General features: G+C 59.6%; 58 protein-coding genes (2 of these 58 running past the window's edge). 36 read left to right on the top strand and 22 right to left on the bottom strand.

The window, feature by feature from the left end; translation table 11 throughout:
• From AKL25_RS09765 to AKL25_RS09735, 7 genes are all read left to right on the top strand, one after another.
• Positions 1–826, top strand: the 3' portion of a protein-coding gene (locus AKL25_RS09765) for an HlyC/CorC family transporter (RefSeq protein ID WP_050477455.1). 62 nt of this gene lie to the left of the window's left edge; the window shows 826 of its 888 coding nt (coding positions 63–888); its start codon lies off the left edge, out of view; its stop codon occupies positions 824–826.
• A gap of 10 nt (positions 827–836) precedes the next feature.
• Positions 837–2,432 carry an apolipoprotein N-acyltransferase gene (gene lnt / locus AKL25_RS09760; protein WP_083444628.1) on the top strand — a complete coding sequence of 532 codons (1,596 nt, stop codon included), beginning with the start codon at positions 837–839 and terminating at the stop codon, positions 2,430–2,432.
• A gap of 129 nt (positions 2,433–2,561) precedes the next feature.
• Positions 2,562–3,482 (top strand): glycine--tRNA ligase subunit alpha, encoded by a 921-nt coding sequence (gene glyQ / locus AKL25_RS09755; protein ID WP_050477454.1) that lies wholly within the window; start codon positions 2,562–2,564, stop codon positions 3,480–3,482.
• Between the two features lie 78 nt (positions 3,483–3,560).
• Positions 3,561–5,672, top strand: a complete 2,112-nt coding sequence (glyS, locus tag AKL25_RS09750; protein WP_050477453.1) for a glycine--tRNA ligase subunit beta — start codon at positions 3,561–3,563, stop codon at positions 5,670–5,672.
• A 38-nt stretch (positions 5,673–5,710) separates the two neighbouring features.
• Positions 5,711–6,268 (top strand): D-glycero-beta-D-manno-heptose 1,7-bisphosphate 7-phosphatase, encoded by a 558-nt coding sequence (gene gmhB, locus AKL25_RS09745; protein WP_050477452.1) that lies wholly within the window; start codon positions 5,711–5,713, stop codon positions 6,266–6,268.
• A gap of 59 nt (positions 6,269–6,327) precedes the next feature.
• Positions 6,328–7,077 carry a lysophospholipid acyltransferase family protein gene (locus AKL25_RS09740; protein ID WP_050477451.1) on the top strand — a complete coding sequence of 250 codons (750 nt, stop codon included), beginning with the start codon at positions 6,328–6,330 and terminating at the stop codon, positions 7,075–7,077.
• Between the two features lie 17 nt (positions 7,078–7,094).
• Positions 7,095–8,018, top strand: a complete 924-nt coding sequence (locus AKL25_RS09735; protein ID WP_050477450.1) for a M48 family metallopeptidase — start codon at positions 7,095–7,097, stop codon at positions 8,016–8,018.
• 125 nt (positions 8,019–8,143) lie between these two features.
• On the opposite strand, the gene gloA is transcribed toward AKL25_RS09735, so the two are convergent.
• The gene (gene gloA / locus AKL25_RS09730; RefSeq protein ID WP_050477449.1) at positions 8,144–8,551 is read right to left on the bottom strand and encodes a lactoylglutathione lyase; all 408 of its coding nucleotides are present in this window, start codon (positions 8,549–8,551) and stop codon (positions 8,144–8,146) included.
• A gap of 285 nt (positions 8,552–8,836) precedes the next feature.
• Here gloA and AKL25_RS09725 point away from each other — a divergent pair, with 285 nt between their 5' ends.
• Entirely contained in the window at positions 8,837–10,855 is a 2,019-nt protein-coding gene (locus AKL25_RS09725) for an EAL domain-containing protein (RefSeq protein WP_167541870.1), read from the top strand.
• 51 nt (positions 10,856–10,906) lie between these two features.
• Here the strand turns inward: AKL25_RS09725 and AKL25_RS09720 are convergent, their stop codons facing one another.
• Positions 10,907–12,619 carry a methyl-accepting chemotaxis protein gene (locus tag AKL25_RS09720; RefSeq protein WP_050477447.1) on the bottom strand — a complete coding sequence of 571 codons (1,713 nt, stop codon included), beginning with the start codon at positions 12,617–12,619 and terminating at the stop codon, positions 10,907–10,909.
• Between the two features lie 592 nt (positions 12,620–13,211).
• Between AKL25_RS09720 and AKL25_RS09715 the strand changes: the two genes are divergently transcribed.
• A complete protein-coding gene (locus tag AKL25_RS09715) occupies positions 13,212–13,565 on the top strand; it encodes a helix-turn-helix domain-containing protein (RefSeq protein ID WP_050477446.1) in 354 nt (117 codons plus the stop codon).
• A gap of 32 nt (positions 13,566–13,597) precedes the next feature.
• Here AKL25_RS09715 and rsmA read toward each other — a convergent pair whose 3' ends face one another.
• The 4 genes from rsmA to AKL25_RS09695 are packed head-to-tail and all read right to left on the bottom strand — an operon-like array spanning position 13,598 to position 19,200.
• On the bottom strand, positions 13,598–14,383 hold the full coding sequence (rsmA, locus tag AKL25_RS09710) for a 16S rRNA (adenine(1518)-N(6)/adenine(1519)-N(6))-dimethyltransferase RsmA (RefSeq protein WP_050477445.1): 786 nt from the start codon (positions 14,381–14,383) through the stop codon (positions 13,598–13,600).
• Positions 14,380–15,438 carry a 4-hydroxythreonine-4-phosphate dehydrogenase PdxA gene (pdxA, locus tag AKL25_RS09705; RefSeq protein WP_050477444.1) on the bottom strand — a complete coding sequence of 353 codons (1,059 nt, stop codon included), beginning with the start codon at positions 15,436–15,438 and terminating at the stop codon, positions 14,380–14,382. Before pdxA ends, rsmA begins: the two co-directional genes overlap by 4 nt.
• Positions 15,439–15,444: 6 nt before the next feature.
• Positions 15,445–16,863 carry a peptidylprolyl isomerase gene (locus AKL25_RS09700; RefSeq protein ID WP_050477443.1) on the bottom strand — a complete coding sequence of 473 codons (1,419 nt, stop codon included), beginning with the start codon at positions 16,861–16,863 and terminating at the stop codon, positions 15,445–15,447.
• A 33-nt stretch (positions 16,864–16,896) separates the two neighbouring features.
• Positions 16,897–19,200, bottom strand: a complete 2,304-nt coding sequence (locus AKL25_RS09695; protein WP_050477442.1) for an LPS-assembly protein LptD — start codon at positions 19,198–19,200, stop codon at positions 16,897–16,899.
• Positions 19,201–19,298: 98 nt separating this feature from the next.
• Here AKL25_RS09695 and AKL25_RS09690 point away from each other — a divergent pair, with 98 nt between their 5' ends.
• The 5 genes from AKL25_RS09690 to upp all read left to right on the top strand — a co-directional run bounded on the left by AKL25_RS09690 (position 19,299) and on the right by upp (position 24,399).
• Positions 19,299–20,327 carry an aminoglycoside phosphotransferase family protein gene (locus AKL25_RS09690; protein ID WP_050477441.1) on the top strand — a complete coding sequence of 343 codons (1,029 nt, stop codon included), beginning with the start codon at positions 19,299–19,301 and terminating at the stop codon, positions 20,325–20,327.
• A gap of 13 nt (positions 20,328–20,340) precedes the next feature.
• Complete coding sequence (gene murU, locus AKL25_RS09685) at positions 20,341–21,051, top strand: N-acetylmuramate alpha-1-phosphate uridylyltransferase MurU (RefSeq protein WP_050477440.1); 711 nt, start codon at positions 20,341–20,343, stop codon at positions 21,049–21,051.
• Between the two features lie 28 nt (positions 21,052–21,079).
• Positions 21,080–22,426 (top strand): Xaa-Pro aminopeptidase, encoded by a 1,347-nt coding sequence (gene pepP / locus AKL25_RS09680; protein WP_050477439.1) that lies wholly within the window; start codon positions 21,080–21,082, stop codon positions 22,424–22,426.
• 48 nt (positions 22,427–22,474) lie between these two features.
• The gene (locus tag AKL25_RS09675) at positions 22,475–23,647 is read left to right on the top strand and encodes an FAD-dependent monooxygenase (RefSeq protein ID WP_050477438.1); all 1,173 of its coding nucleotides are present in this window, start codon (positions 22,475–22,477) and stop codon (positions 23,645–23,647) included.
• A 104-nt stretch (positions 23,648–23,751) separates the two neighbouring features.
• Complete coding sequence (upp, locus tag AKL25_RS09670) at positions 23,752–24,399, top strand: uracil phosphoribosyltransferase (protein WP_050477437.1); 648 nt, start codon at positions 23,752–23,754, stop codon at positions 24,397–24,399.
• A gap of 74 nt (positions 24,400–24,473) precedes the next feature.
• On the opposite strand, the gene AKL25_RS09665 is transcribed toward upp, so the two are convergent.
• Genes AKL25_RS09665 through AKL25_RS09655 form a run of 3 tightly spaced genes read right to left on the bottom strand, consistent with a single transcriptional unit; the run spans position 24,474 to position 27,384 of the window.
• Positions 24,474–25,910, bottom strand: a complete 1,437-nt coding sequence (locus AKL25_RS09665) for an NAD(P)(+) transhydrogenase (Re/Si-specific) subunit beta (RefSeq protein ID WP_050477436.1) — start codon at positions 25,908–25,910, stop codon at positions 24,474–24,476.
• A gap of 2 nt (positions 25,911–25,912) precedes the next feature.
• Complete coding sequence (locus tag AKL25_RS09660) at positions 25,913–26,230, bottom strand: NAD(P) transhydrogenase subunit alpha part 2 (protein WP_050477435.1); 318 nt, start codon at positions 26,228–26,230, stop codon at positions 25,913–25,915.
• A 38-nt stretch (positions 26,231–26,268) separates the two neighbouring features.
• Positions 26,269–27,384 (bottom strand): Re/Si-specific NAD(P)(+) transhydrogenase subunit alpha, encoded by a 1,116-nt coding sequence (locus AKL25_RS09655; RefSeq protein WP_050477434.1) that lies wholly within the window; start codon positions 27,382–27,384, stop codon positions 26,269–26,271.
• 172 nt (positions 27,385–27,556) lie between these two features.
• On the opposite strand from AKL25_RS09655, the gene AKL25_RS09650 reads away from it, so the two are divergent.
• The 9 genes from AKL25_RS09650 to bfr all read left to right on the top strand — a co-directional run bounded on the left by AKL25_RS09650 (position 27,557) and on the right by bfr (position 32,962).
• Positions 27,557–28,069: an NUDIX hydrolase gene (locus AKL25_RS09650; protein ID WP_050477562.1), complete on the top strand. Its 513-nt coding sequence runs from the start codon at positions 27,557–27,559 to the stop codon at positions 28,067–28,069.
• Positions 28,062–29,156, top strand: a complete 1,095-nt coding sequence (gene mnmA, locus AKL25_RS09645; protein ID WP_050477433.1) for a tRNA 2-thiouridine(34) synthase MnmA — start codon at positions 28,062–28,064, stop codon at positions 29,154–29,156. Before AKL25_RS09650 ends, mnmA begins: the two co-directional genes overlap by 8 nt.
• A 196-nt stretch (positions 29,157–29,352) precedes the next feature.
• On the top strand, positions 29,353–29,541 hold the full coding sequence (gene hemP, locus AKL25_RS09640; protein ID WP_007878681.1) for a hemin uptake protein HemP: 189 nt from the start codon (positions 29,353–29,355) through the stop codon (positions 29,539–29,541).
• A 130-nt stretch (positions 29,542–29,671) separates the two neighbouring features.
• A complete protein-coding gene (locus AKL25_RS09635; RefSeq protein ID WP_007878680.1) occupies positions 29,672–29,992 on the top strand; it encodes a hypothetical protein in 321 nt (106 codons plus the stop codon).
• A 31-nt stretch (positions 29,993–30,023) separates the two neighbouring features.
• Positions 30,024–30,251, top strand: coding sequence for a (2Fe-2S)-binding protein (locus AKL25_RS23700; protein ID WP_083444627.1), 228 nt, complete (start codon positions 30,024–30,026; stop codon positions 30,249–30,251).
• Between the two features lie 9 nt (positions 30,252–30,260).
• Positions 30,261–30,968, top strand: coding sequence for an energy transducer TonB (locus AKL25_RS09630; protein WP_050477432.1), 708 nt, complete (start codon positions 30,261–30,263; stop codon positions 30,966–30,968).
• Between the two features lie 64 nt (positions 30,969–31,032).
• Complete coding sequence (locus AKL25_RS09625; RefSeq protein WP_050477431.1) at positions 31,033–31,767, top strand: MotA/TolQ/ExbB proton channel family protein; 735 nt, start codon at positions 31,033–31,035, stop codon at positions 31,765–31,767.
• On the top strand, positions 31,767–32,183 hold the full coding sequence (locus AKL25_RS09620; RefSeq protein ID WP_050477430.1) for an ExbD/TolR family protein: 417 nt from the start codon (positions 31,767–31,769) through the stop codon (positions 32,181–32,183). Before AKL25_RS09625 ends, AKL25_RS09620 begins: the two co-directional genes overlap by 1 nt.
• Positions 32,184–32,488: 305 nt before the next feature.
• Positions 32,489–32,962 (top strand): bacterioferritin, encoded by a 474-nt coding sequence (gene bfr / locus AKL25_RS09615; RefSeq protein ID WP_050477429.1) that lies wholly within the window; start codon positions 32,489–32,491, stop codon positions 32,960–32,962.
• Between the two features lie 101 nt (positions 32,963–33,063).
• Here the strand turns inward: bfr and AKL25_RS09610 are convergent, their stop codons facing one another.
• Positions 33,064–33,669, bottom strand: coding sequence for a glutathione S-transferase N-terminal domain-containing protein (locus tag AKL25_RS09610; protein WP_050477428.1), 606 nt, complete (start codon positions 33,667–33,669; stop codon positions 33,064–33,066).
• Between the two features lie 217 nt (positions 33,670–33,886).
• Between AKL25_RS09610 and purB the strand changes: the two genes are divergently transcribed.
• From purB to AKL25_RS09580, 6 genes are all read left to right on the top strand, one after another.
• The gene (gene purB / locus AKL25_RS09605; protein WP_050477427.1) at positions 33,887–35,254 is read left to right on the top strand and encodes an adenylosuccinate lyase; all 1,368 of its coding nucleotides are present in this window, start codon (positions 33,887–33,889) and stop codon (positions 35,252–35,254) included.
• Between the two features lie 351 nt (positions 35,255–35,605).
• The gene (locus AKL25_RS09600; protein WP_050477426.1) at positions 35,606–36,130 is read left to right on the top strand and encodes a cytochrome b; all 525 of its coding nucleotides are present in this window, start codon (positions 35,606–35,608) and stop codon (positions 36,128–36,130) included.
• Positions 36,131–36,152: 22 nt separating this feature from the next.
• Entirely contained in the window at positions 36,153–36,734 is a 582-nt protein-coding gene (locus AKL25_RS09595; RefSeq protein WP_050477425.1) for a YceI family protein, read from the top strand.
• A 57-nt stretch (positions 36,735–36,791) separates the two neighbouring features.
• Complete coding sequence (locus AKL25_RS09590) at positions 36,792–37,367, top strand: YceI family protein (RefSeq protein WP_050477424.1); 576 nt, start codon at positions 36,792–36,794, stop codon at positions 37,365–37,367.
• Between the two features lie 209 nt (positions 37,368–37,576).
• A complete protein-coding gene (gene pdxH / locus AKL25_RS09585) occupies positions 37,577–38,212 on the top strand; it encodes a pyridoxamine 5'-phosphate oxidase (RefSeq protein ID WP_050477423.1) in 636 nt (211 codons plus the stop codon).
• 58 nt (positions 38,213–38,270) lie between these two features.
• The gene (locus tag AKL25_RS09580) at positions 38,271–39,482 is read left to right on the top strand and encodes an SAM-dependent methyltransferase (RefSeq protein ID WP_050477422.1); all 1,212 of its coding nucleotides are present in this window, start codon (positions 38,271–38,273) and stop codon (positions 39,480–39,482) included.
• 12 nt (positions 39,483–39,494) lie between these two features.
• Here the strand turns inward: AKL25_RS09580 and msrA are convergent, their stop codons facing one another.
• Entirely contained in the window at positions 39,495–40,034 is a 540-nt protein-coding gene (msrA, locus tag AKL25_RS09575) for a peptide-methionine (S)-S-oxide reductase MsrA (RefSeq protein ID WP_050477561.1), read from the bottom strand.
• Positions 40,035–40,328: 294 nt separating this feature from the next.
• Between msrA and AKL25_RS09570 the strand changes: the two genes are divergently transcribed.
• Positions 40,329–40,835 carry a flavin reductase family protein gene (locus tag AKL25_RS09570; protein ID WP_050477421.1) on the top strand — a complete coding sequence of 169 codons (507 nt, stop codon included), beginning with the start codon at positions 40,329–40,331 and terminating at the stop codon, positions 40,833–40,835.
• 68 nt (positions 40,836–40,903) lie between these two features.
• On the opposite strand, the gene AKL25_RS09565 is transcribed toward AKL25_RS09570, so the two are convergent.
• The 10 genes from AKL25_RS09565 to AKL25_RS09520 form a co-directional block, all read right to left on the bottom strand.
• Complete coding sequence (locus tag AKL25_RS09565; RefSeq protein WP_050477420.1) at positions 40,904–41,650, bottom strand: OmpW/AlkL family protein; 747 nt, start codon at positions 41,648–41,650, stop codon at positions 40,904–40,906.
• A 279-nt stretch (positions 41,651–41,929) separates the two neighbouring features.
• Positions 41,930–42,958: an L-threonylcarbamoyladenylate synthase gene (locus AKL25_RS09560; protein WP_050477419.1), complete on the bottom strand. Its 1,029-nt coding sequence runs from the start codon at positions 42,956–42,958 to the stop codon at positions 41,930–41,932.
• Between the two features lie 15 nt (positions 42,959–42,973).
• On the bottom strand, positions 42,974–44,203 hold the full coding sequence (locus tag AKL25_RS09555; protein WP_050477418.1) for a 5-(carboxyamino)imidazole ribonucleotide synthase: 1,230 nt from the start codon (positions 44,201–44,203) through the stop codon (positions 42,974–42,976).
• Complete coding sequence (gene purE / locus AKL25_RS09550) at positions 44,200–44,703, bottom strand: 5-(carboxyamino)imidazole ribonucleotide mutase (protein ID WP_050477560.1); 504 nt, start codon at positions 44,701–44,703, stop codon at positions 44,200–44,202. The genes AKL25_RS09555 and purE overlap by 4 nt, the downstream gene beginning before the upstream one ends.
• A gap of 2 nt (positions 44,704–44,705) precedes the next feature.
• Positions 44,706–45,602 (bottom strand): phosphoribosylaminoimidazolesuccinocarboxamide synthase, encoded by an 897-nt coding sequence (locus AKL25_RS09545; RefSeq protein WP_050477559.1) that lies wholly within the window; start codon positions 45,600–45,602, stop codon positions 44,706–44,708.
• A gap of 141 nt (positions 45,603–45,743) precedes the next feature.
• A complete protein-coding gene (gene fba / locus AKL25_RS09540) occupies positions 45,744–46,808 on the bottom strand; it encodes a class II fructose-bisphosphate aldolase (RefSeq protein WP_007878631.1) in 1,065 nt (354 codons plus the stop codon).
• A gap of 26 nt (positions 46,809–46,834) precedes the next feature.
• Positions 46,835–48,268, bottom strand: coding sequence for a pyruvate kinase (pyk, locus tag AKL25_RS09535; protein WP_050477417.1), 1,434 nt, complete (start codon positions 48,266–48,268; stop codon positions 46,835–46,837).
• An 80-nt stretch (positions 48,269–48,348) separates the two neighbouring features.
• The gene (locus AKL25_RS09530) at positions 48,349–49,539 is read right to left on the bottom strand and encodes a phosphoglycerate kinase (protein ID WP_050477416.1); all 1,191 of its coding nucleotides are present in this window, start codon (positions 49,537–49,539) and stop codon (positions 48,349–48,351) included.
• 138 nt (positions 49,540–49,677) lie between these two features.
• A complete protein-coding gene (locus AKL25_RS09525; RefSeq protein ID WP_050477415.1) occupies positions 49,678–50,001 on the bottom strand; it encodes an AzlD domain-containing protein in 324 nt (107 codons plus the stop codon).
• Positions 49,998–50,792: an AzlC family ABC transporter permease gene (locus AKL25_RS09520; RefSeq protein WP_050477414.1), complete on the bottom strand. Its 795-nt coding sequence runs from the start codon at positions 50,790–50,792 to the stop codon at positions 49,998–50,000. The genes AKL25_RS09525 and AKL25_RS09520 overlap by 4 nt, the downstream gene beginning before the upstream one ends.
• 152 nt (positions 50,793–50,944) lie before the next feature.
• Here AKL25_RS09520 and AKL25_RS09515 point away from each other — a divergent pair, with 152 nt between their 5' ends.
• The 5 genes from AKL25_RS09515 (at position 50,945) to AKL25_RS09495 (ending at position 54,328) form a co-directional block, all read left to right on the top strand.
• Positions 50,945–51,865 carry a branched-chain amino acid transaminase gene (locus AKL25_RS09515; protein WP_050477413.1) on the top strand — a complete coding sequence of 307 codons (921 nt, stop codon included), beginning with the start codon at positions 50,945–50,947 and terminating at the stop codon, positions 51,863–51,865.
• An 83-nt stretch (positions 51,866–51,948) separates the two neighbouring features.
• On the top strand, positions 51,949–52,146 hold the full coding sequence (locus AKL25_RS09510; RefSeq protein ID WP_007878625.1) for a zinc-finger domain-containing protein: 198 nt from the start codon (positions 51,949–51,951) through the stop codon (positions 52,144–52,146).
• Between the two features lie 84 nt (positions 52,147–52,230).
• A complete protein-coding gene (locus AKL25_RS09505) occupies positions 52,231–52,662 on the top strand; it encodes a YybH family protein (protein ID WP_050477412.1) in 432 nt (143 codons plus the stop codon).
• Positions 52,663–52,758: 96 nt separating this feature from the next.
• Complete coding sequence (locus AKL25_RS09500) at positions 52,759–53,709, top strand: YheT family hydrolase (RefSeq protein ID WP_050477411.1); 951 nt, start codon at positions 52,759–52,761, stop codon at positions 53,707–53,709.
• Positions 53,710–53,713: 4 nt separating this feature from the next.
• On the top strand, positions 53,714–54,328 hold the full coding sequence (locus AKL25_RS09495) for a DUF2946 family protein (protein ID WP_050477410.1): 615 nt from the start codon (positions 53,714–53,716) through the stop codon (positions 54,326–54,328).
• 18 nt (positions 54,329–54,346) lie between these two features.
• On the opposite strand, the gene AKL25_RS09490 is transcribed toward AKL25_RS09495, so the two are convergent.
• Positions 54,347–55,915 carry a beta-barrel assembly-enhancing protease gene (locus tag AKL25_RS09490; protein ID WP_050477409.1) on the bottom strand — a complete coding sequence of 523 codons (1,569 nt, stop codon included), beginning with the start codon at positions 55,913–55,915 and terminating at the stop codon, positions 54,347–54,349.
• 74 nt (positions 55,916–55,989) lie between these two features.
• On the opposite strand from AKL25_RS09490, the gene moaC reads away from it, so the two are divergent.
• Positions 55,990–56,479: the 5' portion of a cyclic pyranopterin monophosphate synthase MoaC gene (gene moaC / locus AKL25_RS09485; protein ID WP_050477408.1), read on the top strand. Its footprint extends 35 nt past the window's final position; the window shows 490 of its 525 coding nt (coding positions 1–490); the start codon lies at positions 55,990–55,992; its stop codon lies beyond the right edge, outside the window.

The raw sequence follows: 56,479 nt of genomic DNA, 5'->3' as shown, positions 1-56,479 counted from the left end.
ACGTCTCACTGCACTCATCTCCCCTGAACCTGAAAACCGAGCAGAGTTGCTCGAAGTCCTGCACGACGCCCACGAGCGCAATCTGATCGACGCCGATGCGCTGTCGATGATTGAAGGCGTGTTTCAGGTATCCGACCTGGCCGTGCGCGACATCATGGTGCCGCGTTCGCAAATGGACACCATCGACATCACCAAACCGATCGAAACCTGGATGCCCGAAGTGCTGTCGACTTCGCATTCCCGCTTCCCGGCGGTCGAGGGAGAGCGCGACAAGGTGATCGGCGTCTTGCTGGCCAAGGATCTGCTGCGTTATTACGCCGAAGAATCCTTCGACGTGCGCGACATGCTGCGCCCCGCCGTCTTCATCCCCGAATCGAAACGCCTCAACGTGCTGCTGCGCGACTTCCGCGCCAACCGCAACCACATGGCCATCGTCGTCGACGAATACGGCGGCGTTGCCGGCCTGATCACGATTGAAGACGTGCTGGAACAAATCGTCGGCGACATCGAAGACGAATACGATTTCGACGAGGAAGAAGACAACATCCTCGCCATCAAGGACGGCGCCAACGGCCCGCGCTGGCGCATCAAGGGCCTGACCGAAATCACCCAGTTCAACGAAACGCTGGAAACCGAATTCTCCGACGAAGACGCCGACACCATCGGCGGCCTGGTCGCCAACCATCTCGGCCGCGTGCCGCGCAAGGGCGATGAGTTCGACATCGCCGGCATGCATTTCGAAGTGCTGCGCGCCGACGCCCGCCAGGCCCATGTGCTGCTGGTGGAAAAACTGCCGGAAACCCCGGCAGCCGGGGAAGAAGAATAAGTTTCCCTGCGTGAACCTCCCGACTCACTCCCCTGCCGGCGCGAACACTGCATCGGATGGCGCCAACGTCGCCGGCGCCACGGCGCTCGCACGGTGGACGCCGCTCATCGCCTTGCTGGCCGGCGTGCTCAATGTGCTGGCCTTTGCGCCCTTCAACATCTGGCCGATCCAGATCCTGACGCTGGCATGGCTGTTCCGCCAGGTCAGCCGCACCGCCTCGTTCCGACGCAACGCGCTGACCGGCTGGCTCTACGGCTTCGGCTGGGCGGCCTGCGGCGTGCACTGGCTGTACATCAGCATGCACGACTACGGCGGCATGGCGGGATGGATGGCGGCGCTGGCGGTCGGCTTGCTGGCGGCCTATGTCGGTATCTACGCCGCACTGACGGCGGGACTGGCGAGCTGGCTCAGGCAACGCCGGCAACTGTCGTCCGCCGTGCTGTCGCTGCTGGTGTTACCGGCTTTGTGGGCGCTGTCGGAATGGGTGCGCGGCTGGTTGTTCACGGGATTTCCCTGGCTGACTTCCGGCTACGCGCATAACGTCGGCCCGCTGGCCGGTTTTGCGCCGGTCGTCGGCGTCTACGGCCTGGCCTGGATTGCCGCCGTGATCGCCGGTTGCCTGGCGATGCTGAGCCTGCGCGCAGGCCGGCGCATCCTGCCAGCGGTGCTGGCAGTGTTGCTGGCGTGCGCCGGTGCGGCGCTGCATACGGTGCAGTGGACAACGCCCGTCGGCCAGCCGATCACCGCGCGTCTGTTGCAGGGAAATATCCCGCAGGAATTGAAGTTCTCCAATGAAGCGCTGCTGTCGACGCTGAACATGTACGACGAGATGATCCGCAGCGCCCCCGCCGACCTGATCGCCACGCCGGAAACCGCCGTGCCGCTGCTGCCGCAGCAGTTGCCGCCGGATTACCTGGCCCGCCTGATCCGCTTCATCCAGACCTCCGGCAGCCATCTGGCGCTGGGCATTCCGCTGGCGGACGGCCCCAACCAGTATGCCAACAGCGTGATCGGTTTCTCGCCCGATCCGGCCAGCGCCAAAAGCCCTTATCGCTATGACAAGCATCACCTGGTGCCTTTCGGCGAGTTCATCCCGTTCGGCTTCCGCTGGTTCGTCGACATGATGAACATCCCGCTGGGCGACATGACGCGCGGCAAGCCGCTGCAGATGCCGTTTGCAGTCAAGCAGCAATGGGTGATGCCGAATATCTGCTACGAAGATCTGTTCGGCGAAGAAATCGCCGCCCAGCTCGGGGGCGCCTACTACGCCGGCCAGCCGCAGGCCAGCATCCTGCTGAATCTGTCGAATATCGCCTGGTTCGGCAACTCCATCGCGCTACCCCAGCACTTGCAGATCTCGCAGATGCGCAGCTTGGAAACCGGCCGGCCGATGCTGCGCTCGACCAATACCGGCGCGACCGCCGTGATCGGACCGAACGGCCAGGTCATCTCCGAATTACAGCCTTACACACGCAATATGCTGAGCGCTTCGGTGCAAGGCTATCAGGGCCAGACGCCCTACATTCTGTTCGGCAACAAGCTGATGCTGGCGCTGGCGATCGTCTCGCTGGCGGCGGCCTGGCTGCTGTCGCGCCGCAAGCGCTGAGTTTCGGCGCAGTTTCCGCGGCTTATTCCTTCGCATTCCTCCATGCGGGGCGCATAAGCACCCCAAAAACCGCTAAAATTCAGGGTTTTAGCAATTCCTTGCCTGCCGTCATCGGCAACCACAAAAAAGATGCTCACATTTCAACAGATCATTCTCAAGCTGCAAGAATATTGGGATGCGCAAGGTTGCGCATTGCTCCAGCCGTACGACATGGAAGTCGGCGCCGGCACGTCGCATACCGCGACCTTCCTGCGCGCCATCGGCCCCGAGCCCTGGCGCGCTGCCTACGTGCAACCGTCGCGCCGCCCGAAGGACGGCCGCTACGGCGAAAACCCGAACCGCATGCAGCACTACTACCAATACCAGGTCGTGCTGAAGCCTGCGCCTGAGAACATCCTCGATCTGTACCTCGGCTCGCTGGAAGCCCTCGGCCTGGATCTGAAGCAAAACGACGTGCGTTTCGTCGAAGACGACTGGGAAAACCCGACCCTGGGCGCCTGGGGCCTGGGCTGGGAAGTCTGGCTCAACGGCATGGAAGTGACCCAGTTCACCTACTTCCAGCAAGTCGGCGGCCTCGACTGCAAGCCGGTGCTGGGGGAAATCACCTACGGCATCGAGCGTCTGGCGATGTACCTGCAAGGCGTGGAAAACGTCTATGACCTGGTCTGGACCGAATGGATCGAGAACGGCGTCAAGAAGCACCTGACCTACGGCGATGTGTTCCACCAGAACGAAGTCGAGCAGTCGACCTTCAACTTCGAATACTCGAACACCGACTTCCTGTTCTCGCTGTTCGGCAACTACGAATCCGAAGCCAAGCGCCTGCTGGAAGTGCCGCTGGCGCTGCCCGCCTACGAAATGATCCTGAAGGCGGCGCACACCTTCAACCTGCTGGATGCGCGCGGCGCGATCTCGGTGACCGAGCGCGCAGCCTATATCGGCCGTATCCGCAATCTGTCGCGCGCCGTGGCGCAGGCGTATTTCGAATCGCGCGAACGTCTCGGCTTCCCGATGGCCGACGCGGCGGACACTGCACGCCAGGCCGCCTAACCAGTATTGACCGGATCGCGCAGCAGCTGAGACAAGCCGGTGCGCCAGATAAGCAAGAAATTGGCAAGAAAACAGAAAATGACTCAAACACTTTTAGTAGAACTCCTGACCGAAGAACTGCCGCCGAAAGTACTCGCCAAATTGGGCGATGCGTTTGCCAACGGCATTTTCAATGGACTGAAAGCTCGCGACTTCCTCGAAGACGGCGCGGTCGCCACGGCTTACGCTACGCCACGCCGCCTGGCGGTTTCCATCACCAAGGTGCGCGCTACCTCGCTGGATAAGTCGATCCGCGAAAAAGTGCTGCCGGTCAGCGTCGCGCTCGATGCCGAAGGCCGTCCGTCCGCACCGCTGGTCAAGAAACTGGCCGCACTGGCGGCACAGGTCGGCGTCACCGTCATCACGCCGGATCAGCTGGAACGCGCGCAAGACGGCAAGGCCGAAAGCTTTTTCTACACCTATACCGCTAAGGGTACGGCGCTGCAGACCGGTTTGCAGACTGCGCTGGAAGAATCGGTCGCCAAGCTGCCGATCCCCAAGGTCATGAGCTATCAGCGCCAGCACGGTCGCGCTGCGGGCGACACCGTGCATTTCGTGCGCCCTGCGCATCGCCTGATCGCACTGCATGGCACGGCCGTCGTGCCGCTGAACATCCTCGGCCTGGATGCCGACAAGATCACGCAAGGCCATCGTTTCCTGTCGCAAGGCGCGATCGCGGTCGACTCGCCGGAATCGTATGTCGAAACGCTGATCAGCAAAGGCAAGGTCATTCCCGGCTTCAACGAACGCAAGGAAAAAATCCGCCTCGACCTGCTCGGCAAGGCCGGCGACGACAAGGTGCTGATGCCTGAATCGCTGCTGGACGAAGTGACGGCGCTGGTCGAATGGCCGGTGGTCTACGAATGCAAATTCGACGATCAATTCCTGGCGGTGCCGCAGGAATGCCTGATCCTGACCATGCAGACCAACCAGAAATACTTTGCGCTGACCGACGCCGCCGGTCGCCTGCGCTCACGCTTCCTGATCGTCTCCAATCTGGAAACCCCCGATCCGCGGCACATCATTCAAGGCAACGAGCGCGTGGTGCGCCCGCGCCTGTCGGATGCGAAATTCTTCTTTGAACAAGACAAGAAGAAGTCTCTGGCCGACCGCGTGCCGCAACTGGGCAACGTGGTGTATCACAACAAACTGGGCAACCAGCTGCAACGCACCGAGCGCGTCAAGGCGCTGGCCGGCGCGATTGCCGGACTGCTGGGCAATGACGTGGCGCTGGCTGAACGCGGCGCCCTGCTGGCCAAGGCCGACCTGCTGACCGACATGGTCGGCGAGTTCCCCGAGCTGCAAGGCATCATGGGCACCTACTACGCGCGTCACGACGGCGAGCCGGACGAAGTCGCGCTGGCGGCCTCCGAACACTATCAGCCGCGCTTCGCCGGCGATGCACTGCCGACCTCTGCAACCGGCACCGCCGTCGCACTGGCCGACAAGCTGGAAACCCTGGTCGGCATCTGGGGCATCGGCCTGCAGCCGACCGGCGACAAGGATCCGTTTGCGCTGCGCCGCCATGCGCTGGGCATCCTGCGCATGCTGGTTGAGAAACGCCTGTCGCTGGCGATCCCGGTCTTGCTGAAAGAAGCCGTGGCCCTGTTCGCCGGCAACAGCAACTTCAAGGATCCGAGCGCCGACGTCAGCGCCTTCTTCTACGATCGTCTGCGCGGCCTGCTGCGCGAGCGCAATTACTCGCCCAACGAAATCGAAGCGGTGGTCGCGCAACAGCCGGAAGTGCTGGACAACATCACCGAGCGTCTCGACGCGGTGCAGGCTTTCGCAGCCTTGCCGGAAGCCGAAGCGCTGGCAGCCGCCAACAAGCGCATCACCAATATCCTGAAGAAGATCGAAGGCGGTGTGAGCGGAACGGTCCAGAACGGCCTGCTGCGCGAAGCCGCCGAGCAAGCCCTGTATTCGGCCATGTTGCTGCTGAAGCCGCAAGTCGATGCAGCGTATGCGCAAGGCAACTTCAGCGGCGCGTTGAAAGCGCTGGCACAATTGCGCCAGAACGTCGATGCCTTCTTCAACGACGTCATGGTCAACGCCGAAGACGAACAGCTGCGCAACAACCGCCAGGCATTGCTGGCCGAGCTGCATCAGATGCTCAACCAGGTGGCGGATATTTCCAAGCTGGCTGCATAGATGTTCATAAGGTTCTCAGGGATAAGGGAAAGAACTATATGAAGCTGATTATTCTGGACCGCGACGGCGTGATCAATCACGACTCGGATGCGTTCATCAAGTCGCCGCAAGAATGGATCCCGATCAAGGGGTCGCTGGAAGCGATCGCCCGCCTCAATCAGGCGGGATATCGCGTGGTCGTGGCGACCAATCAGTCCGGCGTCGGCCGCGGCCTGTTCGACATGATGACGCTCAATGCTATTCACCAGAAGATGCACAACGCCGCGCAGCAAGTGGGCGCGGATATCGACGCCGTGTTTTTCTGCCCGCATGCCGCCGACGACAATTGCGATTGCCGCAAACCCAAGGAAGGCATGTTCAACGAAATCGCCAAGCGTTTCGGCGTCAGCCTGCGCGGCGGCGTGATCACCGTCGGCGACTCGCTGCGCGATCTGCAGGCCGGTTTCAAGGCCGGTTGCGCGCCCTATCTGGTCCTGACCGGCAAGGGTGAGAAGACGCGCGAAAAAGGCGGCCTGCCGCCAGGAACACTGGTCTATCCCGATCTCGCCAGCGTGGTCGACTTCATCTTAAAAGCGCCGGTAGAAGTGTCGGTTTAGGTTCTGCCCGGTCCTCGTCGATGACGAGCCCGGTTGAATCGTACAAGGGAGATTGAATTTTGCGTATCAACCTGTTTTTGCGTTCCGTTCTGTTCACGCTGATCATGGCGGTGGTGACCATCGTCTGGTCGATGGCCTGCATCCTGTTTGCACCGTTTCCTTACGCCAAACGGTATTACCTGACCTCGCGCTGGAACGTCATCGTGATCTGGGCGGCGCGCGTGATCTGCGGCATCCGCTACCAGATCAAGGGCATGGAGAACCTTCCCGATGCGCCGGTGATCCTGCTGTCCAAGCATCAATCGGCATGGGAAACGATTTTCTACGTGATCAGCATGCCGCGTCCGCTGGTGTTCGTGTTCAAGAAAGAGCTGACCTATATTCCCTTCTTCGGCTGGGGCATTGCGCTGCTGCGCATGATCCCGATCGACCGCAGCAAGGGGCGCGACGCCTTCGCCCAGGTGGTGGTGCAAGGCCGCAAGCGCCTGGCCGATGGCCAGTGGGTGATCATGTTCCCGGAAGGCACGCGCATTCCCGTGGGCCAGGCAGGCAAGTACAAGCACGGCGGTTCGCGCCTGGCGGTGGAAACCAACACCCCGGTGGTGCCGATGGCGGTCAATGCCGGCGAATGCTGGCCCAAGGGCTCCTTCATCAAAAAGCCGGGAATCATCACCGTGTCGATCGGCAAGCCGATCTCGCCGGAAGGCCTGGATCCCGCGCAATTAAGCCAACGCGTCGAAAATTGGATAGAATCGGAGATGCGCGTGATTTCCCCGGCGGTTTATGCCGCTGTAGACAAGAAGAACTGACCATCGGCCCCACTACATTGAAACTGCTTCGTCATTCACAGCCCGATCCTAACCAGCTGACGCTGCAACTGGATTTCTTCACCCCGACGCCGCTTGAGACGAAGCAGGAAAACCCGCCACCGCCGTTTGTCGAACCCGAGCCATCCATCCCTGCACCGGAGCTGACGCATCAGTCTCCGCTGCCGCCGATGTCGCCTCCTATCGGCCGTCCGGCCGACGGCATGCGCCGCATCCAGCTGGGCGAACACCATATCGACTATGCCTTGCTGCGCTCCAAGCGCCGTTCGATCGGTTTCCTGATCAGCGATGAAGGCTTGCGCGTGACGGCGCCGAAATGGGTGACGCTGGGCGAGATCGAAAACGCCATCCGTGAAAAGCAGCGCTGGATCTTCACCAAACTCAACGAACGCCGCGAACGCTCGGCGCGCCGCCTGCAACCGCAGATGCAATGGCGCGACGGCGCGACGCTGCCGTATCTCGGCCAGGACGTGACGCTGCGCATCCGCGCCCATCAGGCGGCCGGCATCGCGTATGACGAAGAAACCCTGGAATTGACCGTCGGCCTGCCCGCAGACGCCGGCGAACAACAATTGAAAGACCGTGTACAAGGCTGGCTGCAAGCGCGCGCCAAGGAAACCTTTGCCGCCCGCCTGCCGATCTATGCGGAAAAGCTCGGTGTGACGTATCAGTCTTTCGCGCTGTCGTCGGCGACCACGCAATGGGGTTCGTGTACGGCTGACGGGCGCATCCGCCTGAACTGGCGGCTGATGCATTTCGCCCTGCCGCTGATCGATTACGTGATCGCGCACGAACTGTCGCACCTGCGCGAAATGAATCACAGCCCGCGCTTCTGGGCGACGGTGCAATCGATCTTCCCTGAATTTGAAACGGCAAAGCGGGCGTTACGCGAAAGCGCGCCGGAAACCCTGCCGATTTTCTGACCTTCTGTTCGTCCAAAAGGCCTGTCCGCATCTCCGGCGTCACGATGCCGGTGCGAGCAGGCCTTTTTCTTTATGTCGCGAGCTGTCGCTTGCGGCCGGTTACCGGCACGCATCGCGAAGTCTGATTACAGACCCTTGCCCGGCTCGCTGTCCTTGCGCTCAATGAACTCGATCTTGTAGCCGTCCGGATCCGTCACGAATGCGATCACGGTGGAGCCGCCCTTGACGGGACCAGCCTCGCGCGTCACATTGCCGCCGGAATTGCGCGCCGCATCGCAAGCCTTATAAGCGTCGTCCACCGAGATTGCGATATGGCCGTAGGCTGTACCCATTTCATATTTTTCAACACCGTGGTTGTAAGTCAGCTCAAGCTCGGCGTGTTCCGGATTGCTGCCGTAACCGAGAAAGGCCAGGGTGTATTTGTATTCGGGATTGTCGCTGGTGCGCAGCAACTTCATGCCTAGCACCTTGGTGTAAAAATCGATGGAGCGTTGCAGATCGCCAACCCGCAGCATGGTGTGCAGAATACGCATAGTGAGCCTTTTGCCTGAGAACTTATCGGAGTGCAAGATTGTAGCGCTGTTCGGGGCGGCTTGCCGGGTCTTGGACTGCATCGGGCAACATCGGACGCGAGGCGCTGCTGCGAGCGAGCATTTCTCGCTTCTTTCCTCTACTATGGAGGCTGCCGGTTGGCTTTCTCCGGCAGCGGAGGATGCAGGGACCGCAACCAGAACCACATTCAGTACATCAGGGATACGCCGAATCGCGCACCACAGCGCGATCGACCAAGGGATGGGATAAAAACAATGTTCGCCGCCATGAAAAACAGCCGTGTGTTGCGCGAAGTTTCCGGCACCTTGCTGGTGATGCGCGAGACATTCATCACCATCCTGCCGATCTACATGCTGATGTCGCTGCTGGATCTGGCGTCGACGCTGATCCCGGACAGCGGCAGCCAGCACAGCATCTACGGTCTCATCCAGCTCATTTCGTTTCCCGTCAAACGGGCGTTGCCGTTCGCGGTGGCGACGCTGCTGGGATACAAACTGGCGCGTCATCGCCGCATCGATCCACTGGTCGGCGCCTTGATCAGCGGCGTCAGTTTCGCCGTGGTGATCGTTCCCATGGCTGCCGCCAGCGACAGCACGGTGGCGTCCGTCTTGCCCAGCGTCTACAGCATTCTGCTGCCGCTGATATCGATCTTGTTACTGATGATGATACGGCGCTGCCGCTTTCTGCAAATCGACGGCAAGGAGGTCAGCCACCTGCTGGCGACCAGCATCAACAGCATCTTGCCGGCGCTGGTCGTGGTGCTGCTCAATGCCGTCATCTGGCATTGGCTGTCGGCGTTCCTGATTGCATCGTTCAACAGCCCCGGCGACTACCTGTCGCATTTGCCGGTGCTGGTTCAGGGCAGCATCCGCGTGGTGGCGGTGCATGTGCTGTGGTTTCTCGGCATACACGGCAACTATGTGTACACCAGCCTGATGTATGGCAACGACCTGAACCAGATCGTCATCCACCGGTTTACGCTGGGCAGCCTGCTCAACACCTTCGTGCTGTTCGGCGGCGCCGGCGGCACGCTGTCGATGATGCTCGCGATCTTTCTGCGACGCCGCAGCATGCGGCAGAACGTCGTCGCCAAGATCTCGCTGCCGCTGCAACTGTTCAACCTGAACGACATCCTGATCTTCGGCTATCCCATCGTCTTCAATCCTTACCTGCTGGCGCCCTTCATCGCCTTCCCGCTGGTCGGCTTCTGGCTGGCGTATGCGGTTGCGGCGCTGGACCTGATACCGCTGGTTGATAACGTGCACTGGATCCTGCCCTTCGGCGTCAATGCCTGGCATGCCGGCGGCGGCAGCCTGCTCACTGTCGGTTTCCAGCTGCTGATGCTGATCATCGGCGCGGCCATGTACTACCCTTTCCTGGCATTGGAGAGCGGCGACTCCATCCGGCAAAAGCTGAAGAAAGTATTTGCGACCGAAGAACTGCCGGAGGCACAGCTGGAGGTGACCGAAGAAGGCTACTTCCATCGCCAGCAACAAGTCATGCATTCGCACGCGCAGGCCATGGAAGCGTTCAAGCTGCTGGCCGCCGGCAAGCTGGAACTCTGGTACCAGCCGCAGATCGACATGCACACCATGCGCCTCTACGGCTTTGAAGCGCTGCTGCGCCTGCGCATGCCGGACGGCAAGATCGTCGGACCGTGGTTTATCCCAAAACTGGAAAATGCCGGCTACTCCGATGCGCTCAACAACTGGGTCATCAACCAGGCGCTGGAAGATCTGCAGCAATGGAAGACGCAAGGTTTCGAACCGCGCATCAGCCTCAATCTGACGGCCGACTTCCTGTCGTCGGAAGTAAAAGTGAAGGCCTTGCTGGCGCGCATCGACACCAGCCTGTTCCACCTGAATCTGGAGATGCTGGAGAGCTCGTTCACGGAACAGTTTTCGGATCTCGTGCGCAACGTCAACATGCTGCGCGACAACGGCGTCACGCTGGCGATCGACGATTTCGGCACCGGCTATTCCAATCTGGCGCTGCTGCACAAGCTCGGCATCGACAGCGTCAAGCTGGATCGCAGCCTGGTCGCCGACAGCGCCACGCCGCGCGGTGAACTGCTCTACCGTGAACTGTGCGGATTGCTGAAAGCCTTCGACTACCGGCTGGTGGCCGAGGGCGTGGAAACAAAAGAACAGCTGGAGTTTGTCGGCACCTGCGGCATCGATATCGTGCAGGGCTGGTATTTTGCGGCGGCGCTGCCGCCGGCGGAAGCGATGCTTTATGCTCCGCCGGCGCAGGCTGAGGCTGCGACTGAGGCTGGGTCAGCCTGACCGGACCATCTCACTGGTTGATCCGGCAAGCCGACAGTACAACTCTACCGTTTAAAACTGCTCCCAGTCGTCTTCTTTGGTAGTTGCTGTTGTCGCGGCGCGTGCTGCAGGCAGACGCGGCGCGTCCTCTTTGCGCGCCAGCACCGGCGCCTTGGGCGTGACATCATGCGAACGAGGTGCCGTCGGCGTACGCGTCGATGATTCATGCGTCAGGCGATTGCTGTCGATCTTGAACACGCCGACGATCTGCGACAGATTGCTGGCCTGATCCTGCAACGACTGCGCAGCGGCGGCGGCCTCCTCCACCAGCGCGGCATTCTGCTGCGTCACCTGATCCATCTGCGTGACGGCCTGATTGACTTGCTCGATGCCTTCGCTTTGTTCGCGGCTGGCTTCGGTAATTTCGCCGACGATGTCGGTAACGCGCCGCACGCTGGCAACCACCTCGCTCATGGTCTGTCCGGCTTGCTCGACGAGCTTGCTGCCCGAATCCACCTTCTCTACCGAGTCATCGATCAGCGACTTGATTTCTTTCGCCGCGGCGGCGCTGCGTTGCGCCAGGGTGCGCACTTCCGACGCCACGACGGCAAAACCTCGGCCTTGTTCACCCGCACGTGCCGCCTCGACAGCTGCATTCAATGCAAGAATATTGGTCTGAAATGCAATGCCGTCGATCACGGCGATGATATCGACGATCTTCTTCGACGACGCATTGATCGACTCCATGGTGTGCACCACCTTGCCGACCACGCTGCCGCCTTCGACCGCGACCGCAGAAGCCGATACGGCGAGCTGGTTTGCCTGACGCGCGTTCTCGGCATTTTGCTTGACGGTGGAGGTCAGCTCTTCCATCGAGGATGCCGTCTCCTCCAGCGAACTGGCTTGCTGCTCAGTGCGACTCGACAGATCCAGATTGCCGGTAGCGATCTGCGAAGAAGCCGTTGCAATCGTGTCGGTACCGTGTCGCACCTGGCTGACGATGTTGAGCAAGTTGTCGTTCATGGAGCGCAGTGCGCGCAGCAACTGTCCGGTTTCATCCTTGCTGCTGGCGTCGAATTGCGATGTGAGATCACCCGCGGCGACGGTCTCCGCCACTTTGACGGCACGGCTCAACGGCGACGTGATGCTGCGCGTCACCAGCCATGCGGTCAGTCCGGCAAACACAATGGCGATCACGCTCAAGGCAATCACCAGATCGCGCGCCTCCTGGTATTCCTCCGTGACTTCTTTTGCAGCGGTCTGCATCAATTCATTCTGATGCGCAATCAGGGCTTCGATCGACGTCATGTACGTCAATTGCAAAGGACGCACCGTTTGCAACAGCAGCAAGGTGGCTTCGTTTTTGGCGCCGGCGACGACCAGCCGCAATACTTCATCGCGACCCGCGTTATATTGCGTACGCGCATCCAGAATCGTCTTGATGAGTGCACGCCCCTTGTCGCCGGTCACGAGGGCATCGAGTTTTTCCAAGGCTCCCTTGGTGTTCTCGCTGGCCTGGCGAATCGTCTGCATTTCCTTGCCGAGGTCGTCGGCATCCGTCATCAGCAATACGTTACGCGATGAGCGTGCGATGACGTTGACGTTTTTGATGATGTCGTTGGCCAGCACCGTCTTGGGATATTTGTCGTTGATAACTTCGTCCATCTGCTCGTTGAGGCCGGACAGGCGAGCCACGCCCAGCAAGGCCATGGCGACCAGCAGGACTACCAGAAATCCGAATCCGGCACCAAGACGTGCCCCGATCTTCAAGTTCGTTAAGCGCATACATTTCCCCTTCTATCTGTTGAAGTGCAAAGTGCTGATAAACGGATTGGCTGACGGCTGGCGCGTTTTTATGTATTTATTCTCAGCGCATTGCCGATACTACGCGCCGAAAAGACTAGCTTCAACCACATCAGCAGAATGATCAGCACTTTCTGTCATGCCGCGCTCCATTACATTGATGCGCGGCAATTCTTGTCGCAGGGTAGCTAACCCAACTACTCCGAGCCATCAGGAAATTCCTGATATCGCCGACCATGCACATGGACCAGGATGAGATTGTTCAGGACATTGCATCACCCTACTGATCATTCGACATTTCCGGATGGCGTGGACTGGTTTTCGATTGGCTGCCTGCAAGCGGCAACCCGGCTGATGCGAGTCGCCTCTCTTCGCAATTGCGGAGCTTGACGCATCAGAGACCTATCGTGGCGAGCTTCCGACAATCGCCGGTCGCCCATGCCATGGAGCAATAAATTTATTTGCTTGCCTGCATTGCTTGAGAGCTAATAATTTGCTCTGTACGCAATATTTTAACAAAAAATTTGTCCAAAGGACTTTGCGCATTACGCAATGTTGGCAGGAGAATTGGTAAATGAATATTGGCCAAGTCCTACGCAAGATACGTAAAGAACGAAAAGCGAGCCTGGAAGAGATTGCCTTGGTCGCAGGCACGGATGCAGCCAATTTATCCCGCGTCGAGCGCGACAAGCAGCGCCTGACGCCCGACATGCTGGAAAACGTCGCCAAGGCGCTCGGCGTGCCGGTGTCCTCGCTCTACCTCATCGCGGAACAAAACCTGCGGCCCGTCAAGTCGACAAACGATGTCGGCAAGGCTGCGGCGGCAAGACTGGAAGATGCGCTGTCGCGATTTATTTTGCTGTCCACGCAAGATCAGGAACTGACGGTGGACTTCATGGAGTTGTTGCTGAGGGCGGCGCGCAAGTAAGGCTCCGTTCAGCACCGGCAAGCCGAAGCAAATCAGGCTGCGCGCTTTTTCTTCAGCACATTGGCCAGCGCGACGAATTGCTCCGTCGGCACCGCTTCAGGCCGGGCTTGCGGATCGATACCCGCTTCCAGCAGATCGGCCTCGACCAGCAATCCCGCCACGCAATTGCGGATCACCTTGCGGCGCTGCGAGAACGCCTTGGTCACCACTTCTTCCAGCAGAGCCTGATCGCATTCCAGCGGCTGCGCCAGCGGAATCATGCGAACGATGGCTGAATCCACGCGCGGCGGAGGATCAAACGCCGTCGGCGGAACGACGAACATCAGCTCCATGTGATAGCGCCACTGCAGCATCACGGACAACCGTCCGAAGGCTTTGCCGCCCGGCTCGGCGACCATGCGCTCGACGACTTCCTTTTGCAGCATGAAGTGCTGATCCTGCACGTGCGGCGCCAGCTCGGCGAGATGAAACAGCAAGGGGCTGGAGATGTTGTACGGCAAATTGCCGACCACGCGCAGCTTGCGCCCTGCCGGCACAGGAATCGAGGTGAAGTCGAACTTCAGCGCATCCGCCGAATGCACCTGCAGACGTTGCGCACTGAACTGCTTCTGCAGCCGCGCCACCAGATCGCGGTCGAGTTCCACCACGTGCATATGGTCGAGCGACTCCAGCAACAGGCTGGTCATGGCTGCCAGGCCGGGGCCGATCTCGACCATGATGTCGTCCTTTTTCGGCGCGATGGCGCTGATGATGTCGTACAGGACGGTCTGGTCGGTCAGGAAATTCTGGCCGAAGCGTTTGCGGGCGATGTGTTTCATAGGGAATTCTTGGCGCGCGCCATGAGCGCGGCGGTCCTGATGGCTTCGATCATGCTGCCGTGATCGGCTTCGCCCAGGCCTTTGGCGGCCAGATCCAGCGCCGTGCCGTGGTCGACCGAGGTGCGGATGATGGGCAGGCCGAGCGTGATGTTGACGCCCTGGCCGAAGCTGGCGAATTTGAGCACGGGCAGGCCCTGATCGTGATACATGGCGAGCACGCAATCGGCATGCTCGAGATATTTTTGCTGGAACAGGGTGTCGGCCGGATAAGGACCGGCAACATCCATGCCGCGCGCTTTGGCGGCATCCAGCGCAGGAATGATGACGTCGATTTCTTCACGGCCGAGATAGCCGTTTTCACCGGCATGCGGATTCAGGCCGGTGACCAGGATACGCGGCTGCGCAATGCCGAATTTGTCGCGCAGATCGGTATGGATGATGTCGAGCGTGCGGCTCAAACTGTCGAAGGTGATCGCTGCCGGCACGTCCTTGAGCGCCAGATGCGTCGTTGCCAGCGCGACCCGCAGATGCGGTGCATCGCCGCCGGCCAGCATCATAACGACTTGCGGCGTTGCAGTGCGTTCGGCGAGGTATTCGGTATGGCCGGTGAACGGCACGCCGGCGTCGTTGATCGTGCTCTTTTGCAGCGGCGCGGTGACGATGGCGTCAAAATGCTTTTGCAACGCCCCTTCGACCGCCATATCCAGCGCCTGCAGCACCGCGCGGCCATTACGCGCATCGAGCACGCCCGGCACGATCGGTTCGTTGACGGGGCAATCGATGACGATCAGGCGGTCTTGCGGAAAATCGGGCAGGCCGGAGTTGCGAAATGCCTGCACGGACAATGCCGACAGGGCGATCGAGGCATCCAGCGCCTGCGCCGTCTGCGCCAGAAAGGCGGCGTCGCCCAGCAACACGCTGCGCACCTCGCTACGCAGCTCCCATGCAGCCTTGATGGAAATCTCCGGCCCTATGCCGGCCGGTTCTCCGCAGGTGATCGCCAGCGTTGGACGTTGGCGGGATTCTGAACGCGTTGCGGAGGGAAGATCTGACATCGGAGATCAGTTGTCGTCGGTGCGGAATTCAACGTAGGCGCGATCACGCAACTGGCGCAGCCAGTCTTCGGTCGCTTCGTCGATCTTGCGCTCGCGAAGAGCCTGACGCGCAGCAGCGCGCGCACGCTCTTTCGAAGCGTCGTCGGTCTTGCGCTCCACCACCTGGATCAGGTGATAGCCGAAGGGCGACTCGATCGGCTGGCTGATTTCACCCGGCTTCAATTCGTTCATGGCGCGCTCGAATTCCGGCACGGTGTCGCCCGGATAAATCCAGCCAAGGTCACCACCCTTGGAGGCGGACAGATCGTTGGAATACAGCTTGGCCAATTCTTCAAAAGTCGCAGCCTTGTGATCCAGACGCTCTTTCAACTCCAGCAATTTGCGACGCGCTTCCGCCGCCGAAACCACTTGATTGACCTTGATCAGGATGTGACGCGCGTGCGTTTGTTCGACGGCCGGCGCATCGGCCTTGGCGCTCGCGGTGGCGCGACGGTCAACCAGCTTGATGATGTGGAAACCGTTACCGCTCTTGACGATGGCGGATATCTCGCCAGGCTTCAGGCTGGCGACCGCATCGATAAACAGCTGCGGCAAACGGTCTTGAGCGCGCCAGCCGAGATCGCCGCCGCTCAGGGCGTCGCTGCTGTCGGAATAGGTCGCGGCCGTCTTGGCGAAATCGGCGCCGGTCTTGAGTTGACGCAATACGTCTTCCGCGCGCTGGCGGCGGGCGGCAACTTGTTCCGGCGAAGCGTTTTCCGGCACGCGGATCAGGATTTGCGCCAGGTTGAGGTCTTCACGCGCGCTTGCGGTGTTGGATTCCGACGCCAGGTAATTGTCCACCTCGGATTCGGTCACCACCACTTTGTTGTCGACTTCGCGTTCACGCAAACGCTGCATGATGATTTCGCGGCGGATGTCTTCGCGGAATGCCGCGAAATCCATGCCTTCTTTTTCCAGCTGGACGCGGAAATCCGCCATCGACAGTTTGTTCTGCTCTGCGATGCGGGACACTGCGCGGTCCAACATGGTGTCGTCGACCACAATGCCGTTTTCCTTGGCCATTTGCGTCTGCGCACGCTCGACGATCATGCGTTCGACCAACTGACTCTGAAGCTGACTGCGCGGCGGCAATGCCATGCCCTGGGCGGTCAGGCGCTTTTCAACCTGACGCAGGCGATCGGTCAGCTCCTGGCGCGTGATCACTTCGTTGTTGACCACCACCAGAATCGAATCTACGGGACGCGGAGCCCTCGACGGCGCTGCTGCCGGAGCCGCCGGCGCCGGATTGACCGATGGCGGCGTCAGGCTGGGAACGGCAGGCGTGGCTGACGTCGCAAATTGCGCCTGAGCGCTGCCGACCATGCCGAGCGACATGCACAACAAAACGATGCCGGACGTGATACGTACAGAAGGATGATTGCGCATGGAGAAGGAAGCGTTCATAAAGAAAGTCGATTATTAATAACGTGTAATGTCGTCGGGCTTGTTAATCAGCTGGTAGCCGGGGATGCTGCTGCTCAATGCATCCAGCGGATTGGAGCCGATCTTCGAGAATCCGTTCAGCTCAAGCTGGATGAAGAACGATGTCGATGCCTTGGTCGACGAAGTCGGGATACGCTGTGCGACCAGACGGAAGACCCAGCAATCCGCCTTGTATTCCATGCCCAGCAAACCTTCGGCAACGGTTTTATCAGGGATGGAATAGTTGATGCGGCTGACAGCATACCAGCGTTGCGAGATCGGCCATTGACCGGAGACGTCGAATTGCTTGAGCAAGCCGGTGGAATTGGTGCGATCCAGGCGGTAGGTCAGGTTCAGCACCTTCTTCGGCGCCGGCTGCCAGCGGGCGCCGAAATTCGAACGCACCATCTGGCGCAGGGTTTCACTGTATTGGACGGTGTTGTCGAGCGACAGCTTGTTGGAAATCTGTCCGCCCAGCGACAACAACAGATCCGACTTGCTGCCGTTGACCGTCGTCGTCGTGCCGTCGAGCACGACCTTCGGGTCGGCAAAGTAAAAGCGCTGACCGACTGCCACACGCAAACGCTCCAGACCGTTTTCCTCGATGAAACGCGACACCAATGCGCCGGTAATCTGGTTGGCGTCGCTGATGCGGTCATGACCGACAAAACGGTTTTCGCTGAAGATCTGCGCGAAGTTGAAGTCTGCCAAACCGGAGTCGAAATTCGGATACTGGCTCTGATCGCGATACGGCGTGCGAACGTAGAACAAACGCGGTTCCAGCGTCTGGGTCATGTCGCGACCGAGAATGTTCGTGTCGCGCTCGAAGGTCATCCCTGCATCGAGGGAGTAGGTCGGAACGACACGCGTCAGATTGGTCGGCGCACCGACGGCGACATTGTTCAGGCGATAAGTGGTGGCGTCCAGCGACGCCTTTGGCGTGATGAAGTAACCCGGACGAATGATCGGATACGAAATCGATGGCGTGGCATACATGCGGTCGCCGCCGACCATCTCGGAACCGGCGGAGGTACCGGCCGTAAACGTATTCGAAAAACGTGCAAATTCGGATGCGAAATTCAGATCGAAACCGCCGACATCCTGACGTCCTGCGGTCAACGTCAACTGCGGCAAGCGATCATACGGTTTCTGAATCGGCGACGTGACGTCTTGCAGCAACTGGTACTTCGTCACATGGCCAGCCGCACTCCAATATTCGCCCGTGTAATTAAGACCAACGTCCCGAGTCAGCAAGCGCTGCGTACTCGCGGTCACCGAATGGGAAAAATCGCTTGGGTAATCGTTATCGGAAGCCTTGTTGACGTTCCAGCCGAATACCAGATTCGGCGCCAGTTTCTGCGTATGCAATGTGGAAAGCGAGTAGCGTCCGGTCCCGGTGATGCGGTCCTGGATCCCCTCCACGCGGGTTTCGCCGGAATAGGTTTCCCCCAGATAGCGCGCATCCGCGCCCAGCAGCAATCCGCGTCGCGCGATGTAACGCGGATACAGCGTCAAATCACGATTTGGCGCAATGTTGAAATAGTAGGGAACCGTCAGTTCCGCACCACCGTTGCTGGTGACGCCAAACGTCGGCGGCAACACGCCAGACTTGCGCTCGCCCGACAACGGGAACGACATCAGCGGCGCGCCAAGAATCGGCACGCCCTTGAAATACACCACGCCGCTGCGCATCGTGCCGACGTCGCGGCCGCTGTCGAGGTCGAGCGTGGATGCCTTGACATACCAATCCGGGTCGAGCGCTTCACAGGTGCTGTAGGTGCCATCCGTCACCAATGCCTGGTCGTCGGAGAGAAAATCGATCTTGTCCGCTTTGCCGCGACCGCCGTTTTTGCCGAACAGGTAGGTCGGATTGGTGACGTAACCCTTGCCCGAGTCCATGTTCATCACCGCTTTGTCGCCGGTGTAACGGTCCTGCAGACGTTTCATCCAAACGTGACCGGTGGCTTCGACTTCATCCTTGATGATCCGGTATTCCGCTTTGTCGGCCTTGATGGTGGTTTCGCCGCGCACGACCTCGACGTCGCGGTCCAGATTGATCTGGCGGTCCGGACGGCCGGTCATCTGCTCGGCGCTGATGTTGACCGGAGCATCCTTGTCGTCGGCAGTTTTGGGCTGCCGGTCTTGCTTATCTTGCTTATCCTGCGTGTTCTGGGTGGTCTGCGCCTGCGCAGAAATGGGTAAAACGGTCGTCGCTGAAGCAGCTACAACGAGGGACGTAAAGAAACGCGACATCCGCAAGTCGGCAAAACGGCCAAATGGAAACTTAAAAAAGCGGATCATGTAAAGAAGCGTTCAAACACCATGGCAGGCGATTTTTTGGATTTAATCCCTTATTATATGGGAACTCAACATCATCAAACGAATTCCTCTGATTGTTCATGTCTTTAAATAATTCCCCCACCGATTCGCGTCTGTCCCAGCTGCAAGCATGGCTGCCAACCCTGACTGCAACCCCGACGCTGGTCGAGACGCTGCGCCCCGCCTCTGCGGATGCCAGCTTTCGCCGCTATTTCCGCGTGGATACGCCTGACAAGAAAACACTGATTGTCATGGATGCGCCGCCGCCGCAAGAAGACGTCCGCCCGTTCATCCACGTCGCCGAGGTCTTCGGCAAAACCGGCGTCTCGGTGCCGACCGTCCTGGCGCAAGATGTGGAGCGCGGCTTTTTGCTGCTGTCGGACCTGGGCTCGACCACCTATCTGAACCAGCTCAACAACGACACCGCCCACAAGCTGTACATCGACGCCATCGACGCCCTGGTGCTGCTGCAGACCCAGAGCAAGCCGGACATGCTGCCGGAGTACGACCGCCCCCTGCTGTTGCGCGAGCTGCAACTTTTCCCCGACTGGTACGTCGCCAAACATCTGAATGTGACGCTGACCGACGACCAGAAAAACACGCTGAGCAAAGTCTTCGACACCCTGCTCGCCAACAATCTGGCGCAGGCGCAGGTGTACGTCCATCGCGACTACCACTCACGCAATCTGATGGTGATGACGAGCGGCAATCCGGGCATCATCGATTTCCAGGACGCAGTCTACGGCCCGATCACCTACGATCTGGTTTCGCTGCTGCGCGACGCCTATATCCAATGGGACGAAGAAATGGTGCTGGACTGGGTCATCCGCTACTGGGAACGCGCCAAGCGCGCCGGCCTGCCGGTGGCGCCGGACATCGACACTTTCTATCGCGACTTCGAGTTCATGGGCCTGCAGCGCCATCTGAAAGTGCTGGGAATATTTGCACGTCTTTACCATCGCGACGGCAAGGATGCCTATCTGAAAGACATGCCGCTGGTGATGGAATACACGCTGAAAGCTGCGCGCCGCTACACCGCGCTGACGCCGCTGGTCAGGCTGATCGAAAAGCTGGAAGACAAAGCGCCGCAAGTCGGCTACACCTTCTGAGGCGGCATCGGCGATGAAAGCAATGATTTTTGCCGCCGGCCGCGGCGAGCGCATGCGCCCGCTGACGGACACCTGCCCCAAACCCTTGCTGAAGGTGCGCGGCCGCCCGCTGATCGTCTGGCTGATCCTGAACCTGGTGCGCGCCGGCATCACCGAGATCGTCATCAACCACGCCCACCTCGGCCATCTGTTCGAAGAAACGCTGGGCGACGGTTCGCAGTTCGGGGCGCAGATTCAGTATTCGGCCGAGGGCAGCGCGCTGGAAACCGCCGGCGGCATCGCCAAGGCGCGCCATCTGCTGGGCGAAGAAGCATTCGTCGCCATCTCGGGCGACATCTACATCCCGCATTTCGACTTCGAGCAGGTGAAGACCGTGCTCGAGGACAACGACCTGTGGGGAAATCCGATACCATTGGACAAGCGCGATGTCGCCTGGATCTATCTGGTGAAAAACCCGCCGCATCATCCGACCGGCGATTTCGCGCTGAACAGCTTTTCGATCGCCAACGAAGGTTCTCCCTTGTTCACCTTCGCCAATATCGGCGTCTACCGGCCGCAAATGTTCGATGCCATTACCCCGGGCGAACACGCGAAACTCGGCCCGCTGCTGCGCGAATATGCCGCACGCGGCCAGGTCGGTGGCGAGATTTACCGCGGCGAATGGATCAATGTCGGCACCGTCGAACAGCTGGAAGAATTGAATACGCCCCTCGGCGGCAGATAATCCGGATGATCTGGAAGAAAGCACCAACATGACCATAGCCTCCTTCACCGCCCGCCGCGCCAGACTGATCGCGCACATGCAAGCACAAGGCGGCGGCGTCGCCATCATCCCGACCGCGCACGAAGTAATGCGCAATCGCGATGCCGACTACCCCTATCGTCACGACAGCTACTTCTACTACCTGTCCGGCTTCACCGAACCGGAAGCCGTCATCGTCCTGATCGCCGGCCCGGGTGCGGAAAGCCGCAGCATCCTGTTCTGCCGCGACAAGAATCTGGAACGCGAAATCTGGGACGGCTACCGCTTCGGCCCTGACGCGGCGCGTGCGCAATTCGGCTTCGACGAAGCTTTCGCCACGGATACGCTGAATAAAGAAATGCCGCAACTGCTGGCCGATGCGCCGGCCGTATTCTATGCACTGGGCCATGACGCCAAACGCGATGCGCAACTACAGGAATGGTTGCAAAGCGTACGCGCGCTGGGCCGCACCGGCGTATCCGCGCCGTCGTCCATCGTCGACGTCAACGTGCGGCTCGACGAAATGCGGCTGTTCAAGGACTCCGGTGAAATCGACGTCATGAAGCGCGCCGGCATCATCTCCGCCGAAGCGCATTGCCGCGCCATGCGCCTGTCGCGCCCCGGCCTGCGCGAATATCATCTGGAAGCCGAACTGCTGCACGAATTCCGCAACAACGGCTCGCAGTACCCGGCCTACGGCTCCATCGTCGCCGCCGGCGCCAATGCCTGCGTGCTGCACTACCGCGCCGGCGACGCCGAACTGAAAGACGGCGACCTGGTGCTGATCGACGCCGGCTGCGAACTCGACAGCTATGCGTCCGACATCACGCGCACCTTCCCGGCCAACGGCAAGTTCTCCGGTCCGCAAAAGGAGTTGTACGAAATCGTCCTGGCCGCGCAAGACGCCGCCATTGCCGAAACCCGTCCCGGAAAACGCTTCATGGACGGACACGACGCCGCCGTGCGCGTGCTGGCGCAAGGCATGCTCGACACCGGCCTGCTCGACAAGAACAAGGTCGGCACGCTCGACGATGTGATCGCCAAGGGCGACTATCGCCAGTTCTACATGCATCGCACCGGCCACTGGCTGGGCATGGACGTGCACGACGTCGGCGAATATCGCGACCCGGCCGACGCCAACGGCGACAAGCCCTGGCGCACGCTGCAACCCGGCATGGTGCTGACGGTCGAACCGGGCATCTACGTGCGTCCGGCCGAAGGCGTGCCGGAGAAATACTGGAACATCGGCATCCGCATTGAAGACGACGCCCATGTCACGCCGGACGGTTGTGAAATCCTGACTACGGCGGTTCCCAACAAGGTTGCGGAAATCGAAGCGCTGATGCGTTCGGCTTAGGTCGTTCTTGCGTCGCGTCAGAATCCCGATTTCCAGGATCCACAACTCATGAGCATCACCGACATCGCCCTGCCGCCTCCGGACTACGACGTCATCATCTGCGGCGCCGGGCCGGTCGGCCTCAGCGCTACGGCCTTGCTGCACAAGCGCGGCATGCCTGCAGCGCGCATCGCCCTGATCGACGCCAAGGCTGCTGAACATGCGGCGCAAGATCCGCGCACGATTGCCCTCTCGCATGGCAGCCAGCAAGTCCTGCATGACATCGGCGCCTGGCCGTTGATGGCATCGGCGGTTACCTCCATTCACCAGATCCACGTCTCGCGACGCGGGCACTTCGGCCGCACGCTGATCGACCGCGACGACTACCGTCTTCCCGCGCTTGGTTACGTGGTGCGCTATGGTGCGTTGGTGAAAGCCTTGACGGCGGCGTTGGCATCGACTGCGGTGACGATCCTGCGTCCTGCAGAAGTTGCCGCAATCGAAGAACAAGGTGCGCAAGCCTCGGTGCAACTCGCCGACGGCCGCACGCTCAGCGCCGGCATCGTGGTGCAGGCCGAAGGCGGCGTATTTTCGGAACAAACTGCCAAGGCGCTGCAGCGCGACTATGAACAGGTGGCGATCGTCGCCCATGTCGCCACCTCCGCCGGCATAGCGCATCGCGCCTTCGAACGCTTTACCGCCGAAGGTCCCCTGGCGCTGCTGCCGCAGGACGACGGCTACGCGCTGGTGTGGTGTGTGCGTCCTGAAACAGCCAAACGTTTGCTGGCACTGGACGAATCATCTTTTCTGCACGCGCTGGGCGAAGCCTTCGGCGCGCGCGTAGGCCGCTTTACGGCATGCAGCGCACGCAACAGCTACCCGCTCGGCCTGAACGCAGAACCCGGCGCCTCGGCGCGGACCGTCGCCATCGGCAACGCGGCGCAAACCCTGCATCCGGTCGCCGGCCAGGGACTCAATCTCGGCTTGCGCGATGCCGTGGTGCTGGCCGGCGCCCTCACGCGCAACGCTTCCGGCACCGCAGCGCTGGCGCAATTTGCCGCGCAACGCCGCCGCGATCGCAGCGCCACCATCAAGCTGACCGACCTGATGGCCCGCGTTTTTGCCAGCGCCCCCGATGGTGCGCCTTCGCAAGCACTGCTTGGTTTGTCGCTCGGCCTGATCGATGTGGCCGCTCCCGCCAAACGCCTGCTGGCGGAACAGATGATGTTCGGCTGGCGTTAAGTCCGCTACGTCACGCTCCCCCGGAAACCCTTGCAGGCGGCGTCCGGCATGAGACAATGCAGCATCGCCGCAGGCCCGCGGCCCTGCCCTGAACGAATAAAACCATGAAACAAGATCCCCGCTTCCCCAATCTGTTCATCCTGAATCACCCGCTGATCCAGCATAAGCTCTCGCACATGCGCGACAAGCGCACCTCGACGCGCACCTTCCGCGACCTGCTGCGCGAGATCACCTTGCTGATGGGTTACGAAATCACGCGCGACCTGCCGCTGACCACCGAGTCCATCGAAACGCCGCTGGTCACCTATGACGCGCCTGTGATCGCCGGCAAGAAGCTGGCCGTGGTGCCGGTGCTGCGCGCCGGCATCGGCATGAGCGACGGCTTGCTGGAGCTGATCCCGTCAGCACGCGTCGGCCACATCGGCGTGTATCGCAACGACCAGCACCAGCCGGTGGAATACCTGGTGCGCCTGCCCGACCTGCAAGACCGTACCATGATCCTGTGCGACCCGATGGTGGCGACCGGCAACTCGGCCGTGTATGCCGTCGACGTGCTGAAGAAGCGCGGCGTGACGGCGGAAAACATCATCTTCGTCGCACTCGTGGCGGCGCCGGAAGGCGTTCAGGTATTCCAGGATGCACATCCGGACGTGAAGCTGTACGTCGCTTCGCTGGATTCGCATCTGGACAGCCATGCCTACATCGTGCCTGGCCTGGGCGATGCAGGCGACCGGATTTTCGGCACCAAGTAATTTCTTCTGCACGATAAAAAAAGCCGCCGGAGTTGACTCCGGCGGCTTTTTTATTTCCGATACGTCCAGACAGCTTACTCGACTGCCTTGACCATATCTTCAATCACCTTCTTGGCGTCGCCAAACACCATCATGGTCTTGTCCATGTAGAACAGTTCGTTGTCCAGACCGGCATAACCGGCCGCCATCGAACGTTTGTTGACGATGACCGTCTTGGCTTTGTACGCCTCCAGAATCGGCATGCCGGCGATCGGCGACTTCGGATCCTTGGCCGCCGGATTGACCACGTCGTTGGCGCCCAGCACCAGCACCACGTCGGCCTGGCCGAACTCGCTGTTGATGTCTTCCATTTCGAAGACCTGGTCGTAAGGCACTTCGGCTTCGGCCAGCAACACGTTCATGTGACCCGGCATGCGCCCTGCCACCGGATGGATCGCATACTTCACGATCACGCCCTTGTGGGTCAGCTTCTCGGTCAGCTCCTTCAGTGCATGCTGAGCGCGCGCCACCGCCAGGCCGTAGCCCGGCACGATGATCACGGTTTCCGCATTGCCCATCAGGAAGGCGGCATCGTCGGCCGAACCGGACTTGACGTTGCGCTGCGCCTGCGCGCCGCCTGCCGCTGCAGCAGCAGGATCGCCGCCGAAGCCGCCGAGGATCACGTTGAAGAACGAACGGTTCATCGCCTTGCACATGATGTATGACAGGATCGCACCGCTTGATCCCACCAGCGAACCGGCGATGATCAGCATTGAGTTGTTCAGCGAAAAGCCGATACCCGCCGCCGCCCAGCCGGAATAGCTGTTGAGCATCGACACCACCACCGGCATGTCGGCGCCGCCGATCGGGATGATGATCAGCACGCCCAGCACGAACGCGATCGCGGCCATGATGATGAACGGCAGCCAGTGCTGCGTCAGCACGAAAATCACGCCGAAGCCGATCATCGCCACCGCCAGCAGCAGGTTCAGCATATGCTGACCGGAGAAGCTCACCGGCGCGCCCTGGAACAGGCGGAACTTGTACTTGCCGGACAACTTGCCGAAGGCAATCACCGAACCGGAGAAGGTGATGGCGCCGACGAAGGTGCCGATGAACAATTCAACGCGATTGCCCAGCGGGATCGCTTCGCCGTGTGCCGCGATGTTGAAAGCCCAAGGCTCGGCGACTGCGGCGACTGCGATACAGACCGCCGCCAGACCGATCAGCGAGTGCATCGCCGCAACCAGTTCAGGCATCTTGGTCATCTCGACGCTCTTGGCCAGATAGGCGCCAATGCCGCCGCCGACCACCACACCGCCCGCCACCAGCCAGAGGCCGATGCCCGATGTCGGCATGTCGCCCTTGAGCTTGATGATCAGCGCCAATGTGGTGACGACGGCAATCGTCATGCCGGCGATGCCGAAGGCATTGCCGCGACGTGCCGTCGAGGGATGCGACAAGCCTTTCAATGCCTGGATGAAAAAGACCGAAGCGACGAGGTACAACAGGGTTACCAGATTCATGCTCATGCTTATGCCCCCGCCTTGTCTGTCTTGGTCTTGGGTTCTTTTTTCTTGAACATCTCCAGCATGCGCTGGGTGACCATGAAACCGCCGAAGACATTGACCGCCGCCAGCGCGACCGCCAGCGTGCCGGCGATACGGCCGACCGGCCCTTCGGTCAGGCCCGCCGCCAGCATGGCGCCGATGATGATGATGGCCGAGATGGCATTGGTGACCGCCATGAGCGGTGTGTGCAAGGCCGGTGTAACCGTCCAGACCACGTGGTAGCCGACGTAAATCGCCAGCACGAAGATGATCAGGTTGATGATGGTGTGACTGACTTCCATGTGTTTTCTCCGTTTTTCCGACGCCGAGGCGTCTTCTCTTATTTGCGCAGCACTTCGCCGCCCGAGCACAGCAGGGTCGCCGCGACGATGTCGTCTTCACGGTTGATGACCAGCTTGCCTTCGCCGTCGACGATCAGCTTGAGGAAGTCGAGCACGTTGCGCGAGTACAGCGCCGACGCATCGGCCGCCACCAGCGCCGCCAGATTGCCTTCGCCGATAATGTGCACGCCATGCTTGATCACGGTCTTGCCCGGCTCGGACAAGGGACAGTTGCCGCCCTGGTCGACCGCCATGTCGAGAATGACGGAGCCCGGCTTCATGGCCTTGACGGTTTCTTCGCTGATCAGCACCGGCGCCTTGCGGCCCGGGATCAGCGCGGTGGTGATGATGATGTCGGCTTGCTTGGCGCGCTCATGCACGGCCTCGGCCTGACGGCGCATCCAGTCGGCCGGCATCGGACGGGCGTAACCGCCGACGCCCTGGGCGATTTCCTTTTCTTCATCGGTGATGAAGGGCACGTCGAGGAATTTCGCGCCCAGCGACTCGATCTGCTCCTTGACCGCGGGACGCACATCGGAAGCTTCAATCACCGCGCCCAGGCGTTTCGCTGTCGCAATCGCCTGCAACCCGGCGACGCCGGCACCCATGATCAGCATGCGCGCGGCCTTGACGGTGCCGGCGGCAGTCATCAGCATCGGCATGAAGCGCTGATAGGTGTTGGCGGCCATCAGCACGGCTTTGTAGCCGGCGATGTTGGCTTGCGAGGACAGCACGTCCATCGACTGCGCGCGGGTGGTGCGCGGCGCGGCTTCCAGTGCGAAGGCGGTCAGCCCGGCAGCAGCCATGGCGGCGATGTTGTCCGCATCGAAAGGATTGAGCATGCCGACCACGACCGTGCCGGACTTCAGGCGCGTACGCTCGTCCGCGCTCGGCGCACGCACCTTGAGGAGTGCATCGGCGCCATACACGTCGCTTGTAGCCGCGATCGTTGCACCGGCGGCGACATAGGCCTCATCGGTGATGCTGGATTGAATACCGGCGCCTGATTCGACCAGCACCTCATGTTTGGCGGCCACCAGTTTCTTGACTGTTTCCGGGGTTGCCGCGACGCGTGTTTCTCCCTCCCGACTTTCGACGGGGATGCCTAGCCTCATTCAGAGCTCCTATAGTTGTAAATTCTTACCGGAATCTTACACGTAAAATTTAAAGATCAACAACTTTGCGCAAACACCCTCTTTCACGATGCCAACTCGCATCTTTGCCCCATCTCCTGAAGGCTTTGCCCAGCCACGGTAAAATGGCGGCTGTTGCAGGTTAAGGATAATGATGACTGAAGTATGGAAGCCCTCCGTGACTGTCGCTGCGATCATCGAGCGCGAGGGCCGTTTTTTGATGATTGAAGAGCAAGCCGGCGACGGCCTGCGCCTGAACCAGCCGGCCGGCCATCTCGATGAAGGCGAAGCGCTGACGCAAGCCGTTGTGCGTGAGGCGCTAGAAGAATCCGCACACGATTTCGAACCGACCGCGTTGATCGGCATGTATATGTCGCGCAATGTGTCGTCTTCGCGCGCCGGCGCCGACACCACTTACTTGCGTTTTGCGTTTGCCGGAAAACTGGGCGAAAAACACGACCGCCCGCTGGACGCCGGCATCGTACGCACACTCTGGATGACCCGCGACGAAATCGCCGCATGCAGCGAGCGCCATCGCAGCCCGCTGGTCTTGCGCTGCATCGACGATTACCTCAGCGGCCGGCGCGCGCCGCTGTCTTTACTGTATACCGACGCCAGCGTGACCGCTGCCGCCGTCAAGGAAGCAACTGGAGTAGCAAATGGCTAAGAAGAAAGTCGTCATCGGCATGTCAGGCGGCGTCGACTCGTCGGTGTCCGCGTGGCTGTTGAAAGAGCAAGGCTACGAGGTTATCGGCCTGTTCATGAAAAATTGGGAAGACGACGACGATTCCGAATACTGCTCCACGCGCCAGGACTGGATCGACGCAGCCAGCGTGGCCGACGTGGTGGGCGTGGATATCGAGGCGGTGAATTTTGCCGCCGAATACAAGGATCGCGTGTTCGCCGAATTCCTGCGCGAGTACCAGGCCGGCCGCACCCCCAATCCGGACGTGCTGTGCAACGCCGAAATCAAGTTCAAGGCCTTCCTCGACCACGCCATGCTGCTGGGTGCGGATCTGATCGCCACCGGCCACTATGCGCGCGTGCGCGAAAATCCGACCGGCAAGTTCGAACTGATGAAGGCGGTCGACGCCAGCAAGGACCAAAGTTACTTCCTGCATCGCCTGAATCAGGCGCAGTTGTCGAAGACGCTGTTCCCTCTGGGCGAAATTCACAAGACCGAGGTGCGCAAGATCGCCGAACAGCTGAAGCTGCCGAATGCAACAAAGAAGGATTCGACCGGCATCTGCTTCATCGGCGAGCGGCCTTTCCGCGAGTTCCTCAATCGCTACCTGTCGTACAAACCCGGCCCGATGAAGACGCCGGAAGGCGATATCGTCGGCGAACACGTCGGCCTGAGCTTCTACACGCTCGGGCAGCGCAAGGGTATCGGCCTGGGCGGCATCAAGGCGCACCAGAACGCCGACGGCAACAGCGACGCCTGGTACGTAGCGCGCAAGGACGTCGAGAACAATACCCTCTATATCGTGCAAGGCCACGACCACCCCTGGCTGCTGTCGTCGCAACTGGGCGCCAGCCAGATCAGCTGGGTCGCAGGCGAAGCGCCCGACATGGCAGCGCTGAGCGCCAAGACGCGTTATCGCCAGGCTGACGTGCCCTGCTCCTTCAACGACGACGGCGCGCGTTTCGACCTGCGCTTTGCCGATCCGCAATGGGCGGTGACGCCCGGCCAGTCGGCGGTGTTGTATCAGGGCGACGTCTGTCTTGGCGGCGGGATTATCGAATCGGTGTAAAACCGCCTAAATCGCGCAAAAAAACGCTCCGTCTGCCCTATGCAACGGAGCGTTTTTTCTTTTCTGGCAACAAAAGCCGTTTCCCGCCATTTCCGAGAGGAAAGAAAGTCGCAACAAATCATAAAAGAGCTTGCAATCTTGGATTAAATGACGAATAATCTAAATAAGAATTGTTCGCATTTAATAGGAGGTTATGATGAGCCAACTGATCGAGCACGGAACTGAACGTCGTAACAAGCCAGCCACAGCAGCAAATGGCTCCCCCATCACACGCATCAAGAGCCAGGATTTGTTCCGGCAGATGCGCGAACTGGAGATCGACCATGGCGGCCGTATTTACAAGCTGCGCCTGACACAGCTGAACAAGCTGATTTTGACGGCATAAAGAGACGACGCAGAAAATAAAATCATCTCAAAACTTGTTGCTTTGAACGATGGTACAAAACCAGCCAGCCAACGGTGATGCCACAGCGTTATACGTTAGCCAGCCAAGCTTGCCGATTAAGGAGAGTTTGATGGTTACCGACAAAATGGATTCTGCTTTCGTAGAACCGAATAGCGCACCGGCACAGCCAGAGCTGCTGGTTTCAGCAGTGCTGCATTTGATGTCTCACTACACTGCCAGCAATCAGGAAACCAAAAGCTGCGTCAAATTGGCGTCAGTGATTGAACGGCACCTGAAAGCATTGGCGGATTTGCCGAATCTGGCTCCGGTATTGCGGGCGACTTGCCAGCAATTGTCGGAACAGTGGGCAACCGTAGTGGAACGCACCATGCCACAACCCGAGAAATTTAACTTGTTTGCTCGCATCGTTTCAGGAGCGAGATCCATTTAAGAGCCTATATACCCAGGCGGCAAGGCGTACAATGATCGTATGTGTTTGTAACAACATTTCCGAAGGCAAGATTCATCAGGCAGTGAATGCAGGCATGACCTCCATGTCCGAGCTTCGCAAGGAGCTCGGTGTTGGCACTTGTTGCGGCAAATGCCATACCTGCGCCAAACATGTCCTGCGCGAATGTCTGAGCAATTCCAAGCAAACACGCAACTCAGTGCAAGCCATGGTGTTCCACGCGAACACCGCTATTGCATGAAGATTATTTATGAACGCCTTATCGCCTACTATGAGTAGCAGCTCGTCCAATCCCGTCGGCGCCGTCTGGCGCCAGGTCCGCAAAATCGGCCCGCTCGGCCTCATCATCCTGCTGCACCTTGCCTTCTTCTATGCGCTGCAAAGCGGCCTGATTCATCAGGTCGCCAACGCGATTCCCAAAGAAGTCATCGCCACCTTCGTCACGCCTGAACGCGCACCGGAACCGGCTCCGCCAAAAGCGCCGCCGGCGCCACCGAAGGTCGTCCAGGTCGTGAAAAAATCCGTTACACCGCCGCCACCGATTCCGGTCACGCAAGCACCGGCACCGACTGCGATCTCCGCCCCGCCGACACCGCCACAACCGGCTGAGCCATCGCCACCGGCAGCAGCAGCCCCTGCACCGGCACCGGCGTCGCCGCCAGGTCCGCCGCCGCCAAAGCAAATTACTTCCGGCATCGAATATATTGAAGCACCGCGTCCAAACTACCCGCCAGCGTCCAAGCGCATGGGCGAAGAAGGCGTCGTGCAGTTCCGCGTATTGGTCAACACCGCGGGCAAAGCTGAAAAAGTCGATATCATCAAGGGATCGGGTTCGTCCCGCCTGGATGATGAAGCCCGCCGCGCTGTCATGCGCGCCGTCTTCAAGCCATATATCGAAGACGGCAAGGCCATCGTCGTGTCGGCCACCGGCGCAATCACATTCAAGCTGGACCGCTGATCGCAGCGGACATGCGGAATAAAATTCGTTAATTCATTCACTATAGTCATAGAAGGAAGTCATCATGGAAGTTAGTCCGTACGGATTGGAAAGCCTGTGGGCGCAAGGGGATTTCGTCACCAAAGGCGTCGCAGTCCTGCTGCTCGCCATGTCGATCGCGTCCTGGTATGTGATCATCACCAAAACGCTGCAACTGCTGCGTTTCCGCCGCGCTGCCGATGCCGCCGGTCACGCATTCTGGGACACCACCAGCCTGCCTGAAGGCGTTGCGACACTGGGCACCGATAACCCATTCGCCGAAGTCGCCAAAGCCGGCGTGACGTCGATGAGCCACCATACTGCCCACAAGGGCCACCTGCATGACCAGCTGTCGGTCAGCGACTGGGTCACCCTGTCCCTGCGCCAGGCGATTGATGAAGCCTCCGGCAAGTTGCAAGCCGGCATGGCTGTGATGGCGTCAGTCGGTTCGACTGCACCGTTCGTCGGCCTGTTCGGCACCGTCTGGGGCATCTATCACGCGCTGGTATCGATCGGCACTTCCGGCCAGGCCAGCATCGACAAGGTCGCCGGCCCCGTGGGCGAAGCGCTGATCATGACTGCGCTGGGTCTGGCAGTGGCGATTCCTGCGACCTTCGGCTATAACGCACTGGTTCGCGGCAACAAGACCACCATCGCCAAGCTGAACAAATTCGGTTTCGACCTGCACGCTCTGTTCGTCACCGGCGCACGCTCGGCAACCGAGGACGCTGAAACAGGCGCAACCAAAAGCGCCAAACTGACGGCTGTCGGGAGAGCGTAATGGCGATGGGTTCCCTGTCCGATTCGGACGACGACTTCAACCCGGAGATCAACACCACTCCGCTGGTTGACGTGATGCTGGTGCTGCTGATCATCTTCATCATCACCATTCCGGTCATGAATCACGCCGTCAAGATCGACCTGCCGCGCGCGACCAATCAGCCGGACGAAACCAAGCCGCAAAATATCAATCTGTCGATTGATGCGAACGGCAAGGTATTCTGGAATGACGAGCAGATCGACAGCAACCAGTTGAGCCTGCGCATTGCCGAAGCGGCCAAGAAGCAGCCTCAGCCGGAACTACATCTGCGCGCCGAACGCACGACGCAATACGAAAAAGTGGCGCAAGTGATGGCGGCTGCGCAATCGGGCGGCCTCTCCAAGATTGGCTTCGTCACCGATCCGCAAGCAAAGTAATTCATCTCTGAAGTTGGCGAGGCAGTCACGCTCGCTACGACACAAAGCCTTCATTCTTCACGGAATGGAGGCTTTGCTGTTTTGGGCGCAGGCCCGTCCAAACCCGCTCTGCAACAGGCTATCCCAGCCAGGGCAACATGCCCGGCGCTGCCCGATAGAAATAAAGTAAGAATGATTCGCGCTAATTTATGGTGAAGTCTGGAATCGGCTGCGCTATGATCCGTCCGTTCACGCGGCCGGACGATTGCGCAGCTCCCCTCTGCTCCCCCCAGCCTGTCTTCTCCCACTATATCTCAGAGGTTCCTATGAAAGGCGATCCAGCGGTCATCAAGCTGCTCAATGCTCAGTTGACTAACGAATTGACAGCGATCAATCAATATTTTCTGCACGCCCGCATGTACAAGCACTGGGGCTTTGAAAAAATTGCCAAGAAAGAGTACGCAGAATCCATCGGCGAGATGAAGCATGCCGACAAGCTGATCGACCGCATCCTGATGCTCGACGGCCTGCCTAACCTGCAAGCGCTGCACAAGCTGATGATCGGCGAAAACACTGCCGAGATGCTGCAATGCGACCTGAAACTGGAAAAAGCAGCGCACAAGACCGTCAAGGAAGGCATCGCCACCTGCGAAACCCACGGCGACTATGTCTCCCGCGAACTGTTCCAGATGATTCTGGACGATACCGAAGAGCATATCGACTGGTTGGAAACCCAGCTCGACATCATCGAAAAGATCGGCATCCAGAACTACCTGCAGACGCAGATCATTGCAGAGTAATTGCTCTTGTCGGGCGCTCATGCAGCGCCGGCGGAATAAAAAAAAGCGCGACCCAGGTCGCGCTTTTTTATTTGAGGCCCGTCGCCAGGCTCGCCGATATATTAATTCGGCGCGGTGTCCTTGAAGGACTGCCGCTCGGACAGCTTCTCGAACAAACGCAGCAATTCAGGATAATTGTCTTTCCACGGCGATTCAGGAAAACGGAAGTTCAGCCATCCCAAGGCGCAGCCCACAGCGACATCGGCCAAGGAATAGTGGTTACCGACGCAATACGTCTTTTCACCCAGGCCGACCGACATGGATTTCAGGGACGCGTCAACCTTGCTCCACTGCCGCTTGATCCATTCCGGGCTTTGCTGCCGGGTCGGACGCGCCTTTTCAAGGCGCACCAAAATCGCTGCATCCAGCATGCCGTCGGCCAAGGCTTCCCAGCATTTGACTTCCGCGCGCTCGCGACCGCCGGTAGGCATCAGCTTGCCGACCGGGGTCAGGATATCGAGATATTCGGAAATCACGCGGGAATCGAACATGGCGCCGCCGTCGTCCATCATCAGGCACGGCACTTTTCCCAGCGGGTTGAATTGCTGGATGGTCGTCGTCTCGCTCCATACGTCTTCCAGAACCAGCTCGTAATCGATCTTCTTCTCCGCCATAACAATGCGAACTTTGCGAGCGTAAGGACTTACCAGTGAGGCGATTAGTTTCATAGCAATTTTTGTAATAATCCGGCCCGATTATAGCATCGGGACTAGCTCGCCAACGCCCGAATCGCCGGTTGCGACGACAAGCTGCAACGATCCCGATTGCATGACGCCTGGAATGGTAAAATCGCGAGTTAATACAGGTCCACGCCTGTTTCTGCTATCGCCGTGGATCGCGAGTCCTTATTTTCAACGCTGTTTTCATCTTTCCCCCGCTACTATCATGTCCCTCACCGCACTTTCCGCTCTCTCCCCACTCGACGGCCGCTACGCAGCCAAAACCGACAAGCTGCGCCCTATCCTCTCCGAGGCCGGCTTCATGCACCACCGGGTGAAAGTGGAAATTGCCTGGCTGCAAGCCTTGTCGGCAGCGGGTTTTGCGGAAATCAAACCGTTCTCGGCGAACGCCAGCGCGCTGCTCGACAAGCTGGCCTCGGATTTCACCGAAGCCGATGCCGCGCGCATCAAGGAAATCGAAGCCGTCACCAACCATGACGTCAAGGCCGTCGAATACTGGCTCAAGGAAAAGGTCAAGGACGTCCCGGAACTGGTCGCCGCTTCCGAATTCATCCACTTCGCCTGCACCTCGGAAGACATCAACAACACTTCCCACGGCATGATGCTCAAGGCCGCGCGCGACACCGTCGTGCTGCCGGCCCTGCAAGGCCTGATCGCCAAGCTGACCGAACTGGCGCACGAACACGCCGCCGTGCCGATGATGTCGCGCACTCACGGCCAGCCTGCCAGCCCGACCACGCTGGGCAAGGAAATCGCCAACGTCGTCGCCCGCCTGCAGCGCGCCGTCAAGCGCATCGCCGCCGTCGAGATTCTCGGCAAGATGAACGGCGCGGTCGGCAACTACAACGCCCACCTGTCCGCTTATCCGGAAACCGACTGGGCGGCGTTCTCCAAGAACGTCATCGAGCAACGCCTGGGCCTGGTGTTCAACCCCTACACCATTCAAATCGAACCGCATGACTACATGGCCGAGCTGTTCGACGCCGTGGCGCGCGCCAACACCATCCTGCTGGATCTGAACCGCGACGTCTGGGGTTACATTTCGCTGGGTTACTTCAAGCAACGCACCAAGGCCGGCGAAATCGGCTCCTCGACCATGCCGCACAAGGTCAACCCGATCGATTTTGAAAACTCCGAAGGCAATCTGGGCATGGCCAACGCCGTCCTCAAGCATCTGTCGGAGAAGCTGCCGGTTTCCCGCTGGCAGCGCGACCTGACCGACTCGACCGTCCTGCGCAACATCGGCGTCGCCTTCGGTTACGCCGTGCTGGCCTATGACAGCTGCCTGCGCGGCCTGAACAAGCTGGAAGTCAATCCGGCCCGCCTGGCGGAAGACCTGGACAATACCTGGGAAGTGCTGGCCGAGCCGGTGCAAACCGTGATGCGCCGCTACGGCATCGAAAATCCATACGAGCAATTGAAGGAACTGACGCGCGGCAAGGGCATTTCGAAAGACGCCCTGCGCGACTTCATCAACGGCCTCGCCATCCCGCAAGACGCCAAGAATCACCTGCTGGCCATGACACCGGCCAACTACATCGGCGAAGCGATCGCATTGGCCAAAAATATTTAAGCGTGCGAGGGGAAACGACGGAACCCAAACCCGCCTGCTCCCCTCAAATTGCGCGGCAACAGATCGATTGTTAACGTAAATGGATCAGTGAAATCAGTTTTACTGATCTATTGCGAATCCTGAAAAGCCTTTATGCTGCGGCATTGCATCAAAAATGCGAGCCGCCTCATTTAAACGTCGCTTCAAACGATCACAAAGGAACAAGCATGGTTGCTGTGCTGCATATCGATTTTGCTCAGGCTGCCGACGTCGCAATGACGGTCGTGAACAACCGACGCCGCTTGTTCCTCAACTAAGCAAGTAAGCGCTCGCTTGCCATCCCCAACTTTCCACTTTCCACCAGCAACCGCCATGGAACGCTACACCAAACCTGCAATTTTGTTGCACTGGCTGATCGCCTTGCTGATCATCGCCGCCTTTTCGCTCGGGCTGACGATGGTCAATATCCCCGGTCTGACGCCGACCAAGCTGAAATATTTTTCCTGGCATAAATGGCTGGGCGTCACCGTGCTGGCCCTGGCATGCCTGCGCCTGCTCTGGCGGCTGACGCACGCCGCGCCGGCCTATCCGGCGCAAATGCCGCGCTGGCAGCAAAGCGCGGCACATGCACTGCACGGCCTGCTTTATATCCTGATTTTTGCGATTCCTATTTCGGGCTATTTCTATAGCCTCGCAGCAGGAGTCCCCGTAGTCTATCTGGGCCTGTACCCGCTGCCGGTTTTCATCGATCCGAATCCGGAACTCAAACCTTTGCTCAAGCTGGTGCACTACTGGCTGAACATGACCTTGCTAGCCGCTTTCTGCCTGCATGTATTGGCTGCGCTGAAGCATCAATTCATCGATCGCGACGGCGTGCTTAAACGTATCCTGCCCTGACTATCTCTTCCAAGGAAACTTCATGATTCTGCGTTCTACATTGACCAGCGCTCTCATCGGCGGCATTGCCGCCTTCAGCCTGGCTTCGTCTGCGCTGGCCGCACCGCTCAAGGTTGATGCCGGCAAAAGCACCGTCAGTGCCGTCTTCAAGCAACTGAATGTGCCCGTTGACGCCAAATTCAAGAAATTCACCGCGCAGATCGATTTCGACAGCGCCAAACCCGACGCCGCCAAGGCCAGCGTGGACATCGACATCTCCAGCTTCGACCTGGGCGATGCCGAGTACAACAAGGAAGTGCTGAAGAAGGAATGGTTCAACGCCGCACAATTCCCCAAAGCCAGCTTCGTCTCCAGCTCGATCAAGCCTTCCGCCGGCGCGCCGGCAGGTACAAAGTATGACGTCGCAGGCAAGCTCACCATCAAGGGCAAAACTGCCGACGTACAGTTTCCGCTGATGGTCAAGAAAGAAGGCAGCAATCAGGTTTTTGACGGCGCCGTCCCCATCAAGCGCCTGACCTTCAATATCGGCGAAGGTGAATGGAAAGACACCAGCATGGTCGCCGATGAAGTCACCATCAAGTTTCACGTCGTAACAGCACCGTAATCCACAATAAAACCGTACCGTTTCAACGCTTAACAGATCATTACAAAGGACTGTCCCATGAAATTGAAATTCGCCCTGATTTCCCTGCTCGCCGCCGGCGCTGCTTCGACCTCCGCCCTGGCTGCCGACAGCTACACCATCGACCCGAGCCACACCTACCCAAGCTTTGAAGCCGATCACATGGGCCTCTCCGTCTGGCGCGGCAAGTTCACCAAGACCAGCGGCACGATTACGCTGGATCGTGCCGCCAAGACCGGCACCGTCGATATCACCATCGATGCATCGTCGATCGACTTCGGTCATGCCAAACTGAACGATCACGTCAAATCCGCCGAAGTCCTGGACGCGCAAAAATTCCCGACCGCGACTTACAAAGGCACCTCGATCAAGTTTGACGGCGACAAGCCGGTCGCCATCGAAGGCGAACTGACATTGCATGGCGTTACCAAGCCGGTGCAGTTGCAAATCAACAAATTTGCTTGCGTTCAGAATCCGATGCTCAAGCGCGAAGTCTGCGGCGCCGATGCGTCGGCCACATTCAACCGTGCCGACTTCGGCGTGAGCTTCGGCGTGCCGCGCTTCTCGCCGGAAGTAAAGCTGGCGATTCAGGTTGAAGCCATCAAGAACAACTGATTTTCTTCGCTTCCGCAAGGCCGATGCATGTCATGTGCATCGGCCTTTTTTGTTCTGCATCATGTTCATGCCCGATGTTCTCGCGCATAATGGCTCGCGTTTGAAAGCGGCTCCCAGCCTGATCTTGGAGCCGACGCTTCGAGCCACTCCCTGCAAGCTTTTTAAAAACGCGCTAATCTAGCGCTGTCCCGATTAAGGATAAATGCAACATGTCGATAGCAGATCTTCGCAAGGATTACAGCCGCGCCAGTTTGTCTGAACTTGATGTCGCCGCCGATCCTATTGTTCAATTTTCAACATGGTTTGACGAAGCCCTCAAAGCGGAGATTCCCGAACCCAATGCGATGAGTATCGCCACCGTCGGCGCCGACGGCAAGCCCTCTTCGCGCATCGTCCTGCTCAAGCAAGTCGATGCTGCCGGGTTCACCTGGTTCACCAACTATCACAGTCGCAAAGGGCGCGAAATCGCCCAGCATCCTTATGTCGCACTGCTTTTCCATTGGGTAGAACTTGAACGCCAGGTTCGCATCGAAGGAAAGATCGAGCAAGTCTCTGCCGGCGAAAGCGATGCCTATTTTTCGAGCCGCCCCTTGCTCAGCCAGATTGGCGCCATCGCCTCCGAGCAAAGTCAGCCGGTCGACAAGCGCGAGACGCTGGAAACGCAGTTCGCCACTGCAGAAACGAAATATGGCACGCAGCCTGTGCGCCCTGAACACTGGGGCGGCTACCGCGTAGTGCCGGAGAAAATGGAATTTTGGCAAGGCCGGCGCTCGCGCCTGCATGATCGCGTGATCTATACACGCGCTGCAGACGGCGCCTGGACCCGGCAACGCCTGCAACCCTGACCAGGACGCATGTCAGGGCTGCGTACAGCATCACATCACTTGCACGGAGGGAAACATCGTGTTTTGGGAAAAGAAGCTCGCAGCTTGGGTAGAGGAAATCCGTCACGCAACGGCGTTGCCGTTGCGCCTCGAACTGTGGAACGGCCGACAGTTCGACTTCAGCGACGGTGCGCCACAGGTCACCTTGCGTGTTCCTCATGTATCGGCCCTGACTTACCTGTTCCAGCCATCGCTGTCCAATCTCGGCGAAGCCTACGTCGAAGGCAAGATTGACGTCGACGGTCCGGTAGCCAGCATCATCAGCGTCGCCAACACCCTGGCGGCCAAGACCCTGAAGGCGGAAGGCAAGCTGGCGCGCATCGCCCGCTCCATCCGCCACAGCAAGGAAAAAGATGCGGAGGCGATCCGCTATCACTACGACGTCTCCAACGACTTCTACAAGTTGTTCCTCGACGAGAACATGGTCTATTCCTGTGCCTATTTTGAAACCGGCGACGAAGACCTCGCCACGGCCCAGATCAAGAAGATCGATCACATCCTCACCAAGATCCAGGTCCGCCCAGGCGACAGGCTGCTCGACATCGGTTGCGGCTGGGGAGCACTGGTGCTGCGTGCGGCGCAGAAATTCGGCGCCAAATGCGTAGGCATCACGCTGTCGGAAAATCAGTACGCACTAGCCAAGGAGCGCGTCGAGAAAGCCGGTCTGAGCGACCGTATCGAAATCCGCTTGCAGGACTACCGCGACATCACCGGCACCTTCGACCGCATCACCAGCGTCGGCATGTTCGAACACGTCGGTCTGAAAAATCTGCCGATGTACTTCTCACGCATCAACGCACTGCTCGCTGACGACGGACTGGCGATGAATCACGGCATCACCACGACCGATATTGAAAACGGCGAATCGCCCTATGGCGGCGGCGAATTCATCGACAAATACGTTTTCCCCGCCGGTGAACTGCCGCACATCAGCCTGGTGCTGAAAGCCATGCAGCAAGGCGGACTGGAAGCCTTCGACGTCGAAAACCTGCGCAAGCACTACGCCAAGACCTGTGCCATCTGGGCTGACAATTTTGAAGCCAAGGCGGATGAGATTCGCAAGATCACCGACGAGAAGCGCTATCGTATCTGGCGCGTGTATCTCGCCGGCAGCTCGCACGGTTTCAACCAGGACTGGATTTCGCTGTATCAGGTCATCTGCGGCAAATCCAATCGTCACGCCGACGTCTTGCCGCAATCGCGCCGCTACATCTACGATGCAAAGGCTTGACCTGCCAAGGCCCTAGTTGTCTTTGCTTTTATTGGCAAAGACTTCGCGGAACTTGGCCAGTTTTGGCGCCACGACAAAGGCGCAATAGCCCTGGAAGGGATGCTGCTGGAAGTAGTTCTGGTGATAATCCTCGGCCTTATAGTAGGTTTCCACAGGGCTGAGTTCCGTCACGATCGGCGCATCCCACACCAGCGCCATCTCGGCGATGATGTGCTTGGCCGTGTCGCGCTGCGTCGGCGAATCGTAATAAATCACCGAGCGATATTGCGTACCGACGTCGTTGCCTTGCCGGTTCAGCGTGGTTGGATCGTGGATGGTGAAAAACACCTCCAGAATTTCCCTGAAACTGATCGCAGCGGGATCGAACGTCAGTTTCACGACTTCCGCGTGGCCAGTGTCGCCGTTGCAGACTTGCTCGTAGGTCGGATTCTTGACCTGGCCACCGGTGTAGCCGGATTCCACGTGCTGCACGCCTTTCAACTGCTGATACACCGCCTCAAGGCACCAAAAGCACCCGCCGCCCAGAATTGCTGTTTCCGATGAAGTATTCACGATCGCTCCCACGTCATTGATTCCGATATCTGCAATCGCAAGTTTGATTGCATAGTTATGTTTATACCATTGCTGTGAATTAATTTCCTAATGTTGCATGCCTTGAAAAGCCAAAAAAACTTAACTAAAAAGTAAGTATTTTTGTGATTTTTTGCAGATCAAAAACTCTACGCCTGCAAGATCAGCCCGCTTCCAGATGGCGCCAGGATATTGACCTTCGTCGCTGCCGGGTTACTGCATCGTATTTTTTGGGCATAATGTCGCATTAACCAGAATCGACTCCACAGGCTTTAGATGCACTCACGCTCCCCGCGCGCCACATCGCGCGCATTCGATGCCGCGCATTTCCGCAAGGCATTATCCCAATTTGCTACCGGCGTTACTGTCATTACGACGCGGCTGGCTGACGGGACGCTGCTCGGCCTGACCGCGAGTTCATTCAATTCGGTATCGCTAAGCCCGCCGCTGGTGCTGTGGAGCCTGTCCGAACAGGCCAGCAGCATGCCGGTGTTTTCAGGCAACTCACACTATGTGATCAATATTCTTGGCGCAGATCAGGCAGCGCTGGCGGAACAGTTTGCGCGCAAATCCGCGGATCGGTTTGACGGCGTGGAATATACCTTGTCGCGTACGGGGCAGCCCGTGTTGAAAGGCGTATCAGCCTGGTTCGAATGCCATAATCGCAGCCGCTATCCGGAAGGCGATCATGTCATTTTTGTCGGCGAGGTTGAGCACTGCGAGGTGACGCCGCAAGCTGCCCTGGTGTTCCATGACGGCCGCTTTATCAAGACTGAGCCGTAAGCTGCCGAGTTTGGAATGACAAATAAAAAAGCGCCGCAAGGGCGCTTTTTTATTGCAGAGCACAACGATCAGAACTTGTAACCGACCGACAAGAAGCTGACGATTGGGTTGATGGTCAGGGAAGTCTTGTACTTCAGTGTGCCTGCTGCTGTACCTTGGCCGGTGATATCTGCATCGGTCTTCAAGGGGATATACGAAACCGAGAAACCGATCGACCATCTGTCGGACACGTTATATGTCGCGCCGAGGGACGCCACTGGCGCAAGCGACGAGCTCAAAGAGGCAGAGGCGTTACCAGTAGTCAGAGCCGGGTTGACAGCGCCGCCGCCTGCGTATTGCTGGAAGCTTTGATTCAACTTGACATCCGAGTACCAGACATAGGTAACGCCGGCGCCAACAAATGGACGGAACTTATCAGTCGCGTCGCCGAAGAAGTACTTGGCGACGATGGCCGGGCTCCATTGCTTCGCAGAACCGATTTCACCGAAGCGCGACAGTGTGCCTGTACCTGTCAGCTTGAATTTTGGTGGAAGTCCCAGATCGGCGGTCAGAGCAATGTTGTCGGTGAAGAAGTGTGTAAACGCCACCCCGACTGTGTCGGCATTGCTGACGGTCGAATGGGCATCCGGCGAATTTGAGCCATTGACCAGACCGCCCACGCCACGGATACCTTCGCTCGAATCCTGCGGCGCCAGATGGAACCAGCCCAGATTGACGATGTTGCTACCGGCCGTTTGCGCCATGGCAGGTGCGGCAAATGCGGCAGCGATGGACAGCGCAGCGATTTTAGGCAAAAGGGAAAATTGTTGCTTCATGTGTCGTCTCCAAATGTAAAGGGCTGCGCCCCGTTTATTAATTATTCCGACTCTGAGTCCGGAGATTTTTGGCAACGTTGGACGTCACCTGTTTTTGTTGAATGCACTGGCGAAATCATGCGACTCCGTCTTCACACTCTTAAGACAAAAAGAACGCGCGTGCTATTCTTTTGCGATACTATGCCAGCTTTAATTGGCTTTGTATAGACGTGTATTTTTTTGGCAACTGGAAATAGTTTTAACTATTGAACCAGCAGCAATATCGCCTGAAAAAGCACGTCAGGTCGGGAGCAAACGGGAAAGGATTCCGGTGGAGTCAAACGCGGCGCGACGCAGGCGATCGTTGATGCCTTGCCATGCCGGAGTGGCCGGAGTGGCCTCTACCAGGATGACGTCGGCATGCTGATGGTCCATATCTCGCAGCGCAGCATACAAGTCGTGCGCATAGCGATCCGCATCCTGAGACATGGCAAAGGATGCATGAGAAAACGTGAGTTCTGCGGTGCGATGGATCACCGCAACCTTGTAATCGCGTTCGGTAAGTTTCTTGATTGTCTCGGCCAGTTGTTCTGCCGGGACCTGCGCGACCGGCGTGTGCGGCGCATAGTGCGCATCGAGCGTACCTGATGCGCGTGGCGCGGCGGCATCCGGTAAACCCGGCGCTACGCCCAGCACCGCGGTAATCTGATCAACGCTGATCTGTCCCGGCCGCAACAGCACCGCACCGTGCGTGCTCACACGCGACAGATCGACAATCGTCGATTCGATGCCGACTTCACTGGCACCGCCATCCAGCACGTAATCCACAAGACTAGCGGCGTCGCTGCCGAACTCATCCCGCACATGCTCCGCAGTCGTCGGGCTGACGTGGCCGAACTTGTTGGCCGATGGTCCTGCAACACCGCCTTTGCCGCCCTTGAATTCACGCAGCAAAGCTTGTGCGACAGGATGCGACGGGCAACGCACGCCGATGGAGTCCTGCCCGCCTGAAGCTGCGGCAGGAACATGGGCAGCGCGCTTGAGGATCAGCGTCAACGGGCCCGGCCAGAAAGCTGCAATCAATGCCTGCGCTTCGGCAGGCACCTCGGCAGCCCAATAGGAAATATCGGCTTCCGGCGCAACGTGGACGATGACGGGATGATTGGCAGGCCGGCCTTTGGCGGCATAGATATCGGCAATCGCCGCGGCATTTTCGGCGTCGCCGCCGAGACCGTAGACGGTCTCGGTAGGAAACGCCACCAGCTTGCCCGCTTCGAGCTTGCGTGCGGCCAGTTTCACCGCATCCATGTCCATTTTCACAGTCGCCATCGCCGCCTCTGCCGCTTACTGAGCAATGCCTAGAATGGCGCATGCTGCCGCCAACTGCGCCTGCGCCTGCGCCATGGTTGGTGCGACAAACGTAATGTGCCCCATCTTGCGCGCACGACGCGCCTGCGCCTTGCCGTACAAATGCAGATGTGCGCCGGGCAGCGCCAGGATCTTGTCCCATGCCGGTTCGCGCATATTGTCGTTGCCGCTGTCGCTGTCGCTGTCGCTGTCGCCCTCGTACCAGACATCGCCGAGGATATTCAGCATGACCGCAGGAGAATGCTGGCGCACGTCGCCCAGCGGCAAACGCGCCATCGCACGCGCCTGTTGTTCGAACTGGCTGGTGATGCAGGCGTCGATGGTGTAGTGACCGCTATTGTGCGGACGCGGCGCCATCTCGTTGACGACCAGCGCGCCATCGGTCAGCACGAAGAATTCTATGCACAGCACACCGACATAGTCGAGCTTGGCGATGATCGCCAGCGCCGCGTCCTGCGCCTTCTTTGCAACGGCGTCCGAGACATGATCCGACGGCACGGTGGTGGTGAACAGGATGCCGTCGCGATGGACGTTCTCGGCGATCGGATACACCACTGCATCGCCGTCTGCACCACGCGCGACCAGCACCGACACCTCATAAGCCAGCGGCAGCATTTTTTCCAACAGGCAGGTCACGCCCTTCATCTCGGCGAACGCAGCCTTGACGTCGGCGATGCTGCGCACGCGCACCTGGCCTTTGCCGTCGTAACCCATGCGCACGGTCTTCAGTATGCCCGGTAGCAAATCCGCCGGTATTGCATCGATATCCGCTTCGGTGGCAATGATCTTGTGCGGCGCAGGCTGCACGCCGGAAGCGGCACTGCAGTCGACGAAGAAACTCTTTTCAGCGATACGGTCCTGCGCGATCGAGACGCCGGAAGCCGACGGTGCAACATAGGTCTTCGCCGCCAATGCCGCGAGGCTTTCAGCCGAGACATTCTCGAACTCGGTCGTCACGGCGCCGCACAACGACGCCAGCTCGTCCAGCCCCTTGGGGTCAGTATAGGACGTGCGGATCAGGCGATCGGCGACCTGCCCGGCCGGGCAATCGTCTTCCTGTTCCAGCACCGCGACCTTGAAACCCATCGCTTGCGCAGCGTGGGCAAACATGCGGCCGAGCTGGCCGCCGCCCATCACGCCCAGCCAGGTGGCCGGCGTCGTGGTGGGGATCGAAACATGGTTCAACGAGGACTGCTTCTGACTCATAACGGCAACTTCATATCCAGCGCAACTTGCGTTTGTTTAACACGGAAAGCTTCCAGCTTGGCAGCCAGGGCATCGTCGGTGGTCGCCAGCATGGCGATAGCCGACAAGGCGGCATTGGCGGCGCCGGCCTCGCCGATGGCGTAGGTCGCAACCGGAATGCCCTTCGGCATCTGCACGATGGACAGCAGCGAATCTTCACCGCGCAGATACTTGGACGGCACCGGCACACCCAGCACCGGCACGATGGTCTTGGCCGCGATCATGCCCGGCAGATGCGCGGCGCCGCCGGCGCCGGCGATGATGGCGCGCAGGCCGCGTGCACGCGCCTTTTCGGCGTAGTCGAACATCTGGTCCGGCATGCGGTGCGCCGAAACGACTTGCGCTTCATGCGGAATGCCGAACTCTTTCAGGATGGCCACGGCGTGTTGCATCACGTCCCAGTCGGACGACGATCCCATGACCACGCCGACGACCGGCGCTTGTGCATTGTTCTCGCTCATCATCAGTCCTTCAGGACATTGCCGGTCAGGCGCTCCAGCGCTTCGCGGTATTTGGCGCCGGTCTTTTCGATCACGTCAGCAGGCAGTGCCGGGGCCGGCGGCGTCTTCTTCCAGCCGTCCACGGTTTCCAGATAATCGCGCACGAACTGCTTGTCGAACGACGGCGGCGAGATGCCGACCTTGTAGCTGTCCGCCGGCCAGAAACGCGACGAGTCGGCGGTCAGCACTTCGTCCATCAGATGCAGCACGCCATTGTCGTCCAGGCCGAATTCGAACTTGGTGTCGGCGATGATGATGCCGCGTGTGGCGGCGTAGTCGGCCGCGGTCTTGTACAGCTTGATGCTGATGTCGCGCATCTTGTTGGCCAGTTCGCTGCCGATGCGTTGTTCCATCTCGGCGAAGCTGATGTTTTCGTCATGCTCGCCGAGGTCGGCCTTGGCCGCTGGTGTGAAAATAGGCTCGGCCAACTTGGCCGCTTGTTGCAGACCTTCCGGCAATTTGATGCCGCAGATGGAGCCGGTCTCTTGATAGTCCTTCCAGCCGGAACCGATGATGTAGCCGCGTACAACCGCTTCCACCAGAATCGGCTTGAGGCGCTTGGCAACCACGGCGCGGCCGCGCACCTGCTCGACTTCATTGGCGGCGACCACAGTTTCCGGAGCGATGCCGGTCAGATGATTCGGCACGATGCCGCCCAGCTTCTCGAACCAGAAATCCGACATCTGGTTCAACACTTTGCCCTTGCCCGGAATCGGCTCGTTCATGATGACGTCGAACGCGGACAGGCGGTCGGTCGTGACGATCAGCAATTTGTCGTCGCCAACTGCATAGTTGTCGCGCACCTTGCCGTTGCCCAGCAGAGGGAGTGAAGTGATGGAAGTTTTGTAGAGGCTGGTCATGTTGATTCCGGTCATTCTGTGGGTCGAGGATCAAGGGTTACGCCAGGATGGCGAAAGCACCATTTTTCTGCCCACCTTTAAAGTCAAAAAACCGGGACTGCTGTTGCCAGTCCCGGTCGCTTGGTTTGCTCGCCGATCGTATTACTGAACGATTTGGGAGAGCTCGCCCTTCTTGTATTTCTCTGCAATCTTTTCCAGCGGGATCGCCTTGATCTTGCCGGCCTGGCCTTCGCAGCCGAACGACAGGTAGCGCGCCTTGCACACCAGCTTCGCCGCTTCGCGGGCAGGCTTGAGGTAATCGCGCGGATCGAACTTGCCTGGATTTTCCATCAGGTAGCGACGGATTGCGCCGGTCATCGCCAGACGGATGTCGGTGTCGATGTTGATCTTGCGCACGCCGTGCTTGATGCCTTCCTGGATCTCTTCGACGGGCACGCCGTAGGTTTCCTTCATGTCGCCGCCGAATTCGCGGATTTCAGCCAGCAGTTCCTGTGGAACCGAGGATGAACCGTGCATCACCAGATGCGTGTTCGGAATGCGCGCGTGGATTTCCTTGATGCGGTCGATGGCGAGGATGTCGCCAGTCGGCTTGCGCGAAAACTTGTAAGCGCCGTGCGAGGTACCGATGGCGATCGCCAGCGCGTCGCATTGCGTTTGCTTGACGAAATCGGCAGCCTGGCCGACGTCGGTCAACAGCTGTTCGCGCGTCATCTTGCCGTCGGCGCCGTGGCCGTCTTCCTTGTCGCCCATCATGGTTTCCAGCGAACCGAGCACACCCAGTTCGGCTTCCACCGTGACGCCGATGGCGTGCGAGAACTCCACCACCTTGCGCGACACTTCGACGTTGTATTCGTAGCTGGCGACCGACTTGCCGTCTTCCATCAGCGAACCGTCCATCATCACGGACGTGAAACCGGACTTGATCGCTGCCATGCAGACTGCCGGCGACTGGCCGTGGTCCTGGTGCATGACGACCGGGATATGCGGATACGCTTCGACCGCGGCTTCGATCAGGTGACGCAGGAAAGCTTCACCGGCGTACTTGCGCGCGCCTGCGGAGGCTTGCATGATGACGGGCGCGCCAACTTCGTCGGCAGCCTGCATGATCGCAGTGACTTGCTCCAGATTGTTGACGTTGAAGGCTGGCAAACCGTAGCCGTTTTCGGCGGCGTGGTCCAGCAATTGACGCATGGATACGAGAGGCATGATAAAACTCCAGAACGATAAAAAAATCAGTACTCGCCGACCCTGAGAATCTTCAGGGCATTGGTGCCGCCGACTTGTCCAATCGGCTCACCCCAGGTCACGACGATCAAATCACCCTTTTGCACAACGCCTTGCGCCAGCAGTAAGTCCTGCACGCCCTTCAACACCACTTCGGTGTCGGTGGACTGCGCCAGTTCGAACGTGCGCACATTGCGGAACAGCGCGGCCTTCTGGCGCGTCGCGACATTGGGGGTAATGGCAAAAATCGGTACATCAATGTTATGACGGCTCATCCACAGCGCAGTGGAACCGGACTCGGTCAGCGCCGCAATCGCCTTCACGCGCAGGTGATGCGCGGTGAACAACGCGCCGTACGCGATCGACTGGTCGACACGGGTGAATTGCAGATTCAGGAAGTCTGCATCGAGCTTGCAGTCTTCGGATTTTTCCGCCGCCAGACAGATGGCCGACATGGCTTCCACGGTTTCCACCGGGTACTTGCCCGAAGCCGTTTCGGCCGAGGTCATCACGGCGTCGGTGCCGTCCAGCACGGCGTTGGCGACGTCGGAAACTTCAGCGCGCGTCGGCACGGCGTTGACGATCATCGATTCCATCATCTGCGTGGCAGTGATGGTCAGCTTGTTGGAAGCACGCGCCATCTTGATCATGCGCTTTTGCAGACCCGGCACGGCAGCGTTACCGACTTCCACGGCGAGATCGCCGCGCGCGACCATGATGCCGTCGGAAGCGTCGAGAATCTCCTGCAGCAGCGGGATCGCTTCGGCGCGTTCGATCTTGGCGATCATCAATGGCTTATGGCCATACGGCTCAGCGGCCACATTGCCAAGCTGGCGCGCCATTTCCATGTCGGTCGCGTTCTTCGGGAACGACACGGCAACGTAGTCGGCCTGGAAGCTCATCGCCGTCTTGATGTCGTCCATGTCCTTGGCCGTCAGTGCCGGTGCCGACAAACCGCCGCCCTGGCGGTTGATGCCCTTGTTGTTGGACAGTTCGCCGCCGATCTTGACGACCGTGTGGATCTCGTTGCCCATCACGCGTTCGACCACCAGCACGATCAGGCCGTCGTTGAGCAACAGCACGTCGTCGCCCTTGAGGTCGCGCGGCAATGCCTTGTAATCGAGGCCGACGCGCTCCTGATTGCCCATGGTGCAATCGGCGTCGAGAATGAATTTGTCGCCGTTGTTGAGGTTGATCTTGCCGTTTTCAAACTTGCCGACGCGAATCTTCGGGCCTTGCAGGTCGGCCATGATGGCGACCTTGACGCCACAGGCGTCGGCCACTTCGCGCACCAGCGTGGCGCGGTCGATATGATCCTGCGCCTTGCCGTGAGAGAAGTTCAAGCGCACCACATTCACACCCGCCTTGATCATGCGCGTCAGTGTCTCTCTGTCGCTGGAAGCGGGGCCGATGGTGGCGACGATCTTGGTTGCTCTTTGCATGAAAATCTTTCTCTGACCGTGGTTGAAAAGCTCGTTGTCTCGTTATCTTCGTGGGCGCTGCGTCGTAATTTAACGACGACTTATTGCGCACGCTGCATCAGAATTTCCACTGCCGGCAGGGTCTTGCCTTCCAGGAACTCCAGGAAAGCGCCGCCGCCGGTCGAAATATAGCCGACCTTGTCGGTGATATCGTATTTGGCGATCGCCGCCAGCGTGTCGCCGCCGCCGGCAATCGAGAAGCCCTTGGAGTCGGCAATCGCATGCGCCAGCGCCATCGTACCTGCGCCGAACTGATCGAATTCGAACACGCCCACCGGACCGTTCCAGACGATGGTGCCGGCCTTGGCCAGCTGCGCCGCCAGAATTGCCGAGGTCTTCGGACCGATATCGAAAATCATGTCGTCGTCGGCCACATCCCTGGCGTCCTTGACCGTCGCCACTGCGGTCGGCGAAAACTCCTTGCCGCACACCACGTCGACCGGAATCGGCACCGATGCGCCGCGCTTGGCCATCATCTCAATGATGGCCTTGGCTTCGTCGACCAGATCAGCCTCGACCAGCGACTTGCCGATCTTCAGGCCGGAGGCCAGCATGAAGGTGTTGGCGATGCCGCCGCCGACGATCAGGTTGTCGACCTTGTCGGCCAGTGCTTTCAGGATCGTCAATTTGCTTGAGACTTTGGAACCGGCGACGATCGCCACCAGCGGACGCGCCGGCTGGTTCAGGGCCTTGCCCAGCGCATCGAGTTCGGCGGCCAGCAACGGGCCGGCGCAAGCGATCGGTGCGAACTTGGCAATACCGTAGGTTGTTGCTTCAGCGCGGTGCGCCGTGCCGAAAGCGTCGTTGACGTAAACGTCGCACAGCTTGGCGATCTTTTGCGCCAGCTCGTCGCTGTTCTTCTTTTCGCCCTTGTTGAGGCGGCAATTTTCCAGCAGCACGACCTGGCCGGGCGCGACGTCCACGCCATCGGTCCAGTCCGATACCAGTTTGACTTCCGCGCCCAGCAATTCCGACAGACGCTTGGCGACCGGCGCCAGCGAATCTTCCGGCTTGAACGCACCTTCAACCGGGCGGCCCAGGTGTGATGTCACCATCACCGCCGCGCCGGCGTCGCGCGCCTCGCGAATGGCCGGCACCGAAGCGCGAATGCGCGTATCTTCGGTGATATTGCCTGCATCATCCTGCGGCACGTTCAGATCGGCGCGAATAAAGACGCGCTTGCCTTGCAGTTGATTGGAAGAGATGAGATCGCTGAGTCGGTTGAATTTCATTTTTCGCAGAATCGAAGGTGGGGCAAAAACGCGTTATTTTACTCTACCCGCCCTGCTCCCAGCATGGTTTTCGGAGGGGAATCAGGGAAACGCGACAAGGAAAACCGCCATAATGCCCATCAGCGCCTACATGAGGGGCTACAGCGCCAGACGCAGCACCGTGAACAGTGTCATCCCGGCAACAATCGTTCCCAGCAGATGCCGCGTCGCCATGAAAAAGAGGCCGCCGCCGATACCCGCCAGCAACTTGGGATTGGCCCAGTTGATATCCACCGCACCGCCCGACGTCACCAGATCCGGCATCACGATCGCCGCCATCGCCGCTGCCGGCGCATAACCAAGAGCATGCTGCAGCTTGGGCGGCAGCTTGACCGCATGGCCGAACAGGAAAAAGCCGCTGCGGGTCAGCAAGGTCGACATCGTCAACAAGACTATAGAAACCCAAACGTCGAAGGCGTTCATTCTTTTTCCTTAACGATAAATTTATCCGCCAGCATGGCGGCGGCCATGCCGATCACGACCGCCAGCAACAAACCCAGCCGGTACGGCAGATTGATTGCCACAACGGCAACCGCGCCGGACACGATCACGCCGGCCAGCGCTGCACGGTTGATGACCATCGGAATCATGATGGCGATCAGCGCCAGCGTCCCGGCGAAGCCGATGTTCCAGCTTTCGGGGATCTGGCTGGCCAGCAGGATGCCGACGATGGCGCCGACCTGCCAGGCAAACCAGCCCGGATAGCAGACTGCCTCGAAAAAGCCCAGCTTGCCGGCCGGCTGATGCACCGTATGCGCCGGGAAGCGCTGCGGGAAGAATCCCATGGAAATGTCGCCGTTGAAGTAGCCGTACCAGACGCGGCGATACCAGGGCAAATGGGCGAAATGCGGCGCCACGGCGGCGGAGAAGATGACGAAACGGAGATTGACGATCATGGCCGTCAGGAAGATCACGATCAGCGGCGTATGCGCCGCCAGCAGCGGCAGGACGGCGAATTGGGCGGATCCGGCGTAGACGGTGAGCGTCATGGCCAGCGATTGCCAGATGGTCATGCCGGACTTGACCATCGCCATGCCCGACACGATCCCCCAGGCCAGCACGGCAGGAATGGTCGACGCGCTGGCGCGCCAGCCTTCCTGAAACGCCTCTTTCTCGATACGTCGCGCCTGCGCCTTTGCCTGTGCATCCGCGGCTGCGGCAGATCCTGCTGTCGGGTCAGATCGACTGTCCCCGGCGTCTGTCTCCTTGTTCATTTCGCCCTGATCGTTTTTATTGAGAACTTGCTACATAGCATTTTTACGTAGTTCGAACATTTTATAGATGAAACTTTTTACGCGCTTGTTCCGTTAAAATGTGGACTTCGCAGCGTTGACCGCAGCTTTACCATTCATCGGAGACTTTCATCATGTCCATGGCAGACCGCGACGGAAAAATCTGGAAAGACGGCGCACTGATCGACTGGCGCGACGCCACCATTCACGTACTGACCCACACGCTGCATTACGGCATGGGCGTATTCGAAGGCGTGCGCGCATACAAGACGCCGCAGGGCACGGCGATTTTCCGCCTGAAGGAACATACCCAGCGCCTGTTCAACTCGGCCAAGATTTTCCAGATGGAAGTGCCTTTCGACCAGGCCACCATCCTCGAAGCGCAACGCCAGGTGGTGCGTGAAAACAAACTCGAATCCTGCTACATCCGCCCGCTGATCTGGATCGGCTCCGAAAAGCTCGGCGTGTCCGCCAAGGGCAACAAGATCCACGTCGCCATCGCCGCCTGGCCATGGGGCGCCTATCTCGGCGAAGACGGCATCACCAAGGGCATCCGCGTCAAGACTTCGTCCTTCAGCCGCCATCACGTCAACGTGTCGCTGGTGCGCGCCAAGGCGTCGGGGTACTACATCAATTCCATCCTCGCCAATCAGGAAGCGCTGGCCGACGGCTACGATGAAGCGCTGCTGCTGGACACCGACGGCTACGTGTCGGAAGGTTCGGGCGAAAACGTCTTCATCGTCAAGAACGGCAAGGTCTACACCCCCGACCTCGCGTCCTGCCTCGACGGCATCACGCGCGACGCCGTGCTGACCATGGCGCGCGATCTCGGCATAGCCGTCATCGAAAAACGCATCACGCGCGACGAAATGTACTGCGCCGACGAAGCCTTCTTCACCGGCACTGCCGCTGAAATCACGCCGATCCGCGAACTCGACAACCGCACCATCGGCAACGGCGGGCGCGGCCCGATCACCGAAAAGCTGCAATCCCTGTTCTTCGACGTCGTGTCCGGCAAGGCGCCGCAGTATCAGCACTGGCTGACGCTGGTCTGATATCGGCTACCCTGAACGCATACACTGAACGAATTTCCTGAATTACTGCATCACATTTAAAGCACCCAGCAACGGAGAATCACATGAGCCAAGTTCAACAAACCCAGCCAGTACAACTCGACGGCAAAGACCTGCCGGCGCATTGCCCGAATCCAAACATGCCGCACTGGTCGTCGCACCCGCGCGTGTTCCTCGAGCTGGACGCGCACGGAGCCGCCAAGTGCCCCTACTGCGGTACGCAATACCAGTTGAAACCTGGCGCCGTCGTCAAGGCTCACTAAGCACAACGACACGCCATAGCGACACAGACAAAGAGGGCCACCAAGAATTGACTGGCCCTCTTTGCTTTTTCCTCCGGAGAAAACATGCCACGCGCCAAACTGATACAAGGTTCACCCGACGAAGTTGAAGCGGCCTATTACGACGCGCTCGCCAGGGCCGATCTGGAAGCCCTGATGGCATTGTGGGCCGAGGATGAAGAAATCGTCTGCGTCCATCCCGGCGCGGTGCGCCTGATCGGCCACGTGGCGATACGCAACTCCTGGGAAGAAATCCTGGCGCGCGGCGGCTTGCATATCCAGCCGCGCCAACTGCATGCGGCGCACACGATGACCACTGCGGTCCACAACGTCATCGAAGATATCCAGCATCCGGAAAACGCCCGCGCCGACGTGCACGTGATCGCTACCAACATCTACATGAAAACCGCGCAAGGCTGGCGCATCGTCACCCACCACGCCTCGGTGGCGCCGGGGCCTGCGCCGACGGAACCGGTGACCGAAACGATGCTGCACTAGCCTGCCGAATACCTTGCGGCGGGAAATCCACCCGCTGCCGCCGCAACACGTTGCTGCCGTCCTTCGGCGCTTCCTTTGATATACGTAAGAAGTCAGATGCAATACTCCGCACCCCGCTGGCTCCCCGGCGGCAACCTGCAAACCATTTATCCCGCCACCTTCATCGCCAAACCGCCGGTGCGTTTCCGGCGCGAGCGCTGGGATACGCCTGACGCCGATTTCATCGACGTCGACTTTGTCGACGGCCAGCCGGGGCAACCGCTGGCAGTACTGTTTCACGGGCTGGAAGGCTCGTCGGACAGCCACTACAGCCGCGCCTTCATGGCCGCCGTCGCCGCACGCGGATGGTCCGGCGTGGTGCCGCACTTTCGCGGCTGCTCCGGCGAGATCAACCTGGCGCCGCGCTTTTATCATTCCGGCGACAGCGCCGAACTCGACTGGATTTTGCAGCGCCTGGCGAGCCACCGCAGCACCATCGGCGCGGCGAAGTTTTACGCAGCAGGCGTATCGCTGGGCGGCAATGCCCTGCTGCGCTGGCTGGGGGAATCTCAACACCAGGCGGAGTTCATCGACGCCGCCTGCGCCATCTCGGCGCCGCTCGATCTGGCCGGCGGCGGCGCTGCGCTGGCGAGCGGCTTCAATCGCATCTATTCGCACGTGTTCCTGCGCACCATGCGTACCAAGTCGCTGGTCAAGCTGAATCAATTTCCCGATCTGTTCAGCCGCGATGCGCTGATGCAGGCGCGCGACCTCTACACCTTCGACAATATCGTCACGGCGCCGCTGCACGGCTACCGCAACACCGAGGACTACTGGGACCGTGCCAGCGCCAAACACATCCTGCACGACATCACCGTGCCGACGCTGGTGCTGAATGCGCAGAACGATCCCTTCCTGCCGGCGCGCTATCTGCCGCAAAGTGCAGCGGCCTGCGTCAAACTGGAATATCCTGCAGAAGGCGGCCATGTCGGCTTCGCCACCGGCGCGCCGCCGGGCAAGCTCGACTGGCTGCCGCAGCGCATGCTGCATTTCCTCGAAGGCAAATAAATCTATGGATGAGATCGTCCGGCAAGCCATGGCCAAGTGGCCGAACGTGCCGCATTGCTTCGGCTGGCTGATGCTGGACGCGCGCGGCAACTGGCGCATGCGCGACGAACGCGCGCAACATCTCAAGCTGCCGGGCGACAAGATCCTTCATCCGGCGCTGCTGGGCTTCATCAACCGCAATTACACGCATGACACCGAGGGCCGCTGGTATTTCCAGAATGGTCCGCAGCGCGTCTATGTCGATCTGGAGATCTCGCCCTATATCGTCCGCACCGATCCGTCGGCAGGCTTCGTGCTGCACACCGGCGAGACGCTGCCGATGCCGTCGCAGGCATGGCTGACGCAGGAGGGACGCTTGCTGTTGGTTGCAGGAGAAGTTGTCGCCGCGCTGGACGACAGAGACGCCGCCGGCGTGCTTGCCGCCCTCACGCTGGACGGCGCTCCGGCCAGCGACGAGCAAATCATGGCATGGCTGGAAGGCAAACACCGCGGCGCGCTGAGCCTGCCGCATGGCGGACAGGTTCTTGCCTTGCAATGGACTGCAGCAGAGAACCTCTCGGAACAATTCGGCTTCGTCGCCCAACCGCGTGCCGCGGAAGAAACGCAAACCGCAAACTGACCGCTCGCCTCGCCCGGCTTATCCGCGCCCTTTGGTTTCCTTCATTTCTTCTTTCCACTGCTCTTTGAGGTCGCGTTCACGCGCATCGATCATCGCCTGATCGTAGAAGGTCGCGTCCGGCGCCGTGCGCGCAATACCCAACTGCTCAATCGCCGCCGGCAAACTGCCGGACAAGAAGTAGGATTCCGCCAGCGCCATATGCTGCAAGGCCTGCTTGCCCTGCGCTGCGTATGCTTTGGCGAGCAGATTCTGCACCGCCACTTCGCTGCGATAGAGTTGCGCCTGATCCCGCAGATACGTCACCGCCTGGTCGTAGCGGCGGCTTTCAATCAGCGCGTCGGCGTATTGCCGCGCCGCCATGCGCGAGATGGGAAACTGTTTACGCAAGGTATCGGCAATCTTGAGCGCCTGCTCGGGCTGCTTTTTGGCGATCTTGATGTCGATCTCCAGATTGCTGAACAGGATGCTCGGCACCATCGGCTGCGACGCCGCACGCGCTTCTTGCAACAAGGCATCCGCCTTGTCGTAGGAACGCTGCAGGTAGGCGGCATACGCCAGCCCGTACTTGGACACCATGATCTGCATCTTGGTGTTCTGGCGCAATTGCGATTCGAAGTAAGCCTGCGCGTCGCGCACGCCCTGCGCCGAATTATCCTGCAACAGCCGCACGCGGGCGCGGATCAGCTGGAAGTCGGGGTTGTCTGCACGCTGCTTGTAGCGCTGGTCGCGAATGCGCGCCTGGATGTCGGCGATACGTTCCGTCGTCAGCGGGTGCGTCAGCAGGTAAGGCGGCAAGGAGTCGCCGAAATTGCGCGAAGCGCTTTGCAGGCGGCCGAAAAACGCCACCATGCCGGAGGTGTCAAAACCGCCGTCGCGCAGAATCTGCAAGCCGACACGATCGGCTTCGCGCTCGGCATCGCGGCTGAAATTCAGCTGCCGCTGCATCGCCACGCCGGTGCCGCCCATCATGGTCGCCATGGCGGCGTCGCCACCCACCTTGGACACACCGGCCAGCGCGCCGAGCACGATGGAAGCCAACTGGATCATGGAATTTTGCTTTTGCTGTCCGATCATGCGCGCGATATGGCGCTGCGCGACGTGGCCGATTTCATGCGCCAGCACGGACGCCAGTTCCGATTCGCTTTGCGCCGCCAGCAGCAAGCCGGAGTGCACGGCGATAAAACCGCCCGGCAAGGCAAACGCATTGAGCACCGGATCGCGCACGGCGAAGAAGAAGAAATCGTAACCGGCTTCTCCACGCACATCGGGGCGCACCGACACCAGATTCGAGCCGAAGTTGTTCAAGTATTCGAGCAACGGACCATCGTCGAGATAATCCGGATCGTGCCGGATCTCCTTCATGATCTGCTCGCCCAGCTTGCGCTCCATCAGCGGCGACAAACCTTCGCGCTCGGTGTCGCCGAGCGTAGGCAAGGTTTGCGCTGTACTGAGGTTGGGCGCCACCGCCAGAGGCAGGCTCGCCAGCGACAAGGCCAGCGCCGCCAGCAAGGGGCGCAAGCGAAAAAAACGATGCCGTGACGGTGTAACGGTATTGCTGGTTCGGGCGGGGACGACTGGCTGACGCATAGGGACAATGAAATAGTTACCTGCGATGCCTGCTATGATACTCGCAGTATTCACTGCTCCGACATTCTGCCGCCATGACTTCTTCCACGACCATCCATTCCGACGCTGACAATCATCAGAACAATCAAGGCCTGACGCATTTCGACCAGGGCGGCCAGGCGCACATGGTGGATGTCGGCGGCAAGGCTGAAACGCACCGCGTCGCCATCGCCAGCGGCGCCATCCGCATGAAGCCCGAAACGCTCGCGGTGATTCAATCCGGCACCGCGAAAAAGGGCGACGTGCTCGGCATCGCTCGCATTGCCGCCATCATGGCTTCCAAGCGCACCAGCGATCTGATTCCGCTGTGCCATCCGCTGGCGCTGACGCATGTTTCGGTAGAGTTTGACATCGACCAGGCGCAATCGAGCATCGGCTGTACCGTGCGTGTGGAAACGCAGGGAAAGACCGGCGTCGAGATGGAGGCGCTGACTGCAGTGCAGGTCGGCCTGTTGACGATTTACGATATGTCCAAAGCCATCGATCGCGGCATGGTGATGACGGACATCCGTGTGCAGGAAAAAC

It is taken from the genome of Herbaspirillum rhizosphaerae, from assembly GCF_001189965.1.
Taxonomy (GTDB): Bacteria; Pseudomonadota; Gammaproteobacteria; order Burkholderiales; family Burkholderiaceae_D; genus Herbaspirillum; species Herbaspirillum rhizosphaerae.
The sequence above is the reverse complement of the archived record's forward strand: the minus strand, read 5'-3'. Positions and strand labels throughout refer to the sequence as shown.

Bases quoted from the DNA above. Each gene is read 5' to 3' on its own strand.
- AKL25_RS09510 (WP_007878625.1), top strand. From the start codon at position 51,949: ATGAGCCAAGTTCAACAAACCCAGCCAGTACAACTCGACGGCAAAGAC.
- purE (WP_050477560.1), bottom strand. From the start codon at position 44,703: ATGAGCGAGAACAATGCACAAGCGCCGGTCGTCGGCGTGGTCATGGGA.
- AKL25_RS09570 (WP_050477421.1), top strand. From the start codon at position 40,329: ATGCACTCACGCTCCCCGCGCGCCACATCGCGCGCATTCGATGCCGCG.
- AKL25_RS09695 (WP_050477442.1), bottom strand. From the start codon at position 19,200: ATGATCCGCTTTTTTAAGTTTCCATTTGGCCGTTTTGCCGACTTGCGG.
- AKL25_RS09635 (WP_007878680.1), top strand. From the start codon at position 29,672: ATGGTTACCGACAAAATGGATTCTGCTTTCGTAGAACCGAATAGCGCA.
- murU (WP_050477440.1), top strand. From the start codon at position 20,341: ATGAAAGCAATGATTTTTGCCGCCGGCCGCGGCGAGCGCATGCGCCCG.
- AKL25_RS09700 (WP_050477443.1), bottom strand. From the start codon at position 16,863: ATGCGCAATCATCCTTCTGTACGTATCACGTCCGGCATCGTTTTGTTG.
- AKL25_RS09495 (WP_050477410.1), top strand. From the start codon at position 53,714: ATGGATGAGATCGTCCGGCAAGCCATGGCCAAGTGGCCGAACGTGCCG.
- AKL25_RS09525 (WP_050477415.1), bottom strand. From the start codon at position 50,001: ATGAACGCCTTCGACGTTTGGGTTTCTATAGTCTTGTTGACGATGTCG.
- AKL25_RS09515 (WP_050477413.1), top strand. From the start codon at position 50,945: ATGTCCATGGCAGACCGCGACGGAAAAATCTGGAAAGACGGCGCACTG.
- AKL25_RS09625 (WP_050477431.1), top strand. From the start codon at position 31,033: ATGGAAGTTAGTCCGTACGGATTGGAAAGCCTGTGGGCGCAAGGGGAT.
- AKL25_RS09725 (WP_167541870.1), top strand. From the start codon at position 8,837: ATGAAAAACAGCCGTGTGTTGCGCGAAGTTTCCGGCACCTTGCTGGTG.
- pdxA (WP_050477444.1), bottom strand. From the start codon at position 15,438: ATGTCAGATCTTCCCTCCGCAACGCGTTCAGAATCCCGCCAACGTCCA.
- upp (WP_050477437.1), top strand. From the start codon at position 23,752: ATGAAACAAGATCCCCGCTTCCCCAATCTGTTCATCCTGAATCACCCG.
- rsmA (WP_050477445.1), bottom strand. From the start codon at position 14,383: ATGAAACACATCGCCCGCAAACGCTTCGGCCAGAATTTCCTGACCGAC.
- AKL25_RS09655 (WP_050477434.1), bottom strand. From the start codon at position 27,384: ATGAGGCTAGGCATCCCCGTCGAAAGTCGGGAGGGAGAAACACGCGTC.
- glyQ (WP_050477454.1), top strand. From the start codon at position 2,562: ATGCTCACATTTCAACAGATCATTCTCAAGCTGCAAGAATATTGGGAT.
- pepP (WP_050477439.1), top strand. From the start codon at position 21,080: ATGACCATAGCCTCCTTCACCGCCCGCCGCGCCAGACTGATCGCGCAC.
- AKL25_RS09490 (WP_050477409.1), bottom strand. From the start codon at position 55,915: ATGCGTCAGCCAGTCGTCCCCGCCCGAACCAGCAATACCGTTACACCG.
- gloA (WP_050477449.1), bottom strand. From the start codon at position 8,551: ATGCGTATTCTGCACACCATGCTGCGGGTTGGCGATCTGCAACGCTCC.
- hemP (WP_007878681.1), top strand. From the start codon at position 29,353: ATGAGCCAACTGATCGAGCACGGAACTGAACGTCGTAACAAGCCAGCC.
- AKL25_RS09590 (WP_050477424.1), top strand. From the start codon at position 36,792: ATGAAATTGAAATTCGCCCTGATTTCCCTGCTCGCCGCCGGCGCTGCT.
- AKL25_RS09620 (WP_050477430.1), top strand. From the start codon at position 31,767: ATGGCGATGGGTTCCCTGTCCGATTCGGACGACGACTTCAACCCGGAG.
- AKL25_RS09720 (WP_050477447.1), bottom strand. From the start codon at position 12,619: ATGCGCTTAACGAACTTGAAGATCGGGGCACGTCTTGGTGCCGGATTC.
- AKL25_RS09560 (WP_050477419.1), bottom strand. From the start codon at position 42,958: ATGGCGACTGTGAAAATGGACATGGATGCGGTGAAACTGGCCGCACGC.
- AKL25_RS09650 (WP_050477562.1), top strand. From the start codon at position 27,557: ATGACTGAAGTATGGAAGCCCTCCGTGACTGTCGCTGCGATCATCGAG.
- AKL25_RS09595 (WP_050477425.1), top strand. From the start codon at position 36,153: ATGATTCTGCGTTCTACATTGACCAGCGCTCTCATCGGCGGCATTGCC.
- AKL25_RS09690 (WP_050477441.1), top strand. From the start codon at position 19,299: ATGTCTTTAAATAATTCCCCCACCGATTCGCGTCTGTCCCAGCTGCAA.
- AKL25_RS09600 (WP_050477426.1), top strand. From the start codon at position 35,606: ATGGAACGCTACACCAAACCTGCAATTTTGTTGCACTGGCTGATCGCC.
- mnmA (WP_050477433.1), top strand. From the start codon at position 28,062: ATGGCTAAGAAGAAAGTCGTCATCGGCATGTCAGGCGGCGTCGACTCG.
- AKL25_RS09520 (WP_050477414.1), bottom strand. From the start codon at position 50,792: ATGAACAAGGAGACAGACGCCGGGGACAGTCGATCTGACCCGACAGCA.
- gmhB (WP_050477452.1), top strand. From the start codon at position 5,711: ATGAAGCTGATTATTCTGGACCGCGACGGCGTGATCAATCACGACTCG.
- AKL25_RS09565 (WP_050477420.1), bottom strand. From the start codon at position 41,650: ATGAAGCAACAATTTTCCCTTTTGCCTAAAATCGCTGCGCTGTCCATC.
- AKL25_RS23700 (WP_083444627.1), top strand. From the start codon at position 30,024: ATGATCGTATGTGTTTGTAACAACATTTCCGAAGGCAAGATTCATCAG.
- AKL25_RS09610 (WP_050477428.1), bottom strand. From the start codon at position 33,669: ATGAAACTAATCGCCTCACTGGTAAGTCCTTACGCTCGCAAAGTTCGC.
- AKL25_RS09675 (WP_050477438.1), top strand. From the start codon at position 22,475: ATGAGCATCACCGACATCGCCCTGCCGCCTCCGGACTACGACGTCATC.
- pdxH (WP_050477423.1), top strand. From the start codon at position 37,577: ATGTCGATAGCAGATCTTCGCAAGGATTACAGCCGCGCCAGTTTGTCT.
- AKL25_RS09630 (WP_050477432.1), top strand. From the start codon at position 30,261: ATGAACGCCTTATCGCCTACTATGAGTAGCAGCTCGTCCAATCCCGTC.
- glyS (WP_050477453.1), top strand. From the start codon at position 3,561: ATGACTCAAACACTTTTAGTAGAACTCCTGACCGAAGAACTGCCGCCG.
- AKL25_RS09555 (WP_050477418.1), bottom strand. From the start codon at position 44,203: ATGAGTCAGAAGCAGTCCTCGTTGAACCATGTTTCGATCCCCACCACG.
- pyk (WP_050477417.1), bottom strand. From the start codon at position 48,268: ATGCAAAGAGCAACCAAGATCGTCGCCACCATCGGCCCCGCTTCCAGC.
- AKL25_RS09660 (WP_050477435.1), bottom strand. From the start codon at position 26,230: ATGGAAGTCAGTCACACCATCATCAACCTGATCATCTTCGTGCTGGCG.
- AKL25_RS09715 (WP_050477446.1), top strand. From the start codon at position 13,212: ATGAATATTGGCCAAGTCCTACGCAAGATACGTAAAGAACGAAAAGCG.
- AKL25_RS09665 (WP_050477436.1), bottom strand. From the start codon at position 25,910: ATGAGCATGAATCTGGTAACCCTGTTGTACCTCGTCGCTTCGGTCTTT.
- purB (WP_050477427.1), top strand. From the start codon at position 33,887: ATGTCCCTCACCGCACTTTCCGCTCTCTCCCCACTCGACGGCCGCTAC.
- fba (WP_007878631.1), bottom strand. From the start codon at position 46,808: ATGCCTCTCGTATCCATGCGTCAATTGCTGGACCACGCCGCCGAAAAC.
- AKL25_RS09500 (WP_050477411.1), top strand. From the start codon at position 52,759: ATGCAATACTCCGCACCCCGCTGGCTCCCCGGCGGCAACCTGCAAACC.
- bfr (WP_050477429.1), top strand. From the start codon at position 32,489: ATGAAAGGCGATCCAGCGGTCATCAAGCTGCTCAATGCTCAGTTGACT.
- AKL25_RS09505 (WP_050477412.1), top strand. From the start codon at position 52,231: ATGCCACGCGCCAAACTGATACAAGGTTCACCCGACGAAGTTGAAGCG.
- AKL25_RS09530 (WP_050477416.1), bottom strand. From the start codon at position 49,539: ATGAAATTCAACCGACTCAGCGATCTCATCTCTTCCAATCAACTGCAA.
- AKL25_RS09545 (WP_050477559.1), bottom strand. From the start codon at position 45,602: ATGACCAGCCTCTACAAAACTTCCATCACTTCACTCCCTCTGCTGGGC.